The following is a 57,671-nucleotide window of genomic DNA, read 5'->3' as shown; positions in this document are numbered from 1 at the left end:
TTTGGCCGGGGCGGGGCTCGCGACACCGCGCGTGGTGGTCGTCGACATGTCGTGATCCGTCCGGCGGCCTATCCGAACAGCTTCTTCAGCTCGGCGCCGACCGTCTTGTCGCAGCGGTCGAGCGCGGCCTCCGGGTCACCGCCCTTGCGGACGCAGTCGGCGAAGACGTTCTCCGTGGCGGTGATCATCGCCTGGGTCCAGCCGATGTTGTCGAAGTGCCCGTACTCGTTGAAGAGTTTCACACCCTCGGCCGGCAGACCCGACTTCAGCGGGCTCGCCGACTGCGCGATGGAGGTGCGCGGCGGGATGTGGGAGCCGTAGGAGGTCGACCAGTCCTCCTGGTACTTCTTCTGGTCGATCCACAGCCACTTGACGTACTCCTTGGCCGCGTCGACGTGTCGGCCCTTGGCGTTGACGAACATCGACCAGCCGCCGTTGTAGACGGACGGCTTGCCCGCGTCGCCGACCTTCGGGAACGGCATGATGCCGAGGTCGTCACCGAGGGCCTGCTGGAACTGCGGCATGGCCCACATGCCGCAGAACTGGATCGCGCACAGGCCCTGGTTGAGCGCCGAGGGGTCCCAGAAGTCGGCCGGGGCGTCCAGCAGCAGATGGCCGCTGGTGAACAGCTTGCGCATCTGCTTGAGGCCCTCGACCACGCCGTCCGTGTGGTAGGCGATCTCGTTCTTCTCGTTCAGGGTGTCGGCGCCGGCCGACCAGATCAGCGGGTTGATCACCGCGTGCAGGTCGTTGCCGAGGAACAGGCCCTTGACCTTGCTCGTGGTGAGCTTGGCGGCGGCCTCGAGCAGCTCGTCCAGCGTCTGCGGCGGCTCGACACCCGCCTTCTCCAGCAGCGACTTGCGGTAGAAGAAGAACTGCGGGTCGTCGATCATGCGGACGCCGTAGATCTTGCCGTCGACCGTGTGGGACTGGATGTCGGCCTGGTTGAAATCGTCCTTGACCGGCTCGATGATGTCGGTCAGGTCGGCCACCTGGCCGCTCTTGACGAGCTGGATCTGCGGGTGGAACTCGAACAGGTCCGGCGCCTGCTCGGTCAGCAGGGACGCGAACAGCTTGCTCTCGAAGTTCGAGCCGGTGATCCACTGCGTGGTCACGTCGGCCTTCGTGTACGCCTTCGCGTACCGCTTGATCGCCTGCTCGGTGCCCGCCTCGCCGTACGCGTGGAAGTACTGCACGAGCTGCTGGCCCGAACCGGAGCCGCCGCCCCGGCCGTTGTTGCTGCCGCATGCGGCGAGCGGGCCGGCGGCGGCGAGGCCCGCGGCGGCCCGGAGTATCGAACGGCGGTCCCAGGTGCTGCTCTGTGCCGACATGCTGACGTCCTTGTCTGTTCGAATGCGACTGCGGCTCCCACGCCCGGCGGCCGGATGATCCGCAAGGGTGCGTGGTGCGGGACGCTAACCTTCGGCTAAGCCTTCGGCAAGGGGTCGGACGAAGTGGGTGGCGAGTTGTTGTACCGGGTTCGGGATCACGAACAGGCGTGCAGGGCAGGCGAGATGAGGGCCGCCGGGTCAGGGGAGTGGCCGGCGGCCCCCGGCCGGGGAGAACGGTGGCGTTACCGCCTGGTCCAGGCCTCGTTGGTGCCGCCGGAGCAGCTGTAGAGGATGACCTTGCTGCCGTCCGCCGTCGCCTGCCCGCTGACGTCCAGGCACCGGCCCGACGCCTCGTTCACGATCTGCCCATTGGGATTCAGCAGCCACCGCTGGGTGCCGTCACCGCGGTACGAGGCCGACGTCGACAGGTCCGAACCCGTCGCCGTCAGGTAGCCGTTCGCGCCCTTCAGGGTGCCCCGTGCGTCGTACGACCACGACTGCCCGGCCGCGCCCGTGCAGCCGGCGATCACCGCACCCGAGGTGTCGGCCGTGAGGCACTTGCCCGACTGACCGCCGACCAGGGCACCGGTCAGCGCCGAACTGCCGTGCCCCTTCTGGTCCAGGACGTACGTGGTGATCGAACGCGGCGCCAGCGTCGCGGACATGGTGCCGCCGGCGACCGACGGCTTCGGGGCGCTCGCCCAGTTCTCGTCGGCGGAGGTCCGCACGGCCTGCCGGGCCCGCACCGGCGTCCCGCTGTTGAAGTGCAGGTCCAGCGCGGTGTCGGTCGCGTTGTGGTTGTTCACCACGACGACCCACGTGCCGTTCCGGTCGTAGGCCGACACCTCCACACCGTCCGGCACCCCGGTCACGTTGTGCAGGGCCGCGCCCGGGCGCACGAACTTGCTGTACTGGCCGAGCGCGTAGTAGCGCTTGGTGAAGTACAGGGTCTGGTTGCCGTTCGTGGCGTACGCCGGGTCGTAGTAGATCAGGCCGTCGTTCCAGCCCTCGTCGTTACGGGCGTTCGGGTCGCTGCCGATCATCTCCGACAGCGCCACCCACCACTGGAACGCCGAGTCGTGGGCGGTCGCGAAGTCCTTGTAGATGATCCGGGACAGGTTCAGACCGCCGTCGATCGTCGGGTCGTACTCCTGCGCCCAGCCGGTGCCGCCCTTGCCGAAGCAGCAGATCTCCGTGGACCAGGACGGTGTACCGGCCGCGCGGGACGTCTCGTACACCCGCGCCCGGTCGGCGTCGCTCGGGTTGTCGTACGTGTGATGGGCCAGCTTGGAGACGTACTGTGCCGTGCCCGGCTGCGAGATCCACTGCGGGACCTCGGAGTTGAACTTCACCGTGCTGGTCGACTCGTCGGCGATGATCGTCGTCTTCTGGTGCCGGGCCCGCTGCTCGGCGCCCAGCGCGCGCACGATGTCGTCGCGCTGGCCGACGTCGACGAGCATGCCCTCCTGACCGCACGAGTCGAAGCTGTTCGTCGGCTCGTTGAACGGGCTGATGTAGTCCAGCCGCACGCCCTGCCTGGCGAAGTGGCCGGTGACGTCCGCGACGTACTTCGCGAAGTCCTGCTCGTTCTCCGCCTTCAGGTAACCGCCGCAGCTCTTGCCGTTCGTCTTCCACTGCGCGGGCGCGCTGTTGACGAAGCCGATCAGATCCTTGACGCCGTACCTGGCGGCGGCGTAGAGGAAGTAACGGCCGGCCTCGTCCTTGCTCCAGTCGTAACCGCCGTCCGTTTTCAGGAAGTCCTCCGGGGCGCGCGGCGCGTAGGTGACCCCGGTGCCGCCACCGCCGATGTTGTACCGGTACGAGCTGAGGGCCAGGCCGTCCTTGGAGAACAGGAGCTTGGCGAGCCGGGCCCGGACCTTCGGGTCGAAGTTCTTCAGGTCGTTGACCCACCAGGCCCCGGAGGCACCGATGTTGTCGATGGTCTGCGCGGCGTGCGGGGAGACCTCGGCGGCGGCCGTGGTGCCCGCGGCACTCGCGGGCGGCGTGGTGAGCAGGGATCCGGTGACCGCCAGCGCGGCCGAGGCGGTGAGCAGGAACGATCTCTTGCTGCGGGGACGAGTCGTGCGGGGGTGAATGGTGCGGGGGTGAGACACGTGCATCCCTTCCGTCGTCACGAAGGCGGTGCGGTACGGCTCCTGACCGCGGTGGTGCGTTTCGCGGCCCTCTGCCCGACGGACTGCAGCGCCCCTTCCAGCGCGAACGTGGCCGCGCCGAGGGACACCGGGTCGGTGGGGATCGGGGAGAGGACGATCTCGGTGGCGGCCAATGGCCGGCGCAGGGCGTGCCGGGCGACCGCCTGACGGACCTCCCCGAGCAGCGGCTCGCCCAGCCGGGCGGCCACCCAGCTGCTGAGCACGACGACTTCGGGGTTGAGGAGATTGATCAGGTCGGCGATACCGGCGCCGAGGTAACGGGCCGTGTCCCGGACGACCTTGAGTGCGACCGGGTCCTCGGCAGCGACCGCACGGGCCAGCGCGTCGACCGTGGCGGTCTGGTCCTCGGGGTGCAACAGCGGTGAGCGCGCATCGAGTTCGCGCAGGTTCTGCATGATGCCGGGCGCACCGACGTACGTCTCCACGCAGCCGTGGTTGCCGCAGTGGCACAGCCGGCCGTCCAGCACCAGCGTGGTGTGGCCCCACTCGCCGGCGCTGTTGCTCACGCCCCGGTGCAGACCGCCGCCCAGGGCCAGACCGGCGCCGACCCCGGTGCCGAGGTTCACGACCACGGCGTCCCCGCGGCCCCGCGCCGCCCCGAACCACAGCTCGGCCACCGCGCAGGCGCGCAGCGGATTGTCCAGGTACAGCGGGTAGGCGATGTGTTCGGCGAGCAGGTCGAGCAGCGGTACGTCGTGCCAGTTCCAGTTGGGCGCGTACTCGGCGACCCCGGTGTCCCGGTCCACCTGGCCCGGCACGCTCACCCCGACACCGAGCACCCGGGCCGCCTCGACGCCGGCCTGGGCGACCACCGAGCCGACCGCGGCGGCGACGTGCCCGACGACCTGCTCGGGCCGGCTCTCACCGGGCCGCATGTCCTCGTCGGCCCGGGCCAGCACGTTCAGCGCGAGGTCGAACAGCTCGACATGGACGTACGTCTCCGCGATGTCCACGCCGATCAACGCGCCGCCCGAGGCGTTGACCGCGACCAGGCCCCGGGGGCGGCCGCCGGCCGAGTCCTCGAACCCGACCTCGGTGATCATGCGGAGGTCCAGCAGCTCGCCGACGAGCGTGGCCACCGTGGCCAGGCTCAACCCGGTGGCCGCGGCCAGCTCCTGCCGGGAGGTGGGAGACTCGGCGATGATCTGGCGCAGCACCTCGTAGCGGTTCGCGGTGCGGATGTCACGTGATGTGCGCTTCACGCGGCTGCCCCTCCCGTCCCCTCCGGACCAGTCCAGGCCGGGGCGGGTCGGCACCGGCGCGGGCGTCAGGCTATGGGCTGGGAGCCCCTTTCGACAAGGGGTTAGGAAAGGGGCTGGAGAAAGTCCGGCGCCGGGTGCGGGCCGTCAGTCGCCGAGCAGGTCCCGTACGAAGGTGTTGCTGAACGTGCCTACGGGATCCAGTGAGCGGACCAGGGCGCGGAAGTCGGCGAGGCGTGTATACCGTCCACGGAGTACCGCCGACGGGATACCGAACACCTTCCCCCAGTGCGGGCGTGGATCGAACGGCTCCAGCACCTCCTCCAGCCGACGCACCACCGGCAGCACCGCCGCCTCGTCCCGGATCCACGTGAAGTGCAGCGCGACCGAGTCCCGTCCGTGGGCCGGGCTGAGCCACTGCGGGTCGGCGGCGACCGTACGCACTTCGCAGGTCTGCAGTACACCGGCGACCGTATGCCGTATGCCGTCGATCGCATACAGCGCATCGACCGCCGTCGACCGCGGCAGCAGGTACTCCGACTGGATCTCCTCCCCGCTGCTCGGCGTGAACTCCGCCCGGAAGTGCGGCAGCCGCTCGTGCCACGGTCCCGGCACCCCCAGCTGTTCGGTGCAGTTACCCGCGGGCATGCCCGGCACCGGGTGCAGCGGGCCGGCCGCGGGTGCCGCCCACGGGAAGTCCACCGGCGGCCGGTCCGTGCGCCGCTTGACCCACACCTGCCGGAAGCCCGGATCCCGCCAGTCGGTGAACAGGCTCACGCTGTACCCCGCCGCCGCCACGGTCTCGAAGTCGAGACCGTGCCGCGGGAGTTCGGTGTAGACCTGCTGCTCCACCTCGTACGCCGGTTCCAGGTCGAGGGTGAGCGCGGTGACGACGCCCAGCGTGCCGAGGGAGGTCACGGTGCCGTCGAACCGCGGGTCGTCCCGGCCGATCGTCACCGCCGTGCCGTCCGCGACGACCAGCTCCACCTCCCGGACCGCCGACGCCAGCGGGCCGTTGCCCACACCCGAGCCGTGCGTGCCCGTCGCCACCGAACCGGCCACCGAGATGTGCGGCAGGGACGCCATGTTGGGCAGGGCCAGGCCGTGCGCGTGGACCGTGCGGGCCAGTTCGGCGTAGCGGAGCCCGCCGGACACCCGGACCGTACGTGCCGCCGTGTCGACGTCGGTCACCTGCGGCAGCCCGGCGGTGGACAGCAGGATGCCGTCGGGGCCCGGGTCGGCGATCCGGTTGAAGGAGTGGCCGCTGCCCAGCACGCGCACTCGCGCACTGTCCGCCACCAGGGCCGCGAGCGCGTCGAGCGTGCGCGGACGGTGGAACTCGCGTGCGGTGTACGCGATGGTGCGCGCCCAGTTGGTGACTGTGCCTGCGGTTTCGGCCGTCCCTGTCATGCGTGCGTCCCTCCCGGAGAGTCCGTCCGTGCCGACCCTCTCATCCCTCCCGGTTCAACCGGGAGCCCGGACTGCGGATTTCGTCGTTCTGTGTCCGCTGGACAACGTAAACGGAAATAAATCTGGCCGCGAGGGCGCGATATCGGTACCTTTCCCTCATGGCTCAGCAACCGCTCCCCGCCCGTCTGCCCGTCACCGACCGCACCCGGCACCGCCGGCTGCGCGAGCAGGGCCGTCTGGAGCGGGCCGAGCTGGAGGAGATCCTCGACGCCGGTTTCGTCTGCCATCTCGGCGTGCTGGTCGACGGGCGGCCGGTGGTCGTGCCCACGGTCTACGGGCGCGACGAGCGGTGGCTCTATCTGCACGGATCGGTGGCCAGCCGCAGCCTCGGCGGAGACGCCTCCGTGTGTGTGACCGTCACTCACGTGGACGGGCTCGTGCTCGCCCGGTCCGTCTTCGAGCACGGCGTCAACTACCGCAGTGCCATGATCCACGGCACGGCCTGCAAGGTCACCGATCCCGCGGAGAAGCTGGAGGGCCTGCGCCGGCTCACCGAGCACTCCGCGCCGGGCCAGTGGTCGTACGCCCGCCGCCCCAGCCGCAAGGAGCTGGCCGCCACCACCCTGCTCGCCCTCTCCCTGGAAGAGGCCTCCGTCAAGATCCGCACCGGCGCCCCCGACGACGGTGACGGCCCCGACGCGGCACTCGGCCTGTGGGCCGGCGTCCTGCCGCTGGCCACGGTCTGGGGCATCCCGGACCCCGACCCGGCGCTGCCCGCCGGGACGGCAGTACCGGAACACATCGCGCGCCGTGCGGGGACCCGGCACGGCTGAGCCGCAGGCAGGGGCATACGGTGTAAGACGTACGCCTGAGCCGGGAGGAGACAGACGAATGGGCAGTCGTACCGCGCTGGTCGAGGATCTGATGGAGCGGTTTCCGCAGGTACCGCGGGAGGCCGTCTTCAAGGAGGACCTGCTCCGGGGCGGTGTCGCCTTCGACAAATCCGCCCTGAGCGACAATGAGGACGGGGACGTCAAGCCGAAGTCGTACTTCATCTTCTCCTTCGACCACGGCACCCTGCCCGAGCTGGGCGAGGCCGCGCTGCGCCGGCCGCCGGAGGAGATCATCCTGACGGGCGGCCCGTACGACCTGAGGCGTACGGTCGTCTCCGTACGGGTGAACCCGGCCTCGCCGTACCGGGTCGCCGCCGACGAGGAAGGGCTGCTCGGGCTGTACCTCGACGGCCGGCGCATCGCCGACGTCGGGGTGCCGCCGATGCCGGAGTACTACCGGCACACCCTCTCCAACGGGAAGTCCGTGATGGAGGTGGCCCCGACCATCCAGTGGGGCTACCTGATCTACCTCACCGTCTTCCGGGTCTGCCAGTACTTCGGCGCCAAGGAGGAGTGCCAGTACTGCGACATCAACCACAACTGGCGCCAGCACAAGGCGGCCGGACGCCCGTACACCGGGGTGAAGGACGTCGAGGAGGTGCTGGAGGCCCTCGAGATCATCGACCGGTACGACACCGCCAAGGCCTCCACCGCCTACACCCTCACCGGCGGCGCCATCACCAAGACGGTCGCCGGGCGCGACGAGGCCGACTTCTACGGCCACTACGCCAAGGCCATCGAGGAGCGCTTCCCGGGCCGCTGGATCGGCAAGGTCGTGGCGCAGGCGCTGCCCAAGGCGGACGTGCAGCGGTTCAAGGACTACGGCGTGCAGATCTACCACCCGAACTTCGAGGTGTGGGACCGCCGGCTGTTCGAGCTGTACTGCCCGGGCAAGGAGCGGTACGTCGGCCGGGACGAGTGGCACCGCCGGATCCTGGACTCCGCCGAGGTGTTCGGCGCGCGCAATGTGATCCCGAACTTCGTGGCGGGCGTGGAGATGGCCGAGCCGTTCGGCTTCACCACCGTCGACGAGGCCATCGCCTCCACCACCGAGGGCCTGCGCTTCTTCATGTCGCACGGCATCACGCCCCGCTTCACCACCTGGTGCCCGGAGCCCACCACCCCGCTCGGCAAGGCCAACCCGCAGGGTGCCCCGCTGGAGTACCACATCCGGCTGCTGCAGGCCTACCGGCAGACGATGGACGACTTCGGCCTGTCCTCGCCGCCCGGCTACGGCCCGCCCGGACCCGGCCGCGCGGTGTTCTCCGTCAGCTCCTTCATGGACAGCCTGCCCGCCGACGGGGCGACGGCGGGGGAGGGCGAGACGGAGGTACCGGTCCAGGTGTGACGGCGGCCGGGACCGGCCCCCGCGCCGCTGAGCAGAACCGCGTCCGCGTCCGTATCAGAGGCCGGAGTCGGGGTCTCGTCGCGACGCGGTTCCGTGCCGCCACCGTCGGTAGCCGGATGTGAACAGGCCGCTTGTCAGTTGTGTCGAGGACGTGAAAAGCTCTGTGCCCTGCCGCGAGGTTCCCCGCAACTCCTTTTCTCCTTTGGTGAGTTGCCCTCGCTCGTGGATGCAGGAGTCCCATGCCCGACCTGCCGACCCCCCAGGACGACACCGAGACCGCGCTGTTCTCGGAGTGCTGGGACGCGGTGCTCTCGTACGCGGACCTGTGCACCGCAGGGTCCCTGACGGCCCATCAGCTGGCGACCGAGGCGTTCACGCTCGGCATGCGCGAGGTCCGCGCCGCCGCGAGCACCCATGTGCGCGGCGCGGGCCGCCGTACGGCGCGGCTGCCGGTGATCCCGGCGCTGCTCACCGCCGTACGCACCACCGCCGCCGCCTGGGAGGCCGACGGGCAGGGCCACAAGCTCGACCCGGAGCTGCGGCTGTGGCTCAACTCCGGGAGCGCCGCCCGGTTCTCGGGGCCGCCGCTGCAGCGCCCGGTCGCGCTGCGCGGCCTGAGGGACATGCAGGAGGCGGACGCCGCCCTGCTCTGGCTGGCCGAGGTGGAGGCGCTGCCGCTGCCCGCCGTGGCCCGCCGGCTCGGCCTGGAACCGGCCACCGTCGCCGACGAACTCGACCAGGTCCGCACCCTGTTCCGGGACCGCTGCCACCGCGCCCACCTCGACTCGCCGATGGACGCGCAGTGCCGCAGCTACGCCCGGCTGCTGGACGCGGTCACCCGCTCGCCCGCCGCGGAGACCCCCGGCGACCTCTCCCGGCATCTCGCCACCTGTGTGCAGTGCGCCGAGGCCGCCGCCTGTCTGCGGCTGCACGGCGGCGGACTGCCCGCCGCGCTGGCCGGCGGAGTGATCGGCTGGGGCGGCCTCGCCTACCTGGAGCGGCGCCGCCGCGCCACCGAGGTCCGGCTCGGCGCGGGCCGCCCGGGCGGCGCCGAGCCCGGCGACCACGAGGACGGCGCGGGCCGCAGCCGTGTCCTGCGCGGCGGACTGCTCGCCGCCGCGGTGCTGCTCTCGGCGCTGGCGCTCGGGGTGTCGATGATGCCTTTCGGCGGCTCCGGCGACGGCACCGCCGCCGCCCAGGACGACCGGCAGCCAGTCGCCGACCCGGGCGTCTCCCGGGCCGCGCCGCGCCCCACCGCCACGGGCTCGCCCTCCGCCCCGTCCTCCGCGCCCCGCACCGAGGGCACGCCCGGCCGGAAGAAGCCCGGCCCCGAACCCCAGGGCACCTCCTCCGTCACCCGCCCCGCAGGCGCCCCGAGCGCCTCCGCCGCCACCCGGTCGGCCGGCTGCCGGGTCGCCTACGAGCTGGACAGCCAGTGGCCCGACGGCTTCCAGGCCACCGTCACCGTCACCACCGACCGGGCCCTGAGCGGCTGGGAGGTGGCCTGGACCTTCCGCGACGGCCAGCAGGTCGGCCAGATGTGGGACGCCACCGTCCACCAGAACGGCTCCCGCGTCACGGCCACCGCCGCCGACTACAACAAGACGGTCGCTGCCCACGGCACCCTGTCCTTCGGCTTCCTCGGCACCTGGACGGGCGCGAACCGGACCCCGCACGCCTTCGCCCTCAACGGCGCTTCCTGCACGCTGAGTTGAGACCTGCAGGGGGACCCGGCCGGGCCGTGCGGAAAATGCGTTGACGCACCGGCCCGTCCCCGGGCTACAGTTGCCCCGCACGCCGAGGTGGTGTGCGCCGCGCGAGCGAGAACGAGGAGGTGTCGACCGATGGCTGTCACTGTGCTGGGCGCTGCCCTCATCCAGGAACTCCTCAAGTCCACCTCCGTGGCCGCCGGCTGAACCGACCGCGCACCGTACGCGCCTGCCCGGGGCCACCCTTGTGAAGGGTCTCCCTTGACTTCCACCTCTGCTGTGTTCTCCGCACTGGCTTCTTACGGCTGGGACGAGGCCTGGGCCGACGCGTTCGCCCCGTACGCCGCCGACGGGCTGCTGCCCGGCCGGGTCGTCCGGGTCGACCGCGGACAGTGCGACGTCGTCACCGCGGACGGAGTCGTCCGCGCCGACACCGAGTTCGTCGTGCCCCGCGATCCGATGAAGGTCGTGTGCACGGGGGACTGGGTCGCCGTCGACCCCGACGGCGACCCGCGCTACGTGCGCGCGTACCTGCCGCGCCGTACCGCGTTCGTCCGCTCCACCTCCTCCCAGCGGTCCGAGGGGCAGATCCTCGCCGCCAACATCGACCACGCCGTCGTCGCGGTGTCCCTCGCCGTGGAACTCGACCTCGGCCGCGTCGAACGCTTCCTCGCCCTCGCCTGGGAGTCCGGCGCGCAGCCCGTCGTCGTCCTCTCCAAGGCCGACCTCGTGCCGGACCCGGTCACCCTGGCCCACCTCGTGCAGGACGTGGAGACCAGCGCGCCCGGCGTGCCCGTCCTCACCGTCAGCGCCCTGCACGGCGACGGACTCGACGTGCTCGTCGCGCTTGTCGGTTCCGGTACGAGCGTGCTGCTCGGCCAGTCCGGCGCGGGCAAGTCCACCCTCGCCAACGCGCTCGTCGGCGCGGACGTCATGGACGTGCAGGCGGCCCGGGACGTCGACGGCAAGGGACGGCACACCACGACCACCCGCAACCTGCTCGCCCTGCCCTCCGGCGGGGTGCTCATCGACACGCCAGGGCTGCGCGGTGTCGGTCTCTTCGACGCGGAGACCGGTGTCGGGCAGGTGTTCTCCGAGATCGAGGAGCTGGCCGCGGACTGCCGGTTCCACGACTGCGCGCACGAGACGGAGCCGGGGTGCGCGGTGCGGTCCGCCGTGGAGAGCGGGGAGCTTCCCGAGCGGCGGCTGGAGAGCTACCGGAAGCTGGTGCGGGAGAACCGGTGGATCGTGGCCAAGACGGACGCGCGGCTCCGGTCCGAGATCAAGAAGGACTGGAAGCGGAAGGGGGCGCAGGGGCGGGCGGCCATGGAGGCGAAGCGGGGGCGGTGGATGTAGGAATCCTCCGGCCGTGCCCGTCAGCTCCACGTCCGTTTTCCGCTAGCCCGTTGTCCGTCCCCACCGCACACTGGACCACGTGAAGGACGAGGACAGCAGGTACGAGGCGGTGCGGAGTCGGGACGGCCGGTTCGACGGGGTGTTCTTCTTCGCCGTCGAAACCACCGGCATCTACTGCCGGCCCAGCTGCCCGGCGGTCACGCCGAAACGGTGCAACGTGCGGTTCTTCGCGACGGCCGCCGCCGCGCAGGGCTCCGGGTTCCGGGCCTGCCGGCGGTGCCGGCCGGACGCCGTGCCGGGGTCGGCGGAGTGGAACGTCCGCGCGGACGTCGTCGGCCGGGCCATGCGGCTGATCGCCGACGGCGTCGTGGACCGCGACGGCGTCGCCGGGCTCGCCGCGCGGCTCGGCTACAGCGCCCGGCAGGTGCAGCGGCAGCTCACCGCCGAGCTGGGCGCCGGACCGGTGGCGCTGGCCCGGGCCCAGCGGGCGCACACCGCCCGTGTGCTGCTGCAGACCACCGACCTGCCGGTCACCGAGATCGCGTTCGCGGCCGGGTTCGCCAGCGTGCGGCAGTTCAACGACACCATCCGGGAGGTGTACGCCGCGACACCCACCGAGGTACGGGCCGCCGCCCCGCGGGGCCGGTCCGCCCGCCGGTCCGCCGCCGGCACGGGCATCCCGCTGCGCCTCGCGCACCGCGGCCCCTACCAGGCCGCCGCCGTCTTCGACCAGCTCGCCCGGGAGGCCGTACCCGGCGTCGAAGAGGTGACCGGCGCCCCCGGCGCCCGCACCTACCGGCGCACCCTGCGGCTGCCGTACGGCACCGCCCTCGCCGCCGTCCACGAACGCGCCCGCACCCCGCGGACCGGCACCGGCACCCGTCCGGGCGGCTGGCTCGACGCCCGGCTCCAGCTCACCGACCCCCGGGACCTCACCACGGCCGTGCAGCGGCTGCGCCGGCTGTTCGACCTGGACGCCGACCCGTACGCCGTCGACGAGCGGCTCGGCGCCGATCCCCGGCTCGCCCCGCTGGTCGCCGCCCGGCCCGGGCTGCGCTCGCCCGGCGCCGTGGACCCGCTGGAGCCCGCCGTACGCGCCCTGGTCGGCATCCACGGCGCCGAGGAGCTGGTGCGCCGGTACGGCAAGGTGCTCGACGCGCCCCACGGCGGTCTCACCCACCTCTTCCCGGAGCCCGCCGTCCTCGCCGAGGCCGAGCCCGCCGGCCCGCTGGGCGCGCTCGCCGCCGCCCTCGCCGACGGCACCGTACGGCTGGACGCGGGCGCCGACCGGCACGACGCCGAGGAGGCCCTGCTCGCCCTGCCCGGGATGGACCCGGCGACCGTCGCCACCGTGCGCGTCCGCGCCCTCGGCGATCCCGACGTCGCCCCGCCCGGCGCCGGCCTTCCCGACGGCTGGCGGCCCTGGCGGTCGTACGCCGTCCAGCACCTGCGCGTGGCGGGCGAGCAGATCCCATGACCGCCGAGCCGACGACCGCCGAGCCGCCGACCACCCGTCCGCCGACCACCCATCCGAGGAAGGCCGGTCCCATGACCACCCAGCCGCTCACCCCCGTCTACTGCACCCACCTGGACGCCCCCGTCGGGCGGCTGCTGCTCACCGCGGACGCCGACGGTGCGCTCACCTCGTTGTCCGTGCCCGGGCAGAAGGGCGGGCGGACCGTCCAGGACGACTGGCGGTACGACCCGGGGCCGTTCCGCGCCGCCGCCGAGCAGCTCACCGCCTACTTCGCCGGCGACCTGAAGGAGTTCCGGCTGCCGCTCCGGGCGACCGGCACCGCGTTCCGGCAGCGGGTGTGGGCCGCGCTGGACGAGGTGCCGTACGGCGCCACCGTCACCTACGGGGAGATCGCGGCCCGGATCGGGGCGCCCCGCGCGGCCGTTCGCGCCGTCGGCGGGGCGATCGGCGCCAACCCCCTGCTGATCCTGCGGCCTTGTCACCGGGTGATCGGCGCGAACGGGTCGATGACCGGGTACGCGGGGGGACTTGAGCGGAAGGTCCGGCTGCTCACCCTGGAGGGCGCCCTCGCCTGACGGGCCGCCCCCCGCTGCCCCGTGTTGCGCCGAGTGGGTGGATGGCCCTCGATGCTCCGGCGGCCCGGCCCGGCCGTGTGGCACCGTCGGCTGCGACGGGCCACGGGGAAGGGCGGGCAGACATGGGCAGGATCGTTCGGGTCCTCGCGCTCCTCTTCCCGGCGCTGCTGCCGGGACTGACGGCACCGGCCGTCGCCGAGCCGGCCCCGCTGCCCTGGGCCGGCAGCTGGGAGACCGCCCCCTCCGGAACCGCGGCCGCGCTGCCCGGCGCCGCCGTCCGCAACGTCGTCCACCTGAGCGTCGGCGGCGTCGCCGTCCGGGTCCGGCTGAGCAACCGGCTCGGCACCAGCCCACTGCACCTCGGCGCGGTCACCGTCGCGCTGCGGGCGGCCGGCCCCGCCGCCGTACCCGGCACGCTGCGCACCGCCACCTTCCAGGGCGCCCCGGAGGTGACCGTCCCGCCGGGCGCGGACACGGTCACCGATCCGGTGCCGCTGCCCGTACGGGCCGGGGCGGACCTGCTCGTCACCGTGTACACGCCGGACGACTCCGGGCCCGCGACCTACCACCGCACCGCCCTGCAGACCAGCTACCTGGCCCGGCCCGGCGCCGGCCGGGCCGCCGACGAGGACGGCGGCGCGTACCCGGCGACCACCAGCCGCTGGTACTACGTCACGGGGGTCGACGTCCGCGGGATCGCCGCCGGCAGTGTCGTCGCGTTCGGGGACTCGCTCACCGACGGCAACGGCTCCAGCCCCGACACCAACCGCCGCTGGCCCGACCGGCTCGCCCGGCGTCTGTCCCGGCACCGGCTCGGCGTGCTGAACGCGGGCCTCGCCGGCAACCGCCTGCTGCGCGACGGCACCGGACCGAGCGCCCTGGCCCGCCTGGAGGCCGACGCCCTGGACCGGGCCGGGGCGCGGGTGCTGGTCGTCTTCGAGGGCATCAACGACATCAAGGGCGTCCCGCGGGCCGGCGACGCCGCCGCCTTCGCGGAGGCCTACCGCACCGTGGTGGCCCGCGCCCACGCCCGCGGCATCCGGGTCGTCGGCGTCACTCTCACCCCGTACCGCGGCTACCCGGCGTGGACCGCCGCCGGCGAGGCGGTACGGCAGCGGGTGAACGCCCTCATCCGCACCGGCGGCATCTTCGACGCGGTCGCCGACGCCGACGCCGCCGTCCGGGACCCGGCCGACCCCCAGCGCATGCTGCCCGCCTACGACCCCGGCGACCACCTGCACTTCGACGACGCCGGCATGGCCGTCGTGGCCGACACCGTCCACCACGCCCTGACCCGCCGGCAGCTCCGCTCCGCCCTGCCGGGCCACCTCCACGTCACCGTGCCGGCCGGCCCCGCAGCACCGCTCCCGGGCTCGGCGGGCAGGTGAACGGCTCCGCCGGGGACCGCGAGCCGGCCGGGCCCCGGTCAGGGAGCGTCGTCCCGGGTCACCCAGCCCCTTTCCCTGGCGTGCCAGCCGAGTTGGAGGCGGGTGGTCACGCCGGCCAGCTTCATCAGGCGGCGCACCCGGCGCTGGACGGTGCGCAGGCCCAGGTCGAGCTGTTTGGCGACGCTCGCGTCGGTCAGGCCGGCCAGCAGCAGGGAGAGGACCTCCAGGTCGGTGGCGTCGGTCGCGAGCGCACGCAGGGGATGCGGGGCCGGGGCACCTCGGACGTCGCCGGGCGGTCCTCCCGTGGGGGGTGGGGCCGCCCGGCGGCCACCAGCCGTCACTCGTGCCCGGCGGCCACCAGCCGTCACTCGTACGGCAGTTCACCTCCTCACTCGACCCGCCGGTCGACGCGCCCGATGCGCCGGATTTTCCTGATGCCCCGTTTTCATCCGGCCCCTGCGGTGGACAATTAGGGGCATGAACCAGCAGGGGGGAAGACCCGCCCGTCACGAGGACGACTGGTGGGGGCAGCTGTACGACGACTCCACCCAGGACACGGGTCCCACGGCAGTGCCCGATTCCCTGGACGACCGCTTCGCCTCGGCGCGGAACGCGGTGGCGGGGCGTCCCACGGACACCCTGGACCCGGGGCCGGAGGAACGGGCACCGGAGGAACGGGCACCGGCGGAACCGGCACCGCCCGAGTCGTCACCCCCCGAACCGACGCCCCCGGAACCCTCCCCCGCGCCATCGCCCCCCGAGACCGCGGCCGTGCCGCCGCAGCGGACCGCGCCGGATCCCGTGCCGGAGCCGGCCCCCGCCGCCGAGCCCGCCCCCGCCGGGAGCGCACAGCCCGGCACCCCCGCACCCCCCGCCCCCTCCCTCGACTACGTCGGCTCCGGTCCGCCCACCTACGACCCCGAGCCCACCGCGCTGCCCCTCTCCGACCCGGACGGGCTCGGGGAGCTGGTCTCGGACACTGTGCTGGACGGCGCCCGGTACGGGACGTGCACGCTACGGGCCGTGTCGCTGCGCGGGGACTCGGCCCGCTACCGGGGCGAGCCGCGCCGGGACTCACTGCTCACCGCGCGGTTCGGGGCCGGTGAACAGGCGCTGGTGCTCGTCGCGCTGGCGACCGGCGCGCGGGGCGTCCCGGGCGCGCACCTGGCGGCGGCCGAGGCGTGCCGGTGGATCGGGCGGGCCGTGGGCCGCAGCCACCAGCGGCTGGTGGAGGACATGCGGGCGGCCCGGCGCGGCGACCTGAAGTCCGGTCTGCACCGGCTCACCGACCGCGCCTTCGGCCGACTCCGGGCGAGCGCCGCCGAACAGGGCCTGGACCCCGAGGAGCACACGGCGAGCCTGCGCTGCCTGCTGCTGCCGGCCGACCCGGACTGCCGTACCCGCGTCTTCTTCGGCGTCGGCGACGGCGGGCTGTTCCGGCTGCGGGACGGCGCCTGGCAGGACATCGAGCCGCGCACGGAGCCCGACGGCGGCACCGGCGCCCCCGTCGTCGGTTTCGGCTCCCCGCCGGAGCGCACCCCGGAGGGCGACCGGCTGACCATGGACCTCGGCATCCCCGCCCCGCCGAGCCCGTTCGAGCCCGCCCGGGAACCGGCCCCGCAGCCGCCCCGCGAACCGTTCCGGTTCCGGGCCTCGGTAGCCCGGCCGGGTGACGCGCTGGTGATGTGCTCGACGGGCCTGGCCGACCCGCTGCGCGGCGAGCCCGCCCTCTGCGCCTACCTGGCCCGTCGCTGGTCCGGCCGTACCCCGCCGGGCCTCGCCGCCTTCCTCGCCGACGCCCAGGTACGGGTGAAGGGCTACGCCGACGACCGTACGGCGGCCGTTGTGTGGGAGGCGTGACGGCGGCCCCTGTGACTCCATGCGAGGCATGGGCGGACAGAATGTGGCCGAGCAGTTCGTCGACATCCTCGTCCGCGCCGGGGTGCGCCGGCTGTACGGCGTCGTCCAAGGACGCCTTCCGGCACGAGGGGCCGGCTCTGGTGGACGTCCTCACCGACCCCCACACCGGGTTCGCGTTGTCCGCCTCCAGCATCGTGCTGGACGGCGGGGCCGGCCGGATGCTTCGGATGGCCCCCTCCAACCTGCGCAACGTGCCGCGGCCGTAGGGGAGTGATTTCGGCCAGTTTCACGGGACGTGACGGCGTGACGGCAGCCGGTGCCGGAGGCGTCCGGACCGCTGTCGCGGGGCGTCCGTGGCGTCCAGCGGCGCCCGGGGAGCCCGAGGCAGGGTCGAGGTGCCGTCAGGTGGCCGGCCGGGGCTGGGTGCGGACATGGCCGAACCGCCGGTCATCGGGCATGCCCCAGGACTGGCCCGGAGCCCGCTGGGCAAGCATCCCCCGTGAACGTGTTCGACCAGGAGGGGCAGGGACCGGCGGCGTGCGGGCGGGGGTCATGAAGAGGCAGGCACGAGGGGGCGGTCCCTTGACCGTAGGGGCCTTCTCGGCGACTACGGAGGAAGAGACCGACACCATCACGGAGCACGCGCGCCGGCTGAGGCGCAGGCTGGGCCGGGCGGACCTCAGGGCGGTACCGGAGGCCCGCCGGGCGCTGCGCGAACTGCTGCGGCACTGGGGGAAACCGGGCCGCTCGGAGATCGCCGAACTGCTCACCAGCGAACTCGTCACCAACGCGCTCGTCCACACCGACGACGACGCCGTCCTCACGGCTGTCGTGGAGGACGGCGGACTGCGCGTGGAGGTACGGGACTTCGTGGCCCGCAGGCCCGAGCCGAGCGCTTCCAGCTCGGACGACGACACCCACGGCCGGGGCCTGCTGCTCGTACAGTCCCTCGCCGACGCCTGGGGCGTACGACCGCACGGGGTGGGCAAGTCGGTCTGGTTCGAACTCGACGCCGAGGCGGCCTGAGAAGAAGCCGAGGCAGCCTGCTCGACGACACCGCGTCCACGGGACGAGCGGCGCGAACCCGGGCGGGCCGGCTGGCGTGGACGGGAACGGGGCCGACGGCGCGGACCGGGCACGAAGAGTGGCGCGGCCCCTGACGGGGAGAGCGGCGCGGCCGGGAAGGCAACAGCGGCGCGGCCTCCGCAAGGGAAGAGCGGCGCGGAGCCGGGCGGGACGGGCGGCGCGGAGCCGGGCGGGATGGGCGGCGCGGACCCTGACGGAGAGAGTGGCGTGGCCGGGGTCCAGGGCGAGCGGCGCGAACCCGGGCGGGCCGGCTGGCGTGGACGGGAACGGGGACGGGGCCGATGGTGCGGACCCGGGGCGGAGAGTGGCGTGGCCCCGCCGGGAAGAGTGGCGCGGACGGGGATCAGGGCGAGCGGAGCGGAGCCGGAGGGGATGCGTGGCGTGGACGGGAACGGGGCGGGGGCGGGACCCTTGTGGTCGCGTCCCCGCCCCGTTCCCGCGGGGGGCGGGGGTCAGCCGAACTGCTGCTCCAGGTCCTTGAGCTTGCGCTCCAGGGAGTCCAGGCGCGGCAGGGCCATGGTGTCGTCCTCCGCGGTGAGGTCGACTGACACCGGTTCAGCCCCGGTGCGAACCGGCTGAAGGGAGGGCCGAGCGCGGACGGGCAGCTGCTCCGCGGTCGATATGGCAGGCTCCGCAGTTGCCGGCGCCGGCCCACGCTCCACCTGGACCTCGACCTCCCGGCCGGCCCCCCGGCCGGCGAAGCCGCGGTGACCCCGGCTGATCGCCTTCAGCTGGGCGCGCTCCACGCGCTGCTGGTCCCGCCGCCGCTGCCGGGTCTCCTCCTTCTGCCGCTTGTCCTCGCGGACCTCCTCGACGGCCTCGTCGAGGCTGCGCACGCCTTCCAGGAGCATCAGCGACCAGGCCTTGTAGGTCTCGCGGGGAGCCCGTACCCAGCGCACGATCCGGATCTGCGGCAGCGGACGCGGTACCAGGCCCTGCTCGCGCAGCGCGGCCCGGCGGGTCTGCTTCAGCGCGCGGTCGAACAGCACGGCGGCCGACAGCGACATGCCGGAGAAGAACTGCGGCGCACCGGCGTGCCCCGCGCCGCGCGGCGCGTGCACCCAGTTGAACCAGGCCGCGGCGGCCGCGAACATCCAGACGAGTATCCGGGAACCGAGGGCCGCGTCACCGTGGCTGGCCTCGCGCACCGCGAGCACGGAGCAGAACATCGCCGCGCCGTCCAGGCCGAACGGCACCAGGTACTGCCAGCCGTCGGTCAGCCCGAGGTTCTGTTCGCCGAAGCCGACGAGGCCGTGGAAGGACAGGGCCGCCGCCACCGCCGCACAGCAGAACAGGAGCACGTAGGAGGCGGTGCCGTAGATGGCCTCCTTGCGTCTGCGGCGCTCCTCGCTGCGCTCCCAGGAGTCGTCCGCGCTCGCGTTCTCCCCGGAGGAGCGCTTGCCGCGCGCGAGCACCGCCACCGCCGCCAGCATGCCCAGGAGCAGTACGGCGCCCGGAAGCAACCAGTTCAGCGATATGTCGGTCAGTCTCATCAGGGGTCCCTTGCATTGGGATAGGGCGTAACGCCCGCCATAGTGGCCCACTCCCGAGGGCCCTCAGGGGGTTTCGGGGCAAGAGGCCGCCAAGAAGGCGCAAGGGGACGCCCAGGGCGGCGTTCCGCTCGAACTGCCGTGTGAGAGGCGTGAGTTGACTTCAAATAGGACTACCCGTACGGGTGGTTCCCCGGAAAGTTCCCGCGACGGCTGAGGAAGTTGTGCATCCCTCTCAAAGAGCTGGTCCGGGGCGGGAGGTCCGGTGGCGGTGACCCTGGTGGACGGGCGGCCGTGCGCCTGACCCGATAATCCGTCAGCCAGCCGCGGAACGCGTCGCGTTGGCGATCCGCTCGCGGTCGCAGGTGCGCGGGCAGGTGGCGCAGGTGTCCTCCGGGCGGACGGTGTAGAACATGCAGCAGCTCGCCCCGTTCCGGGTGTGCAGCGGCGCGCCGTCCGGCCCGGCCGGCGTCCGGAACCCGGCCGAACCGGCGTACGGCAGGGTCGCCCCCGGCAGCAGCAGCTCCAGCTCCCGCACGGCCCGCGCCGCCTCCCGCTCACCGAGCAGCCGGGCGACGTACCACAGCCCCTCCGCGACCTCGTCGGTCGCCATGCCCCACAGCGCGCGCCCGCGCCGCCGCATCCGCGGCCCGAAGGCGGCGAGCAACGGCTCCAGGCGCTCGGCCACGGCCGCCCGCACCTCGGCCCGCAGCGCCTCCCCGTCGGCGACGACGACCGTGCCGGGCAGCGCGGCGGCCGGGTCGCCCGGCAGACAGGCCACGGAGACGGGGCGGCGTAGGGCCATCCGGCCGGCGGTGCGGTCGTACGAGACGTGGGTCACGGGCAGCCGGGGCACCCGGCGGTACAGGAACCACGGGACGGTGATCAGCAGGCAGGCGGCCCAGGCGTAGCGGTGCAGACCGAAGCTCGCGACGACGTCCGGGCGGGCCGGGCGGCCGTGGTCCCCCACCACCTGGGCCGCGTCCCAGGCCGGGAACGCGTCCAGCTCCGCGCCGCCCGCCGCGAGCCCGGCGGCGGCCGTCCAGCCCGCGCCCGCGGGTGCCTCCTCGTCCGGGCTCAGCTCGGTCACGGTCAGCCCCGTAAGGGCCGCGGCGAGGCGGTCGTACGCGGCGGTGAGCGGCGTGGCCGCAGCGGGCACGGCGGAACCACCCTCCTCGGACGCGTCCGCGAGCGCGGACCGGGCCGTAAGGTAAGCCTTACCTTATCCGGGGTTGTCGGAGTTTGAACTGCCGCCCGCTGCGCCTAAGGTGCTTGACGGACAAGCGACAACCCGTCGTTAATGACCCCAAGTACCGACAAGCCGCCAGGAGGACCCGTGAAGCAGGGCGTGCAGGGCTCCGCGGGCACGCCGGCCGCCGCCCGGGTGCCGGCGCAGCAGCGCCCGGCCGCCGACTGCGCACCGGGCCGGGAACGGGACGCCGCGGTGCCGGGTGCGGCGCGGGGCGAGCACACCCACGGTGAGCGGCCGGTGCCCGGGCCGCGGGCCGCGGTGCAGCGGTCCTCGGTGCGCGGGCAGATCCTGGACGCGCTGCGCACGGCGCTGGTCACCGGTGAGCTGAAGCCGGGCGAGGTCTACTCGGCGCCGGTGCTCGGCGAACGGTTCGGCGTCTCGGCCACGCCCGTGCGGGAGGCCATGCAGCAGCTCGCGCTGGAGGGAGCCGTCGAGGTCGTGCCCAACCGCGGCTTCCGGGTGGTCGAGCGCGGGGCGCGGGAGCTGGCCGAGCTGGCGGAGGTGCGCGCGCTCATCGAGGTGCCGGTGATGCTGCGGCTGGCCCGTACGGTGCCGGCCGAGCGGTGGGCCGAGCTGCGGCCGCTCGCGCAGGAGACGGTACGCGCGGCGGCCTCCGGCTGCCCGGCGACGTACGCGGAGTCCGACCGGGCCTTCCACCGCGCGCTGCTCGCCCTCTCCGGCAACGAGCAGCTGGTGCGGATCGCCGAGGACCTCCACCGCCGCTCCCAGTGGCCGCCGGCACGGCGCGGGAGGGCCGAGCTGCTCGCCGACGCGGCGGAACACATGGCTCTGCTGGACGCGTTGGCCGCCGGGGACGTGGATGCGGTGCGGGGGCTGGCGGGGGAGCATTTCGCGGGCGCGAGCTGAGCCGTCACGGCTCGGCGCCGCGGGAGTGCGGGGCGTCTCCCGGGTGCGGCCCCCACGGACCCGCAGTCGGCGACGAACCCCGGCCGCCCTCCCTTACGCCGTCGCCGCCCCCGGCGCAGGCGGTGCCAGCTGCTGCGCCAGCCACGTCGGCACCCCGCCCAGCAACCGGAAGAGGCGGCGGGCCTCCTCGCGGAGGCGGGACGCCTCCGGTTCCTCCTCCGTGTCGGCCAGGGAGACCAGCGCGGGCGCCGTGCCCACGAGATAGCCCAACTCCTCCCGGATGCGCAGGGATTCGGCGAAACCGTGCCGCGCTTCCGCCAGCTCGCCGTCCCGCAGCGCGAGTCCCGCCAGGTGGCGCCAGGTGAAGGACAGCAGCAACGGGTCGGCGTTGGTCATGGCGGCAGCGTGGGCGCGGCGGAACGCGGCGCGGGCCGCCTGCGGGACGCCCGCCAGGTTCTGGGCCACCAGCCCGCGCCGGAAGTCCAGCAGGGCCCGCCCCGGCGCCCCCGGCGGGACCAGCGCCGCCGCCCGGCCCAGCGCGGCCCGCGCCTCGTCGGCCCGGTCGCGCACGCCGAGCAGGGTGGCGGCGTAGGCGAGGTAGCCGCGTTCGCAGGCGGCGGCCCCCCGCTCGTCGTCGCTGTGCGCCAGCGCCTCCGCCGTGCGCAGCGCGTCCTCCGCTTCTTCCCAGCCCCGCTCGGTGTACAGGCACCGTTCGACCAGCAGGGCGGCCCGCTGGAGCGCCGGGGCGGGACGGTCGGCGGGCAGCAGGGCTGCCGCGTCGGCCCAGCAGGCCCGGCTGCGCAACCGCCATACCGCGGTCTGGAGCGGATCGTCACCGGTGGTTCCGTTACCAGACATGGCGGTATGCGCCACGTTGCCCTCCCCGAGCACGCCATCGAGCTGTTGAGTGGTGGCGGCATTCCAGCACCTCTCGCGGGGCCCGGCCAAGAGGGTGGGTGAAAGATTTCACAAAGTAGTGGGGTGCGGGCGTGACCGGTTCTCGCCGCCGCGCGCCCCCGTCGACCCCGCCTGACCTCAGCTCATGCGCAGGGCGAGGAAGAAGTCGAGCTTGTCCTCCAGGCGTGACAGGTCCCGTCCCGTCAACTGCTCGATCCGGCCCACCCGGTAGCGCAGCGTGTTGACGTGCAGGTGCAGCCGGGTGGCGCAGCGGGTCCAGGAGCCGTCGCAGTCGAGGAACGCCTCCAGGGTCGGGATCAGCTCGGCCCGGTGCCGGCGGTCGTAGTCCTTCAGCGGGTCCAGCAGCCGGGCGGTGAAGGCGCGGCGGACGTCGTCCGGGACGAACGGGAGCAGCAGCACGTGGCTGGCCAGCTCCTGGTGGCCGGCCGCGCAGACCCGGCCGGTGCGGGCGGCGGCGACCCGGCGGGCGTGCCGGGCCTCCTCCAGGGCGCCGCGCAGGCCCTCCGCCGAGTGCACGGCCGCGCTGACGCCGAGGGTGAGCCGGCCGTCGTCGTCGAGGCCCGCCGACAGCGGCTCGCGCACCGACTGCAGCAGGGCGTCGGCGAGCAGGCCGGTCTCCGAGCCGTCGTGCTCGGTGGCGACCGCGGGCAGCGGGACCAGGGCGATCGCCTCGTCGCCGGTGTGCGCGACGGCGATCCGGTCGGACGGCTCGGGGCCGGTCGCCAGCGGGTCGACCAGCACCTCCTCCAGCAGGGACTGGGCGACCGGGCCGCCCTCGACCTCGTCCCCGTTCCACTCCACCCTGGCCACCACGACCTGCCAGTGCGGGGCCGCCCCGAGGCCGGGCAGCAGCACCGGCGCCGCCACCCGCAGCCGGGCGGCTATCTCGGCGGGCGCGGCGCCCGTCTGCACCAGCTCCAGGACCTCCTGGGCGAGCCGGCGCCGGACCGTGCGGGCCGCGTCCCGGCGGTCCCGCTCGACGGCGATCAGCTGGGTGACGCCCTGGAGCAGGTCCAGGCGCTCCCCGGGCCAGTCGCCCGCGTCGGCCTCCACCGCCAGCAGCCAGTCCGACAGGACCGTCTCGCGCACATCGCGGGCGGCCTGCGGGGAGCGGCCGGAGGAGCGGATCGGGAAGAGGGAGTACGTGGTGCCGTGCAACGGGACCCGGTGCGGGCCGCGGCGGCCGGTGCGGGTGGCCGCCAGGTGCTCGGCGGCGAGCCGGGCGCAGGTCTCGACGGGCAGCGCCGGGCCCGCCACCTTGGAGCCGGCGATCAGCCGGCCGGTGGGGGAGAGCACCCAGGCGCGCAGGTCCAGGTCGGAGCCGAGCAGGTCCAGGACCACGTCCGGGCCGCCGCCCGCCGGGCCCGAGGTCATCATCCGGCGGTGCCGGTCCACGACGGCCGCCAGGTCTCCGGCGCGCTCGCCGGAGACCTGCCGGACGACGTGCTCGGTGATCGTGGCGAACGCCACCGACTCGTGGACCGCGAACAGCGGCAGCCGGTGCCTGGCGCAGGCCAGCACCAGGTCGTCCGGAATGTCGCCCAGCTCGGCCTCGCCGGCCGCGAGGGCCGCCACGCCGGCCTGCACCAGGATCCGTACGAACGGCTCGGAGTCGCCGGCGTCCCGGCGCCAGGCCAGGCCGGTCAGCACCAGTTCGCCGCCGGAGAGGTAGCGGCTCGGGTCGCGCAGGTCGGTGGTCATGACCCCGCGGACCGTGCGGTCCAGCTCGTCTTCGCCGCCGAGCAGCCGCAGGCCCAGCGCGTCGGTGTCCAGCAGTGCGCGCAGCCGCATCTCGTCGCCGCCGTTCTTTGTCTCGAAACCTACGATGGATCTTGGAGGGGGGCCGGGAGGGGACCCGATGACGGGCCGCACCGGCCGGAAACCGGGCTTGCCATGCCGTTACCTGCGTTTCCCGAGGAAAACGGAGAGGTTACCGATGACCTCCGTTCATACGAATCTACAAGATGCTCGCCCTGGCCAGCGAACTCCTTCATGGTTTCGGTGACTGACCCCGCCGGAGTACAGGGCGGTGTACTGAGTCCACTCCGCGTTAACAGCACATGAACGAGCCGGGCCCGCCGCACACGGATTGGCTCAATCTGTACGACTTCAAGAGCACTGAGACGAAGAAGAGAGCCGGTCATGGACTTCCTTCGCCCCGCCAGCTGGGAGGAGGCGCTCGCCGCGAAGGCCGAGCACCCCACCGCTGTGCCGATTGCGGGTGGCACCGATGTGATGGTCGAGATCAACTTCGACCACCGCCGGCCCGAGTACCTCCTCGACCTGAACCGCATCGGCGATCTCTACGAGTGGGAGGTCGGGGAGGACACCGTACGGCTGGGTGCCTCCGTCCCGTACACCAGGATCATGGAGCATCTCCGTGCCGAGCTGCCGGGCCTGGCGCTCGCCTCGCACACGGTCGCCTCCCCGCAGATCCGCAACCGCGGCGGTGTCGGCGGCAACCTCGGCACGGCCTCGCCCGCCGGCGACGCCCACCCCGCCCTGCTCGCGGCCGGCGCCGAGGTCGAGGTGGCGTCGGCGGCCCGCGGCACCCGGCTGATCCCGATCGACGCGTTCTACACGGGCGTCAAGCGCAACGCGCTCCAGCCCGACGAGCTGATCCGCGCGGTGCACATCAAGAAGGCCGACGGCCCGCAGCAGTACTCGAAGGTCGGCACCCGCAACGCCATGGTCATCGCCGTGTGCGCGTTCGGCCTCGCCCTGCACCCGCAGACCCGGACCGTGCGCACCGGCATCGGCTCGGCCGCCCCCACCCCGGTGCGGGCCAAGGCCGCCGAGGAGTTCCTGAACGCGGCCCTGGAGGAGGGCGGTTTCTGGGACAACGGGAAGATCATCACCCCGTCGGTCGCCAAGCAGTTCGCGGACCTGTGCTCGGCCGCCTGCAACCCGATCGACGACGTCCGGGGCACCGCGAGCTACCGCCGGCACGCGGTCGGCGTGATGGCCCGCCGGACGCTCACCTGGACCTGGGAGTCGTACCGCGGCACCCGCCGCACCACCGAGGGAGCTGCGTAATGCGCGTCAACTTCACCGTCAACGGACGTCCGCAGGAGGCAGACGACGTCTGGGAGGGCGAGTCCCTGCTGTACGTGCTGCGCGAGCGCCTCGGTCTGCCGGGCTCGAAGAACGCCTGTGAGCAGGGCGAGTGCGGCTCCTGCACGGTCCGCCTGGACGGCGTGCCCGTGTGCTCCTGCCTGGTCGCGGCCGGCCAGGTCGAGGGCCGCGAGGTCGTGACCGTCGAGGGCCTGGCGGACTTCGCCAGGCAGCGCTCCTGCGGGACCGGTGCCTGCGGTGGCACGAGCCTGGACGAGGCCAAGGGCTGGCAGGCCAAGGGCAGCGACTCGCAGACCGGCGAGGGCACCGGACTCTCCCCCATCCAGCAGGCGTTCATCGACGCCGGCGCCGTCCAGTGCGGCTTCTGCACCCCGGGTCTGCTGGTCGCCGCCGACGAGATGCTGGAGAAGAACCCGAACCCGACCGACGCGGACATCCGCGAGGCGCTGTCGGGCAACCTGTGCCGCTGCACGGGCTACGAGAAGATCATGGACGCGGTCCGCCTCGCGGCCGCCCGCCAGTCCGAGGGGGTCTGAGCATGCCGGCCAACGGCGCTCCCACGAAGATCACACAGGGGTCGAAGACCAAGGGCGGCATCGGCGAGTCCACGCTCCGCCCGGACGGCACCCTCAAGGTCACCGGCGAGTTCGCGTACTCGTCCGACATGTGGCACGAGGACATGCTGTGGGGCCAGATCCTGCGCTCCACCGTCGCGCACGCCGAGATCGTCTCGATCGACACCTCCGAGGCCCTCGCCATGCCGGGCGTGTACGCCGTCATGACGTACGACGACCTGCCCACCGAGGTGAAGAACTACGGCCTGGAGATCCAGGACACCCCGGTCCTCGCACACGGCAAGGTACGCCACCACGGCGAGCCGGTCGCGATCGTCGCCGCCGACCACCCGGAGACGGCCCGCCGCGCCGCCGCCAAGATCAAGGTGGACTACAAGGAGCTGCCCGTCATCACCGACGAGGCCTCCGCGACCGCCCCGGACGCGATCCTCGTCCACGAGAACCGCGACGACCACCACTCCGGGCACGTCCCGCACCCGAACATCGTGCACCGCCAGCCGATCGTCCGCGGCAACGCGGACGAGGCCGCCGGGCGCGCCGACGTCATCGTCCGGGGCGAGTACACCTTCGGCATGCAGGACCAGGCCTTCCTCGGCCCGGAGTCCGGGCTCGCCGTGCCCGAGGAGGACGGCGGCGTCCACCTCTACATCGCCACCCAGTGGCTCCACTCCGACCTGCGCCAGATCGCGCCCGTCCTCGGCCTGCCCGAGGAGAAGGTGCGCATGACGCTGGCCGGCGTCGGCGGCGCGTTCGGCGGCCGCGAGGACCTGTCGATGCAGATCCACGCCTGCCTGCTGGCGCTGCGCACCGGCAAGCCCGTGAAGATCGTCTACAACCGGTTCGAGTCCTTCTTCGGGCACGTCCACCGCCACCCCGCCAAGCTCTACTACGAGCACGGGGCGACCAAGGACGGCAAGCTCACGCACATGAAGTGCAAGATCGTCCTGGACGGCGGCGCCTACGCCTCCGCCTCCCCGGCGGTCGTCGGCAACGCCTCCTCGCTCTCCGTCGGCCCGTACGTCATCGACGACGTCGACATCGAGGCCATCGCCCTCTACACCAACAACCCGCCCTGCGGCGCCATGCGCGGCTTCGGCGCGGTCCAGGCCTGCTTCGCCTACGAGGCGCAGATGGACAAGCTGGCGAAGAAGCTCGGCATGGACCCGGTGGAGTTCCGGCAGCTCAACGCCATGGAGCAGGGCACCATCATGCCGACGGGCCAGCCCGTCGACTCGCCCGCCCCCGTCGCCGAACTCCTGCGCCGCGTCAAGGCGATGCCCCTGCCGCCGGAGCGCCAGTGGGAGTCCAGCGAGGGCGCCGACGTACGGCAGCTGCCCGGCGGTCTGTCCAACACCACCCACGGCGAAGGCGTCGTACGGGGCGTCGGCTACGCGGTCGGCATCAAGAACGTGGGCTTCTCCGAGGGCTTCGACGACTACTCCACCGCCAAGGTGCGCATGGAGGTCGTGGGCGGGGAGCCGGTCGCGACCGTGCACACCGCGATGGCGGAGGTCGGCCAGGGCGGTGTCACCGTCCACGCGCAGATCGCCCGCACGGAGCTGGGTGTCGCCCAGGTGACCATCCACCCCGCCGACACGCAGGTCGGTTCGGCCGGTTCGACGTCCGCGTCCCGTCAGACGTACGTCACCGGCGGCGCCGTGAAGAACGCCTGCGAGCTGGTCCGCGAGAAGGTCCTGGAGATCGGCCGGCGCAAGTTCGGCTCCTACCACCCGGCCTGGGCCACGGCCGAACTCCTGCTGGAGGGCGGCAAGGTCGTCACCGACGGCGGCGAGGTCCTCGCCGACCTGGTCGACGTCCTGGAGGGCGAGGCCGTGGAGGTCGAGGAGGAGTGGCGGCACCGGCCGACCGAGCCCTTCGACCTGCGCACCGGGCAGGGCAACGGACACGTCCAGTACTCCTTCGCCGCCCACCGCGCGGTGGTCGAGGTCGACACCGAACTCGGCCTGGTCAAGGTGATCGAGCTGGCCTGCGCCCAGGACGTCGGCAAGGCGCTCAACCCGCTCTCCGTCGTCGGCCAGATCCAGGGCGGTACGACCCAGGGCCTGGGCGTGGCCGTCATGGAGGAGATCATCGTCGACCCCAAGACGGCGAAGGTCAGGAACCCCTCCTTCACGGACTACCTGATCCCCACCATCCTCGACACGCCGACCATCCCGGTCGACGTGCTCGAACTCGCCGACGACCACGCCCCCTACGGGCTCCGTGGCATCGGCGAGGCCCCGACCCTGTCGTCCACCCCGGCCGTCCTCGCGGCGATCCGGAACGCGACCGGGCTGGAGCTCAACCGCACGCCGGTACGGCCCGAGCACCTCACGGGTACCGCGTAGCACCGAAAAGCTCTCCGGGCGGCGCAGGGAACGTCACACACTCCGCCGCGCCGCCCGGAGGAACCCTCTTTGAGTTCCGCTCCGCTCGCGGTCCTTGAAGTACCAGGAAATTCGTTCGCCTCGGGCCGTCCCCCGGGTCGTCCATTCCCAAATCCCGTGCCCGGTCAGGAGGCACGGGTGCCCCTGTGAACCTTGGGAGATGGCACCATGACCCAGCAGTCAGTGGAGCCGAGGACCGCAGCCGACGACGCCGGTGATGGCACCCGCGTCCCGGCAGGGCGGTCCTGGCTCGACCGGTACTTCCACATATCCAGAAGAGGATCCACGGTCGCACGAGAGGTGCGCGGCGGCATCACCACCTTCATGGCGATGGCGTACATCCTCCTGCTCAACCCCCTCATCCTGTCCGGCAAGGACGCGGCGGGGGACACACTCGGCCAGAAGGCGCTGATCACCGCGACCGCGTTCGCGGCGGCCTTCACCACGCTGCTGATGGGTTTCGTCGGCAAGGTGCCGCTCGCCCTCGCCGCCGGCCTCTCCGTCTCCGGTGTCCTGTCCTCGCAGGTTGCCCCCAACATGACCTGGCCGCAGGCCATGGGCATGTGTGTGATGTACGGCGTGGTCATCATGCTGCTGGTCGTCACCGGCCTGCGTGAAATGATCATGAACGCGATCCCGCTCGCGCTCAAGCACGGCATCACCATGGGCATCGGCCTGTTCATCGCCCTCATCGGCTTCTACAAGTCCGGCTTCGTGCACCAGGGCAAGGCCACCCCGGTCACCCTCGGCCCCGCCGGTGAACTCACCGGCTGGCCGGTGCTGCTCTTCGCCGGCACCCTGCTGCTGATCTTCATGCTGCAGGCCCGGAACGTCCCCGGCGCCATCCTCATCGGCATCGTCTCCGGCACGGTCGTCGCCGCCGTCCTCAACGGGCTCGGCGTCATCGCCCCCGAGGAGTGGGCCAACGGCGCGCCCGAGCTGCACGGCGCGGTCTCGATGCCCGACTTCTCGCTCTTCGGGCACGTCGAGTTCGGCGGCTGGGGCAAGGTCGGCGCGATGACGATCGGCATGATCGTCTTCACCCTGGTGCTCGCCGGCTTCTTCGACGCGATGGCCACCATCATCGGCGTCGGCACCGAGGCGAACCTCGCCGACGACAAGGGCCGGATGCCGGGCCTGTCCAAGGCCCTGTTCATCGACGGCGCCGGCGGCGCGATCGGCGGTGTGGCGGGCGGCTCCGGCCAGACGGTGTTCATCGAGTCGGCCACCGGCGTCGGCGAGGGAGCCCGCACCGGTCTCGCCTCCGTCGTCACCGGCCTGTTCTTCGCGGCCTGCCTGTTCTTCACGCCGGTCACCGCGATCGTCCCGCAGGAGGTCGCCTCCGCCGCCCTGGTCGTCATCGGCGCCCTGATGCTGATGAACGCCCGGCACGTGGACTGGACCGACCGCGCGACCGCCATCCCGGTCTTCCTGACCGTCGTGCTGATGCCGTTCACGTACACCATCACCACCGGTGTCGCCGCGGGCGTCATCTCCTACGTCGCCATCAAGGCGGCCCAGGGCAAGGCCCGCGAGATCGGCGCCTTCATGTGGGGCCTGACGGTCGTGTTCCTCGTCTACCTCGCCCTTCATCCCATCGAGGCCTGGCTGGGCGTCCACTAGCCCCGCCCGCAGTCCTTCCCGCAACCCGTTAGGAGACCGACAGATGCTGGACATCGCCGAGGAGCTGAACCGGTGGGTCGAGCAGGGCCGTGACTTCGCCGTCGCCACCGTGGTGGCCGTCGGCGGCAGCGCCCCGCGCCAGCCCGGCGCCGCCCTCGCGGTGGACGCCGAGGGCACGGCGATCGGCTCGGTCTCCGGCGGATGCGTGGAGGGCGCCGTGTACGAGCTGTGCCGGCAGGCGCTGGAGGACGGCGAGACCGTCCTGGAGCGCTTCGGCTACAGCGACGAGGATGCCTTCGCCGTCGGCCTGACCTGTGGCGGCGTCATCGACATCCTCGTCACCCCGGTCCGGGCGGACGGTCCCGCCCGGCCGGTGTTCGCGGCCGCGCTGGCCGCCGCCGCCCGAGGGGAGGCGGCGGCGGTCGCGCGGATCGCCGAGGGCCCGGCGCGGCTGCGGGGCCGGGCCCTGCTGGTCCGCCCCGACGGCTCGTACGACGGCGGTCTCGGCGCCCACCCCGAGCTGGACCGCACGGTCGCCGCCGAGGCCGGCGCCTTCCTGGACGCGGGCCGCACCGGCACCCTGGAGATCGGCGAACAGGGCTCGCGCTGCGGCGCCCCGCTCACGGTCCTGGTGGAGTCCTCCGTCCCCGCACCCCGGATGATCGTCTTCGGCGCGATCGACTTCGCCTCGGCACTGGTCCGGATCGGCAAGTTCCTGGGCTACCACGTCACCGTGTGCGACGCCCGCCCGGTGTTCGCCACGCGCACCCGCTTCCCCGAGGCCGACGAGATCGTCGTGCAGTGGCCCCACGAGTACCTGGAGCACACCGCGGTGGACGGCCGTACCGTCCTGTGCGTCCTCACCCACGACGCCAAGTTCGACGTACCGCTGCTGAAGCTGGCGCTGCGGCTGCCGGTCGCCTACGTCGGAGCGATGGGCTCCCGCCGTACCCACCTGGAGCGCAACGAGCGCCTGCGCGCGGTCGGCGTCACCGAGCTGGAGCTGGCCCGGCTGCGCTCCCCGATCGGCCTGGACCTCGGCGCGCGGACGCCCGAGGAGACGGCGCTGTCCATCGCGGCGGAGATCGTCGCGGGCCGGCGCGGCGGCAGCGGGGTGTCGCTGACCGGCGCGCACACTCCCATCCACCACGACACGGCCGCGCTCCCGGCGCCGCGGGTCGGATCGGTCGCCTGAAAAGGGTTTGCCCGCCGCCCTCGCCCCTGTGTTCCATGACGGCATGGTGTCCCCCGACCGGCTGGCGGCCTTCGCGGCCCTGTCCTTCCTGCTCATCGTGGTCCCCGGCCCCAGCGTCCTGTTCGTGATCGGACGGGCCCTGGCGCACGGCCGCCGGGCCGCGCTGACCACCGTCGCCGGCAACACGCTCGGCGCGTACGTGCTCGTCGTGGCCGTGGCGCTCGGCATCGGAGCGGTCGTCGAGCGCTCGGTCCTCGTCTTCACCGCCCTCAAGCTCGCCGGTGCCGCCTATCTCGTGTACCTCGGCGTCAAGGCGTGGCGGCAGCGCGGCTCGCTGCCAACCGCCGTCGCGGAGTCCGGCCCCGCCCGTGGGGGCCTGCGCACCCTGGGGGAGGGGTTCGCGGTCGGCGTGGCCAACCCCAAGACCATGGTGTTCTTCGCCGCCGTGCTGCCGCAGTTCGTGGACCGGGCGCAGGGGCACGTCCCGGCGCAGATGCTGCTGCTCGGGCTGGTCTTCAACGTCATCGCGGTGATCTCCGACGGCATCTGGGGCCTCGCCGCCTCCTCCGCCCGCGACTGGTTCGCCCGCTCGCCCCGCCGCCTGTCCGCCGTCGGCGGCGCGGGCGGCCTGACGATGATCGGCCTGGGCGTCACGGTGGCGCTGACCGGACGCAAGGACTGACCTGAGGTCCGCGGGGGCGCGACCGGGCGGGTGCGCAGGTCGCACCGGCGGGCCACGACCGACACCTGCCCAGGAGGGTGCCCCGGCAGCCGATGCGCGCCTGCCGTGCGGGGCCGATGCGTGTCCGCCGGTCCGCCCGGCGAGGGGGCCGGGTCGGTCAGGCCGGCGTCGAGGATGTGCCGGAAGGCCGCGTGGTCCGGCTCACGCCTGCCTGGCGGCCCCGCTCGCGACCGGTCGGCGGCTCGGCTGATGCCGGACCGGTGTTCGGGTGACGCCCGGCGGCGGCCCGGCTCGCCCCCCGGCCGCCCTTTCTGCCCCGTGCCGTCCGTGGTTCAGCCCCGTCTGAGCAGGTGGTTGGCCGCGCGGCCGAACAGGTGGCGGGAGGCCGACTTCAGGGCGGGGTCGAAGGCGGAGGGCAGGAAGCGGACCCGCAGCTCCTCGCGCCAGACCACACGGCTGCGGCCCCCGGGGCCGGGGCCGACCTCGATCTCGGCCCAGCCGAGGATCACGCGGCCGCGTTTCTCCAGGCGGCACAGGCCGGCCTCGCCGCCGGCCGGCGGACGCCAGACCGTCACCTCCATGACGTCGTCCAGGGCGAGCGGCCCGATCCCCGACCTGGCCACGAAGCGCGTGCCCTCGCCGGCCGGCGCGGGCGTGAGCACCCTGATCCGGGTCAGCGGTACCGCGTCGGCATGGCGGGGCCAGTCCGTGAGCCGGCGCCAGGCCTCCTCGGGCGGGAGGGGCGCCGTACGTTCGAAGGAGAAGGTGGGCACGGCACGATCGTAGGCAATGCGCGCCGGTCACCTGCGTGTTCACCCGCCGCCTCGGCCCGCCCGCGTAGCAGGTGCCGGCGAGCAGACGTATCCTGAAACCGCCGGTGCGCGGCGCGGCGCGACACACATCCTGCCTCCAGTCTTCCAGCCATGGGTCGGGCAACACGCCTGCCGCACGGGGGAGTTGATTCGTCATGCCGTTGAAGACCTACGGCGTTCTCATCGCCCGCGCCGTCGACACCCGGCGCGAGGGCGCGAGCCACACGCCGCACTACCAGATCCACCTCACGGACGACCACGGCACGCACTACCGCGCGGCGGTCAACGTGCTGTCGCAGGAGCAACCCTCCGAGCTGCTGTACCTGGTCGCCGACGACTTCCGGCACCCGCTGACCGCCCGCCTGGAGGGCCTGTCCGGCGGCTGGAACACCCTGCCGTCCGGCCCCGGCGGCCCGAACCTCGACTTCGTGCGCGGCAACCTCTTCGACCCGGCCGGGATGCGCTCGCTCCCGCCGGACGTCGCGGGCCCCGACAACGACCTCGCCGACCTCCTCGACCACTACGTACAGCGCGCGGTGGCCGACCCGGCGGCGCTGCTGTACGTCTTCGGCTCCCGCTTCGGCCCCGAACCCGGCAAGAAGGACAAGGTGTTCGGGTTCCTGCCCGGCAACGGCGTGCACGACGTCCACATGAACCAGGGCAACAGCCACCGTTTCCGCGGCGACGACGGCGTGTGGCAGGACGGCGGATTCCTGCTGCACTTCCCCGGCCAGTCCCGCTGGGTCGGCATCTTCCTGGCTTTCCAGAGCCAGTCCTGGCACACCGACGACACCACCGGGCACACCCTGGAACACGTCGACGGCACCCGGCCCACGCCCGCCGTGCAGCCGGTGCGGATCGTCGCGGCGCTGGTCAACCCGGCCGGCCCCGCCCCCGGGGCGGAGACCGTCACCCTGCTCAACGCCTCGGCGGACCCCGTCGACCTGACCGGCTGGCGCGTCGTCGGCCGCCTCGGCCGCGGGGCGCCGGTCCAGGCCGCGGGCCCGCTCGCGCCCGGTGCCTGCCTCACCGTGCCGCTCGGCGCGGAGGCCCGGCTGGGTGACCACGGCGGGGAGATGTCCCTCCTGGACGCGGCCGGCCTGAAGGTCCACGGCGTCTCCTACACCGCCGAACAGGCTGCCCGCGAGGGCTGGACGGTCGTGTTCTGAACGGCCCGAGCGGCTACGGGCGGTACACCTTGCCGGGTTCCGCCCGGCCGGGCGCCAGCAGCTGAGGAACCGTCACGAACACGTAGCCGCGCGCCTTCAGCGCGTCGATGATGCCGGGCACGGCCGGCACGGTCCCGGGATAGATGTCGTGCAGCAGGATGATCCCGTCCCGGGACGACTGGTCGAGGACGCGCTTGGTGATGAGCGCCGAGTCGTCGGTCGTGTAGTCCTTGGCGGTCACGCTCCACAGCACCTCCGCCAGGCCCAGCTCCTTGCAGATCCGGTGCACATCGGCATCGGTACGGCCCTGCGGCGGGCGCATCAGCGTCGGCTTGCGCCCGGTGAGCCGCTCGATCGCGTCGTCGGGCCGCTTCAGCTCCGCGCGTATCTCCGCGTCGGATATCCGGGTCAGGATCTTGTGGTCCCAGGTGTGGCTGGCCACCTCGTGCCCCTCGGCCGCCATCCGCTTCACCAGCTCCGGGTACTTCTCGATGTGCCGCTTGCCGAGCAGGAAGAAGGTGGCCGGGACCTTCTTCTCCTTCAGGATGTCCAGCAGCCGTGCCGAGTTCTCGCTGGGGCCCGCGTCGAAGGTGAGCGCGATGCACCTGGCCTCGCGGCAGTCGACGGTCCCGAACTTCGCCGGCGCCCCGTGCGCCGCCTCGGCGCGTGCGGTGCTCGGCGCGGTCGTGTCGACCTCGGCGCAGCCGGTCAGCGTCAGCGCCAGGCAGGCCGCGGCGGACGCGAGCGCCCATCCGCGGAACCTCCGGCCCGTTCGGCGCATCTTCCTGGTCGCGTGCGCAGGTGTCGGGATCGTGTCGGTGGAAAGAGGCATGCCCGGACTATACACCGTGTGTATAGTCCATCAGTTCGAATATATAGGGCTGACGAACCCAGCGGTCCGCATCGTCCTCGTGCACACCAGTAGTACCGGGCGGGCACGGGGAGTAACCTCGGGACCATGACGCGCACGGGGGAGCGAGTCGTCGCATCGCGCTTACGGACACCGCCCTGGATCGCCCGCATCGAGACACCGGACGGGCGCGTCCTCGGCGCGGGCGTCCTCCTCGCCCCCGAGCGCGTGCTCACCGCCGGCCATGTCGTCAGCCCCGGCCACCGCTACACCGTCCGCCTGGTCGGCGTCCCTGGCCTGGACGCCGTAGCCGCCACCGTCCGCCCCGACGAACACGTGCCCCAGCGCGAGGACGCCTTCGGTGACCGCAGCGGCGACCTCGCCCTGCTGCGCCTGGCCGCACCGCTGCCCGCCGAACACACCACCCGGCTCTACCGGCTGGCCGCCCCGCACGGCCCCGTCAGCATGTACGGCTTCCCGGACGGCGACGACGGCGGGCGCTGGCACGGCGCCACCCTGGTCGCCGCCCGCGGCCGGGACAGCCAGGTCCAGCTGCGCCCGCTCACCCCCGGCGAACTCGCCGCCCCGGGCTTCAGCGGCGGCGGTGTCGTCGACCACGCCACCGACCAGGTCATCGGCATCGTGCTGAGCGTGGACGAGGGACCGGGCTCCGCCTTCAGCTACATGAGCCCGACCGAGACCATCCTCAGCCATCTGCCGCAGGTCGCCGCCTGGACCGACGGCGCGGAGGCCGTCGACCCCCGGCTGCGCACCGGCACCGGCCCCGCCGCCGGCCGGCTCGACGTGCCCTTCGCCACCGAACTCGCCTCCTGGTTCCGCGGCGAGGGCTGGCCGGTGCTCGTCACCGTCGTCCCCGCCCGCGGCGACCGCGCCTGGACCCTCCAGCGGGCCGTCACCCTCGCCGACCGCGAACTGCGCACCCACCGCAACACCACCGCCGTCAGCCACGACCCGCCCGAGACCGTGCCCCCCGCCGGCGCCCACGACCTCGCCCTGGACGTCAAGGGGCTGACGGCCGCAGAAGTCATGGACCGCATCGCCGAACGCCTCGGCATCCGCGACGACCCCCGGCCCGAACGGCTCGCCACCTTGCGCGTCCCGCTCGCCGCCGTACTCGTCGCCGTGGACGAGGCCGCCGAACCCGACGCCCTGCTCGCCCTGCTGGACCGGCTCGCCCGCGAAGGCGCACGGCTGCTGCTCGCGTTCCGCCGCCCGGGCGAGCCCGCCACCCGGGCCGCCGACACCCTCGTCCACCGCCCGCTGCGCGACCGCTGGGCCCGCCTGCACACCGAACTCGGCCGGATCACCGACGAGTTGGGGCCCGCGCTGGAGCACCGCCGGCACCGGGTGCTGCCCGCGCCCGGCAGCCGTGCGCTGCTCGACCAGGCCGAGGCCGGCGTACGGCGCAGCCGGATGCTGCGCGCCTGGGTCGCCCACACCCCCGACCAGGAACGCGAACCCGCCCGCGCCGGCCTGCTGTTCACCTTCGAGGAGGCCGCCGGCCGCCGCCGGCGGCGCCTGGAGAAGGCCATCGGCCTGCTCGACGCCCGGTTGCGCCGCCGCGAGGAACTCCTCGGCCGCGTCGGTGCCGAGTGGCCGCTGTGCCGGCAGCGGGCCGCCGCGCAGGGCGACCGGGTCATGGCCGCGTACCGGCTCTACGAACACGCCATGTCGCTGCTGCGGCAGACTCCCTGCGACATCGAGCGGGCCGAGTCCGCCGTCGAACGGTTCGTCGGCTTCTGCTCCACCGCGGCGACCGCGCCCGGAGAGGAGGGCGCCTCGTGAACCGGCGCAGCGTGCCCGGGGAGGGGACGGCTCGTGAGGCTCGTGCATCCCGTGCGGAGAGGGGCGTCGTGATGTTCCGCATCCCGATGTCATCGGGCACCGCGTCGTCGGTGGAGGGAGTCTCGTGATCCCAGGGAGTCTCGTGACCTCGTGCACCGTGTCCCCGGTGAAGGGGGCCTCATGACCACGTGCACCGCGTCCCCGGCGGAGGGAGTCTCGTGAGCCCCCGCACCGTACCCGGAGAGGAGAGCACCCCGTGATCTCGTGTCTGCGGCCCGGGTGTGCGGGGCGCATCATGGGTACCGGTTACTGCGACACCTGCGGCCACCGGCACGCCGAGCCGCACACCGCGCCCCGGGCCCGGCCCCCGGCCCGCACCGACGAGGAGGCCCCCGGCCCGGCCGCCGTGCACGCCGTCGCCGGGATCGGTGAACTCGACCAGCACGGGCTGGTCGTCCTGCCCGAGGTCCCCGTCCCCGACGACGTGCTCGTCGAGGACCCGCGCCCGCCCACCGGCGGCCGCCGCTGCGGCGCCGACGGCTGCACCATGACCATCGGCCTCGGCTACGGCGGCCAGCCCGCCCGCGCCACCGGCCGCTGCCCCCGCTGCGGCACGCCCTACTCCTTCCTGCCCCAGCTCGCCAAGGGCGACGTCGTCGCCGACCACTACAAGGTCCTCGGCTGCCTCGCCCACGGCGGCCTCGGCTGGGTCTACCTCGCCGAGGACACCCGCGCCGACGGCCACCGGGTCGTCCTCAAGGGCCAGATCAACGTGCACGACGCCCTCGCCCGCCGCACCGCCGTGGAGGAACGCCGGTCCCTCACCGACCTGCACCACCCCGACATCGTCCGCATCATCACCTACGCCGAACACCGGGCCGCCGGCCGCTCACCCACCGGCTACCTGGTCATGGACTACATCGGCGGCCGCTCCCTGCAGCAGCTCTTCGACGCCGACGACGTCGAACGGATCTTCCACGGCCGCCCCCGCCTCGACCACGTCCTCACCTACGGCTGCAAGATCCTCGGCGCGCTGCAGTACATGCACGAACGCGGCCTGCTCTACTGCGACATGAAGCCCGCCAACGTCATCCACTTCGGCCGGGCCGTCAAGGTCATCGACCTCGGCGCCGTCCGCGCCATCGGCGACCGCACCTCCGCCTACGTCTACACGGCCGGCTTCGCCCCGCCCAAGGAGGAGATCGACCGGCGCGGCTGGCACGTCGACAGCGACCTCTACACCGTCGGCATGACCCTCCAGGCCCTGGCCCGCGGCACCGAACCCGCCCGCGGCCTCGCCCCCGACTCCTTCCGCCGGCTCATCGCCCGCGCCACCCACGCCGAACCCCGCGCCCGGTTCCGCTCGGCCGCCGAGATGTCCCGGCAACTGTGGGAAGTGCTCCGCGAGTTCCGCTCGCTGCAGTTCGGCGAGCAGCTGCCGGAGAGCTCCACCCGGTTCCGCGCCTCCGGCGCCAGCCTCGACGCCGGACTCGGCGCCATCCCCGCCCTGGACCACTGGACCGTCCGCCCCGGCGAGCAGCCCGCCGGCCTGGACGTCTCCCCGCCCGCCGCCGCCGAAGTGGCCGGCGCCCTGCCCGAGCCGGTCCCCGACCCGGACGACGGCGCCGCCCTGCTGCTGGACACCTTCCCGCCCGACGCCCCCGACCGGGTCGCCCGGCAGTGGCCCCGCGAGTCCCGTCTCGGCACCCCCGAGACCGCGCTGTGGCTGTGCCGGGCCTACCTCAGGAAGGGCGAGCAGGAGGCGGCGGAGAGCTGGCTCGCCGAGGCCGAGACCCAGCTCGGCGAACGCGCCGCCCACGACTGGCGGATCGCCTGGCACCACGGCGTCCTGCACCTCAGCAAGGGCGAGGTGGAGCCGGCCGGCGCCCGCTTCGACGCCGTCTACCGCGCCCTGCCCGGCGAGTACGTGCCCAAGCTCGCCCTCGGCTACTGCGCCGAGCACACCGGCGCCGCATCCGCCGACGGCAGCCGCCCGGCCCGGGCCATGCGCTACTACGAGGCGGTCTGGAAACGGGACTCCGCGCACACCGCCGCCGCGTTCGGCCTGGCCCGCGGCCACCTGGCCGGCGGCGACCGGGACGCCGCCGTACACGTCCTCGACGAGGTCCCCGCCACCTCCCGGCACTACGACGCCGCCCGTATCGCGGCCGTCCGTATCCGCACCGGCATCCTGCACGGCCACCCGCCCACCCCGGCCGGCCTGCGGGACGCGGCCCGGCGGCTGCCCGAACTGCGCCTGGACGGCGGGGCGGCGCGCGGCGAGTCCCGGGCCCGGCTGGTCGCCGAGGTCCGCGAGAACGCCCTGCACGGCCGGCCCGCCCAGGGCTGGGGACCGCACTTCCCCGCCGGGGACCTGCTCGGACCCGGGGACGAGGACGGCCTGCGCACCCGGCTGGAGCACTCCTTCCGGCAGCTGGCCGCCCAGGCCCGCACCGCCGGGGAACACGGCCGGCTCCTCGACCTGGCCCACGCGGTCCGGCCCATGACCACGTTCTGACCCCGCACGGCCCTCCGGGCGCACGACGCCCGGAGGGGACAACCTTTCTGGACCACTTGGGAAGAGGCAGCGATGACCGTGGCCGAGGAGACCGAGGTGACCCTCGCGGTCGGCCAGCAGAAGGAACTGCCCCTCGCGCCGGACCCGGCCGGGCGGCACCCCGACCGGGAGATGCACGCCATCCTGGAGATCGGGGTCAGGGGCGGCCGGGGCGGCCCGGGACGCACCGGCGCGCCCGTGCCCGGCACCGGACCCGCCCTCGCCGAGGTGCTGATCGTCGACACCTCCCGTTCCATGCTCCACCCCGCCGCCAAACTGCACGCCGCCAAGGACGCCACCGTCGCGGCGGTCCGGATGCTGCCCGACGGCACCGCGTTCGCCGTGCTCTCCGGCCGGTTCGACGCCACCCTGGTCCACCCCGGGCCCGGCAGCCCCGTGCTCGCCGTCGCCGGGCCCGCCGAACGCGAGGCCGCCGAACGGGCCGTACGGATCCTGGACGCGGACGGCGGCACCGCCATCGGCACCTGGCTCGACCTCGCCCGCCGGCTCCTCAAGGACCAGCCCGCCCCCGTCAAACACGTCCTGCTGCTCACCGACGGGCGCAACGAGCACGACCACCGGGCCGCCATGGCCCTGGACACCGCCCTCGACGCCTGCGAGGGCCGGTTCGTCTGCGACGCCTGGGGCATCGGCGACGACTGGGACGCCGAACTGCTGCTGCGCATCACCCGGCGGCTGCACGGCCGCGCCCGTGCCGTCCGCGCCGAGTCCGAACTGACCCGGGCGTACGAGGAGCTGGTCGCCGGACTGCTGGGCACGGCGGTGCCGGAACTGCGCATCCGGCTCACCCCCACCCCCGGCACGGTGATCCGCCAGGTCAAACAGGTCGTGCCGAACGAGCAGGAACTGACCCCCGTCCCGGCCGGCCCGGGCGGACGCGGCGCCGAGTACGTCACCCGCGCCTGGGCCGAGGAGGTACGGCACTTCCAGGTCGTCCTCACCGCCGACCCGACCGGCCGCGAGACCGGCGAGGACCTCCAGCTGGCCGCCGTCGAGATCGTCGTACCCGACTTCGGCCGGCCGGTACGGCTGCCCGCGCCGCAGCCCGTCCTGGTGCGCTGGACCGACAACCCGCTCGACGCCTCCCGGCAGCATCCCGGGGTCCGCCGGCACGAGCTGTACCAGCAGGCCGGCGCCGCCGTCGCGCACGCCTACCGGGCCTGGCTGCGCGGCACGGACGGCCGAGCCACCGCGGACCGCGAACTCGCCCGGGCCCTCGCCCTGGCCGGCGAACTGGGCGACACCCAACTGCTCGGCGCGCTCCGGCTGATCGAGACCGCGCCGGGCACCGGCCGGGTGCGCAGCGGCCTGAAGGACGTCGACTGGCAGCACCTGATCCTCTCCAGCGCCCTGACGACCCCGCCGGAACCGCCGGCGCCCACCCCGCCGGCCCGGCCCCGTCCGAGCGGGCCACGCACCGGCGGCGGTGCTCCGCCCGGGAGTGCGCCCCCCGGGGGCGCCGCCGACCCGCCCGGTTCCGCCGGACCCGCCTTCCCCGTCCGCCCCGACGGGCTCGTCGAGTGCCCGGACTGCCGATGGCTCGGCCCGGCCGACTCCGTCTACTGCGGGGGCGACTGCGGACGGCTGCTGAGGGGGTCGCCCGCATGAGCACCGGCAGAGGTACGACACCTGGCGAGGGCGCGGGAGGAGGCACGACCCCCGGCCCGGCCCCCGGCCCGGCCCGCGGTGCGGGCACGCCCCCCGGCACCGGAACCGGCACCCGTACGCACGCCTCCGCGGCCCCGCCCTCCTCGCCGCCGCACCCGCACCCGCGCCCGACCGACCGGCGCACCCCCGGCCGGGCGCCCCGCCGCCTCGCCCGGCTGCTCGCCCGGCTGCCCGGTGCCGGGCCTCGCCCGCCGCAGGGAGGCAGCACTACCGCCCACGACCTCACCGTCCGCCACCGCCTGCTGCTGACCCTGTCGGCGCTGCTCACGCTGTCGCTCTTCGTGTCGTACCAGGGCGTGCACGGCGACGCGAACCCGCTGCGCACCTCCAGCGCCCCGTCCGTGCTGTCCCTCGACACCGCGCTGTACGCGCTCGGCCAGGCCCGGCAGGACGCCGGCGCGCCGGCCCCGACCAGCGACTTCCAGAAGCAGATCTCGGTCGCCGTGCAGAGCCTGTCGGCCGCCGCCGCGGACGACGACCTCGGCGGACCGGCCGGCCGCCAGGCCCTGCAGACCATCGCCGGGCTGATCACCGTCTACGCCGTCAAGGTCCAGCAGTCCCAGCAGCAGCCCGACGGCAGCGTGTTGCGGGAGGCCTACCTCAGCTACGCCACCAGCATCCTGACGGAGAAGGGCTCCGGGATACAGGACCGCCTGAAGGCCCTGCAACGGCAGCAGCGGGCCGCCGTGCACCGGCAGACCTCGTTCGGCCCGCTGCTCTGGCTCGCCTGGAGCGTCACCCTGCTGCTGACCCTCGCCCTCGGCGCCGCGCTGCTGGAGACCCAGCTCTTCCTCCGGCGCCGCTTCCGGCGCCGCTACAACCGCCAACTCCTCGCCGCACTTGTCCTGTCGGCTGCGGGCTTCGCGGCCGCCGCGCTGTTCACCGTATGGACCCAACAGGGCATGACGGACACCCGGCACCTGCTCGACCGCCCGCTGCCCGGGCGACTCATCCCCGACGCGGGGCGGGACACCGCCTCGTACCTGGCACACACCGGCTTCCGCGCGGCGGCGGCGGTGTGGATCCTCATAGGAGGCGTCCTGCTCATGGCACTGGCCGAGACGGGCCTGCGGCGGCACATCGACGACTACCGGTTCAGGCCCCGGTGAACGCCCGGCCCCGCCCCTCCCGCCGCCTGGTCCGCAGGGTCACGGTGCTGGCGAGCTGCCTGGCCCTCCTGGCGGCGGCGGTCGTGACGGGCGTACGCGCCCTCGGGAACGAGCCGACCGTCACCCTGCTGGCCAACTGGACCGGCGAGGACGAGAAGCACTTCCGTCAGTCGGTCATCGAGCCCTTCGAGCGGAAGTACCACATCCACGTCGACTACCAGGGCAGCAACGCCGAGAGCCAGGTGCTCGGTGCCGACGTCGAGGCCGGGACGCCGCCCGACGTGGTGGTGCTCACCGGCCCCGGCGAACTCGCCGAGTACGCCCGGCAGAAGCACCTCGTACCGCTCGAACAGCTGGTGGACCCCGATGACTTCGGCCCGTCCTGGGCCATGCCGCTCACCGACGGGCACGTGTACTGGTTCCCGCTCAAGGCCGACCTGAAGAGCATCGTCTGGTACCCGGCCGACGTCGGTGAGCAGCAGCGCAGACGGGCGGTGCACCGGCCGGCCGAGTGGTGTGTCGGCATGGGCTCCGGCGCCACCAGCGGCTGGCCCGGCACCGACTGGATCGAGGACATCCTGCTCCAGCGGTACGGCGCGGACCTCTACGAGAAGTGGGCGCGCGGCGATCTGTCCTGGCGGTCCCCGCAGATGCGGGAGGCGTGGAAGGCCTGGGGCCGGCTGGCCGGGGCCGGCGGCGACCCGGAGCTGGTCCGGCGGGCCCTGAAGACGCGGTACGAGGAGGCGTCACAGCCGGTGACCGCGAAGCCGCGGGGCTGCACCCTGGAGCACCAGGCCTCGTTCATCCGCGGCCGGCCCGCCTGGCAGCAGGCCGACGGCCGCTACGCCCCCTCCGCCCAGCTGATCCCCGGGGCCGCCGGCACCCACCCGTGGGAGGTCTCCGGGGACCTCGTCGCCCTGCTGCACGCCACCCCGGAGGCCAAGAAGCTGATCCGCCACCTGGCCTCCGGCGACGCGCAACGGGCCTGGAGCGACAAGGAGTCCGGCTTCTCCGTCCACACCGGCGTCCGGCCCGCCCCCGGCGGCACCGGCCCCGACTGGCGCCGCTCCCTGGCCCTCACCCTCCGCGACCGACGCGAGGTGCACTGCTTCGACGCCTCCGACGCGATGCCGCCCGCGGTCCGCGACGCGTTCGCCGAGGCCACCATCGAATTCCTCGCCCACCCCGACCACCTGGACACCCTCCTCCACTCCCTGGACACCCTCAGCGCCACCCCCGACCTGACCTGGCTGCCGTCGGTGTGCGACCGAGCGCCGTGAGGGGGCCGGGGGAGCGGTGCGTTGGGCCGGAGCCCCGGGCCGGGTCGGGACCGCGTGCCGGGGCGGGCCGCGGACCGGAAGGAGCCGCGCGCCGGGGGGGCATCGGGAGAACGCCCTTCACCGGCAAGCGGCTGCGGGCCGGGCAGCCGAGTCCGGGCGGTCCGTACGCCAGGGCGGGGCCGTCCGCCAGGGCGGCGCCGGTCACCGGCAAGGACCCGTAGGCCGGGGGAGCCACGCGCCTGGGCGGAGCCGTAGGCCGGGAGGCCGCCGTGTGCCTGGGCGGAGCCGTGCGTCCGGACGGAGGGCGTGCCGGGCGGTGCCCCCAGTCCTAGCCCCGGCCCCAGCCAAGCGTGAGTGACCGGCCCTGGGTGCGGCCTGCCTCGGCGGCCGGGCGGCGGGTGGCCGGGTCGAGCGGGTTGTCGCCGATCGCCGCGGCCGACGCCTCGTCGGGTGCGACGACCACGACCTCCGCACCCCGGTCGCGCAACTCCGCCACGGACCGCTCCAGCGGCTGCTCGCTGGGGAAGGGCTCGGTGACGCCCAGCGGCACCAGCACCAGCACCCGGCCGGCACCGGCGGCGAGGTCGACGTTGGCGACGGACCGCACTCCGCCGTCCACGTACCGGCGCGCGCCGATCGTCACCGGCGGCCACACACCCGGCACGGCACAGCTCGCCGCGACGGCGTCCACCAGGGGCACGCCCGAGTCCCGGTCGAAGACGCGCGGCTCACCGCTCTCCGCGTCCACCGCGACCACCTTCAACGCCCGCTCCGGCCACCCGTGGTCCGGCAGCCGGGACTCGATCACCGCACGCCGCTCCGCCTCGGAAACCGTCCGCGCCGCGAGTGCCACCCGCCCGACCGCGCGCCGCAACTCGGGGACCGACGCGGCCGATCCGGTGGCGGCAGCGATCTCGGCGGCGAACTTCTCCAGGTCCATCTCGGCCGTGATCTCCGCGGCCTGCAGCGCGGGATCCACCTGCCGGGCGTACAACTCCTCCAGCGGCAGCCCACTTCCCAGCTGAGCCGCCACGGTCGACCCCGCCGAGGTCCCCACCAGCAGTCCGGCCCCCGTCACATCCCGCCCCGCATCGGCGAGCCCCGCCAGCACCCCGGTCATCCAGGCGATCCCGCCGACCCCGCCACCACCCAGCACCAACGCCTCGCTCATACCCGCCCCTTCCGAAGACCCTTGATCCATGCGTACGACACCGGGCGGGCCCCGGGCATTCCCGGGCGTTAGCGTGCCGTCATGACCAAGAGCGGTGGGGAACAGGGCAGTGCGGCGGCCGATGGGGCCGTTCTGGATGTGCGGGCGTTGAACCGGGCCACTCTTGCCCGGCAGCTGCTGCTGGCTCGGTCCGGGTGGCCGGTCCGGGACGTGGTGGGGCATCTTGTCGGGCTGCAGGCCCAGAACACCAAGCCGCCGTACTACGCGCTCGCCGCCCGGCTGGAGGGTTTCGCGCCGGGGCGGTTGTCCGCGCTGATGGCCGGGCGGGAGGTGGCCCGGATCGTCACCCTCCGGTCCACGATCCACACCCACACCGCCGACGACTGCCTCACCCTGCGGCCCTTCGTCCAGCCGGCCCGGGACCGGGAGTTGCGGAACTTCCGTGCGGGGCTGGCCGGTGTCGATCCGGAGCGTCTCGCGGCCGTCGCGCGTGAGCTGGTCGAGGCCGAGCCGCGGACCATGGCCGAGTTGCGGAAGGCGCTCGGTGCCCAGTGGCCCGAGGCCGACCCGCGGGCCCTCGCCGTCGCGGCCCGCTGCACGCTGCCGCTCGTCCAGGTCACCCCGCGCGGGCTGTGGGAGGAGAGCGGTCAGGTCGCCCTGACCACCGTCGAGCACTGGCTGGGCCGCCCGGCCGAACCGGCCCCCGCACCCGAGGCGGTGGTCCTGCGCTATCTCGCCGCTTTCGGTCCCGCGTCCGTGCGGGACATGCAGACCTGGGCCGGGCTCACCCGCCTCAAGGCCGCCTTCGAGCGCCTGCGCCCCGGGCTGCTGACGTTCCGCGACCCGAACGGCGTCGAGCTGTTCGACCTCCCCGACGCCCCGCGCCCCGACCCGGACACCCCGGCGCCGCCCCGCTTTCTCCCGGAGTTCGACAACCTGCTGCTCGCCCACGCCGACCGCACCCGTGTCGTCCCGCCCGCCCACCGGGGCCGCAGCTGGCAGGGCAACCAGGCCCACCGCACCCTGCTGGTCGACGGCTTCCTGGCCGGTCTGTGGAAGCTCGACGGCCGCACCCTCGTCATCGAGACCTTCGACGAGCTGACCAGGGCCCGGCGGCAGGAGGTGACCGCGGAAGGGCAGCGGATGCTGACGGTCATGCACCCGGGGGCCGCGTACGACATACGGTTCGGCGACGTCGTACGGCGATGAGGGCGCCCGGAGCCGCCGCCCGCAGGCGGACGGGAACGTTCCGGCGGGCGGTGTCGTTGCCCCGGGGTCCGCTCATGTCGCCGCCCGAGGAGCATCGTGCCCGACACCACGCCCGCACCCGCCGCCGTTCTGCCCGCCGCCGCTGTCCCCGTCCCCGCACTCCCCGCCCTCCGCGCGCAGGCCGAGCGCCTGATCGAGCTGGGGGTGCACGAGATCGCCGGGCTGCCGGCCGCCGAGCTGCGCGCCTTCGTCGCACGCGCCGAGGCCGCCGAAGGCACCGGGGGCGCCGGCGGCGATGTCCTGCTCGCCGTGCACCCGGACCGCGCCCCGGCCTCCGCCCTCGCGCCGCTGCTCCGCCGGGACGGCAAGCCCGGCTTCGTGGTCGGCGACATGTCCGACGTCGACCTCTTCACCCCGCTGGACACGCTCGCGCTGCCCGACGCCCCGCTCTACGTCCTGACCGGGCTCGACCGCGGCGACCGGATGGCCAACTGGAGCCCGCAGGAGGCGCTGCCCGCCCTCACCGCGGACGCCCGCACCCCGCTGCTGCTCGCCGAGGGCATCCACTGGGTGCTGCAGCAGCCCGCCGTCCTGGAGCGGAACCACTGCTTCATGACCATCGGTTCCCGGCTGCGCAAGGCCGACGGCGCCCTGGACGCCCGTACCCCGGCGCTCTGGATCAGCAACGGCACCGGGCGGGACGGCCGCGAGCGCCGCAACGCGCCCAAGGTGGGCTGGTGCTGGGCCGGCAACCGGCACACCTGGCTGGGCTTCGGCTCCGCCACGGACCGCCGGACGGCGTGAGGCGGAGCATTGGATAGGGGGCGTTGCGGGCCGCTCGTGGTGGCCCGCAACGCCCCCCGGCAGTTACCCGAGGGATGCTCGGGAAGTCTTCCGGGTCACGAGTTGACCTGCGCGGTCACCAGGTCCGAGAAGGTGGTCAGCCGGGTGTAGACACCCGGGTAACCGGCCTCCGCGCACCCCTCGCCCCAGGAAGTGATCCCTGCCAGGGCGCCCCCGATGAGCAGGGGACCGCCGCTGTCGCCCTGGCAGGTGTCGACGCCACCGGACGTGTATCCGGCGCAGACCATGTCGGACTGGACGAAGTCCGAACCGTAGGAGGAACGGCAGCTGGAGTCGGACACGATCGGTACGGTCGCGGTCCGCAGCTGGTTGGAGGAGCTGCCGTTCTCCGAGGTGGTGCCCCAGCCGAGGATGCGGGCCGTGGTGCCGGCCGCGTACACGCCCGTCTGGGAGGAGGAGACGTACGACGCCGGGGTGTACGGCATCGACGTCGACAGGGTCAGCACGGCCACGTCGTCGCCGTTGGTGGCGTCCGTGTAGTCCGGGTTGATCCAGATCTTGCTGACCCGGCTCACCGTGCCGTTCGTGCCGTTCAGGTACGTCCGGCCGCCGACCACACGCACGCTGCCGGTCGTCTCGCCGACCATGCAGTGCGCCGCCGTCACCACCTTCTTGGCGGCAACGAGGGTGCCGCCGCAGAACTGGCTCCCGGACGCGTCCGTGATCTGCATCATGAACGGGTACGCGGTCGTCGTGGTGGTCGTACCGCCGACGATGGGCTGGGGTGCGGCGTTCGCCGTGGGGGAGGCGAGCAGCGCGGTCGCCGCTGCGGCGGCGGTGGCCACCAGGGTCGCGGCGGTCTTTCTGGCACGTGTGAGCCCGAACATGAGTCTCCTCAGTGGGGTTGCACCGGTGGGGGGTCGCGCGGGTGGGGGTTGCACGGGGGTCGCGGGACCGACCCCCGTATGCCCGGGCGAGCGGCACGCCCTTTACGCTAGGACCCGGAACCCTCGGCTCCCAATGAGGGAACCCCCTAGGGGGTGGGGTGAGGGAAAACCCTCGGTCCGGTTCAGTTAACAAGAGCGCCGCTCAGGGCGCGCGGCGACCTGCCGCCAATCGGACGATGTCGACGCGCGATCGGATCCCCAGCTTGCGGTAGACCCGGGTCAGGGTCGCCTCCACCGTCTTCACGCTGATGAACAGCCGGGCCGCGATCTCCCGGTTGGTGGCGCCCTCCATGACGAGCGCCGCGACCTGACGCTCCATCGCGGCCAGTACCGCCAGGGCGGCCGGCGCGTCCGGCACGGCCGGCTCCGGTTCCGGCTCGGGGGCGGTGCGGGATTCGTCCACTTGGCGCAGCCAGGGCAGCGCCCGGCAGCGCCGGAACATCCGGGCCGCCTCGTCGAGGGCCGCCGCTGCCGCGCGGGCCCCCTCCGGCGTGCGCCTGCCGTGCAGCCGGGCCAGCGCGAACGCGGCCCGCGCCTCCTCCAGGCCGTAGCCGAGCTTGCCGAGCCGGTCCTGAGCGGACGTCAGCTGGGCGAGCGCGGCCTCCAAATCGCCCCGGGCGGCTCGCACCAGGGCCTCGGACCGGTCCAGTACAGCGAGGACGCTCTCCCGGCCGAGCCGCAGGGCGTGTTCGCGGCTCGCGTCGATGACGGCTTGCGCCTCGGCGGGTTCACCGATCCGGACGAGTGCCTCGGCGAGGTCGCCCTGCCAGCGGCCGCGGGCCGGGTCGGTGATGCCGAGCCCCAGTTCCAGGCTGCGCACCCGGCGCAGCGAGCGCACGGTGCCCGCCGGGTCCCCGGCCACCAGCTGGGCGTACCCGAGCGCGCCCAGCGCCCGGGAGAGGTACATCTGGTCGCCGTCCTCCTCGGCGTGGTCCACCGCCTCCCGGGCGAGTGCCAGCGCGCGGTCGACATCGCCGCCGGAGGCCTCCGCGAGCGAGGTGAGCATCGCCGAGGCGGTCTCGCCGATGCCCGAGTCGCGGGCCAGGCGCAGGCTGTCGCGGGCCAGCTCGAGGGCGCGCCCGCAGTGCCCGGCGCGCAGTTCCGTCTCGGCGAGGCCGCGCAGGAAGTGCACCTCGCTCTCGACCGAGCCGCGCCGGCGGACCTCGCGCAGCAGCGCCGTGACGGTGGCCCGGGCCTCGGCCAGCTGGTCGCCCATGACCAGCCAGCGGAACCGGGCGCTGCCCGCGCCGTTGTGGTGCCAGGCCACCCGCGGGTCCTGGGGTTCCCTCAGGGCGCGTTTGATCGTGCGGGGCGCCTCCGGATGGCCCATCAGGGTCTCGGTCTGCGCCTGGAAGGCGAGGGCGAGCAGCTCGGTGCGCCGGTCCTTACCGCGCGCGGCGAGTTCGGCGGCGTGCGCGGCGGCCTCCCGGGCCTCGGTGAAGTCGCCCTCCACGATCAGCGCCCGCCAGGCCAGCTGGTAGTGGACGAGGGCCAGCAGCCGGGGGTCGTCGCCGGCGTCGGCGAGGGCCTGCGGGAAGACGGCGTCGACCTCGGCCATGGTGTGGCCGGCGGTGTCGATGACGATGATCCAGGCCCGCACCCGGTCGGCGGGCACGCTCGCCCGGGCCAGCACCTCCCGGGCGATGTCCCGGGCCAGGTCCACCTCGCCCGCGGTGATCGCGTCCTCGGCGGCGGCGAGCCGGCGCTCCTCCTGGCTCGGGGTGCCGTCGGCGGGGGTGTGCCGGGCGGCGAGCAGTCCCAGCTGGGCGGCGACCGAGGGCGCCCCGCGGTCCCGGGCGAGCGCGGCGGCCTCGGCGAGCCGGGCGGCCACCTCCGGGTCGGTGCCGGTGGTGGCGAGGGCCAGGTGCCGGGCCCGTTCTATCGGGTCGGAGGCGGCGGTGGACAGCGCCGCGTGCGCGGCCCGCCGTTCGTGCGCGGGGGCCTCCGCGTACAGCGCGGCGGAGATCAGCGGGTGCGCGAACCGTACGGCGGGTGCGTCGGGCTCGGTGGCCAGCAGCCCGAGTTCGGCGGCCTGGGCGCATTCGGCCTCGGCGTTCTCCCGGCCGGCCGCGTGCAGCAGCGCCGGGGTGGGCCGGGCGCCGGCGCTGGCCACCAGCAGGGTGCGGCGGGCCTCCACGGAGAGCATGTCGAGGCGGCTGAGGACCAGGGCGCGCAGCGAGGTCGGCACGGGCAGCGGCTCGCCGGGCCGGGGCGGGGTGGGGCTGTCGGCGAGGGCGCGGCCCAGCTCCAGGGCGAACAGCGGGTTGCCGCCGCTGGTGCGGTGGATCTCGCGGACGGTGGAGCGGGACAGGCCGATGTGGCCGCGGTGGTCGAGCAGCTGGGCGACCTGGGTGCGGGACAGCGGGCCGAGCCGGACCGCGCGGGTGCCCGGCGGGCAGGCGCGCAGATGGCGGTCGTACTCCTGGCTCTCCTGTCCCTCCGTGCGGACCGCGCACAGCAGTTGCACCGGGGTGCCCTCCAGGCGCCGGGCGGCGAAGCCGAGGAGTTCGGCGCTGGCCGGGTCGAGCCACTGCAGGTCGTCGGCGACGACGAGGACCGGGCCGTGGGCGGCGAGGGCGCGCAGCGCGGAGAGCACGGCCAGGCGCAGGGCGAGGCCGTCGCGCTGGAGGCTGGACTCGCCGCGGCCGGTGAGCGCCGACTCCAGCGCGGTGCGCTGGGCGGCGGGCAGCCGGGCGGATACCTCGTCGAGGACCAGGCCGAGGAGGTCGGCGAGGGCGAGGAAGGGGAGGTGGGATTCGGACTCGGTCGCCGAGCAGCGCAAGACGGTGCGCGCGGTGCCGCCGTATTCCTCGGCCAATGCCCGCAGGACGGTGGATTTCCCTATTCCGGCGGGGCCGTGGAGCAGCACACTGCCCCCCGAGGCGAGTTGCTCACGGGCGCCGGCGAACAGCTCCTCGCGGCCGATGACCAGGTCGGGGCGGCACCTGGCAGGCTCCTGGAAGTCCCGTCGCACGGTCACCGCTCCCCTCGTGTGTCGTGTCCGGGCCAAATTCTAGGCAACGATCCTTGAAATTCGGACGGAAGCCGTGGTGAGGGAAATAACAAACGGTCAAGCATAGGGAAATTCAAAGCGACGCCGGATGAATGGGCAGGTTTCCTTACCGCCTTCGCACTACGGCAGCAGCCCCGCCCTCCGGGCCGCGGTCACCGCCTCCCCTCGTGTGTGCGCGCCCAGCTTCCGCATCGCCGACCGCAGATAGCCCTTGACCGTCTCCGGGCGCAGGCCCAGCCGCTCGGCCACCGCCGCGTTGGTGGCCCCCGCCGCCACCCAGGACAGCACGTCCAGCTCCCGTGGCGCCAGGGTCACGCCCCCGGCACGTGGCGGCGCGGTCAGCAGCCCGCACGCGGCCAGCAGTTCGGACCGCAGTCCCGGGTCGGCGATCCGGGGAGCCAGCGCCCGCAGCGCCGCGTGCGCCTCCCGCACCTGTTCCCACCCGGCCCCCTGCTCGGTGCCGGCCTGCCCGGGCCGGGCCGCCGCCAGCAGTCCCCCGGCCTCGTCCCGCACCAGCAGCGCCTGCTCCACGTCCCGCGCCGCCGCCACCGCCGCGCCCAGCGTGCGGTCGCCGAGCGGCTGGGCCGAGCGCAGCGCGCCGTAGAGCACCCCGCGCACCCGGCGCCGGACCACCACCGGCACCGCGAGCACCGCGCGGATGCCCTCGGCGGCCACCGGTACGTCGTACTCGTGGCTGATCTGCCGGGAGCTGGAGTAGTCGGTCACCGCGCACGGCCGGGCCAGTGCCACCGCCTTGCCGCCGAGCCCGCTGCCGGAGGTCACCGCGAGCGAGCGCAGCGCGGCCGTGGTCGTGCCGCTCAGCTCGCTGATGCGGATCTGCGGCCGGCCGGACTCCACCAGCCCGCCGAAGGCGACGGGGAGTCCCGTCGTGCGCCGCAGCCGGGCCAGCGCACCACCGATCTCCACCGCCCCCACCGCGTCTGCCGTCACCTGTCCGCCCTTCCGGCCGCCCACCCCCCCGTTCGGGGGTAGTGAGACCTGCATCACGGATTAGACGATGCCAGAGAGCCGCCCGGCAATGGCCGGGAACCACGGGAGTGAGCCGGAGGGCGCGCCGGCGAGCGACCACCCAGGCAAGGAGGACGGATGACGACGGCGACCGAGGCCTTCAGGAACGCACGGGACTTCCTGCTGGAGCACCGCGAGGACTACGCCACCGCCTACGAGGGCTTCCGCTGGCCCCGGCCCGAGCAGTTCAACTGGGCGCTGGACTGGTTCGACGTGATCGCCGCCGGCAACGACCGCACCGCCCTGCACATCGTCGAGGAGGACGGCACCGGGACCCGGCTGTCCTTCGCCGAGCTGGCCGAGCGGTCGAACCGGGTCGCCCGGTGGCTGCGCGAGCGCGGGGTCGCCGCGGAGGACCGGGTCCTCGTCATGCTCGGCAACCAGGCCGAGCTGTGGGAGACCGCGCTGGCCGCGATGAAGCTGCGCGCGGTGGTCATCCCGGCCACCCCGCTGCTCGGCCCGGGCGATCTGCGCGACCGCGTGGAGCGGGGCCGGGTGAAGCACGTGATCGTGCGCGCCGAGGACACGGCGAAGTTCGCCGACGTGCCCGGCGCCTACACCCGGATCTCGGTCGGCGGCCTGCCGGAGGAGGGCTGGGAGCCGTACGAGGACGCGTACACGGAGTCCGACGAGTTCCTCCCCGACGGCCCGACGCTGGCCGACGACCCGCTGATGCTGTACTTCACCTCGGGTACGACCGCCCGCCCCAAGCTGGTCGAGCACACCCACACCTCGTATCCGGTCGGGCACCTGGCCACGATGTACTGGATCGGCCTCCGGCCGGGCGACGTGCACCTGAACATCTCCTCGCCCGGCTGGGCCAAGCACGCCTGGTCCAACCTGTTCGCGCCGTGGAACGCGGAGGCGACCGTCTTCATCTTCAACTACACCCGCTTCGACGCGGCCCGGCTGATGGCCGAGATGGACCGGGCCGGCGTGACCACCTTCTGTGCGCCGCCGACCGTGTGGCGGATGCTCATCCAGGCCGACCTCGGCCGGCTGGCCGCCCCGCCCCGCGAGGCGGTGGCCGCGGGCGAGCCGCTCAACCCCGAGGTCATCGAACGGGTCCGGCGGGCCTGGGGGGTGACGGTCCGGGACGGCTTCGGGCAGACCGAGACCGCCGTGCAGGTCTCCAACAGCCCCGGCCAGCCGCTGAAGACCGGCTCGATGGGCCGGCCCAGCCCCGGCTTCCGGGTGGAGCTGCTCGACCCGGTCTCCGGCGCGCCCGGCGTCACCGAGGGCGAGATCGCGATCGACCTCGCCGAGCGCCCGGTCGGCGTGATGACCGGCTACCACGGCGACCCCGACCGCACGGCCGAGGCCATGGCGGGCGGCTACTACCGCACCGGGGACATCGCCTCCCGGGACGAGGAGGGATATCTCACCTATATCGGACGCAGTGACGATGTGTTCAAGGCCTCGGACTACAAGGTGAGTCCGTTCGAGCTGGAGAGCGCGCTGCTGGAGCACGAGGCGGTGGCCGAGGCGGCCGTCGTGCCCGCCCCGGACGAGCTGCGGCTCGCCGTGCCCAAGGCGTACGTCGTCCTCGCCGAGGGCTGGCAGCCCGGACCCGGCACCGCGAAGGTCATCTTCGAGCACTCCCGCCGGGTGCTCGCCCCCTACAAGCGCATCCGCCGGCTGGAGTTCGGCGCGCTGCCCAAGACGGTGTCCGGCAAGATCCGCCGGATCGAGCTGCGCGAGGCCACGGCGGCCGGCTCGGAGAACGAGTACCGCGAGGAGGACTTCCGGTGACCGCTCAGCTGTCGTACACGCACGGGACGAGCCCCACGGTCCTGCTCGGCGACACCATCGGCGCCAACCTGGACCGGGCGGTGGCGGCCTGGCCGGACCGCGAGGCGCTGGTCGACGTGCCGTCCGGGCGGCGCTGGACCTATGCCGAGTTCGGCGCCGCCGTCGAGGAGTTGGCGCAGGCGCTGGTCGCCGTCGGGGTCGCCAAGGGCGACCGGGTGGGCATCTGGGCGGTCAACTGCCCGGAGTGGGTCCTGGTCCAGTACGCCACCGCCCGCATCGGCGCGATCATGGTCAACATCAACCCCGCGTACCGCACCCACGAGGTCGAGTACGTCCTCAAGCAGTCCGGTGTCTCCCTGCTGTTCGCCTCGCTGGCCCACAAGACGAGCGACTACCGGGCGATGGCCGAGGAGGTGCGGGGCCGCTGCCCGGCGTTGCGCGAGACCGTGTACTTCGGCGACCCGAGCTGGGAGGCGCTGCTCGGGCGGGCGGCCCCGGACGTCGGCTACGCGGAGCTGTCCTGCGACGACCCCATCAACATCCAGTACACCTCGGGCACGACCGGGTTCCCCAAGGGCGCCACCCTCTCCCACCACAACATCCTCAACAACGGTTACTTCGTGGGAGAGTCGATCGCGTACAGCGAACAGGACCGGATCTGCATCCCGGTGCCGTTCTACCACTGCTTCGGCATGGTCATGGGCAACCTCGCGGCCACCTCGCACGGCGCCTGCATGGTCATCCCGGCACCCTCCTTCGACCCGGCGGCCACCCTGGAGGCGGTGCAGCGGGAGCGGTGCACCTCCCTGTACGGCGTCCCGACCATGTTCATCGCGGAGCTGAACCTCCCGGACTTCTCCTCCTACGACCTCTCCACCCTGCGCACCGGCATCATGGCGGGCTCCCCGTGCCCGGTGGAGGTGATGAAGCGGGTGGTCGCCGAGATGCACATGGAGCAGGTCTCCATCTGCTACGGCATGACGGAGACGTCCCCGGTGTCCTTGCAGACCCGGATCGAGGACGACCTGGAGCACCGCACCGCCACCGTCGGCCGGGTCCTGCCCCACCTGGAGGTCAAGGTCGTCGACCCGGCCACCGGGGTGACCCGGCCGCGGGGCACCGCGGGCGAGTTGTGCACCCGCGGCTACAGCGTGATGCTCGGCTACTGGAACGAGCCGGAGAAGACGGCCGAGGCCGTCGACGCGGGCCGCTGGATGCACACCGGGGATCTGGCGGTGATGCGCGAGGACGGGTACGTCGAGATCGTCGGCCGGATCAAGGACATGATCATCCGGGGCGGCGAGAACATCTACCCGCGCGAGATCGAGGAGTTCCTCTACGCCCACCCGAAGATCCGGGACGTCCAGGTCGTCGGGGTGCCGCACGAGCGGTACGGCGAGGAGGTGCTCGCCTGTGTCATCCCGAGCGACCCCGCCGACCCGCTCACGCTGGAGGACCTGCGGGACTTCTGCGCGGGCCGGCTCGCCCACTACAAGATCCCCAGCCGGCTCCGGATCCTCGACTCCTTCCCGATGACCGTCTCCGGAAAGGTCCGCAAGGTGGAACTGCGGGAGACCTACGGGGTGTGAAACCGCCGGGAACGAGCATCCGCTGAATGCTCCACGGCGGTCCCGGGCCGAGCGCGCAGTCGGTGGCGTACCAGGTCCGGGGCCGTCGGGAGGGGGAATGCAGGGCCGCTCGTGCGGGCGGGCGGTCAGCTCCGGCCGTCCCGTGCCCGCGTTCCCGGGCGCGGCGCGCCCGTGGTGTGCAGGGTGCCGGCCGGGTCGTTGACCGGCTGCGGGACGCCCGCCAGGTCGAGCACGAACAGCGGGATGCCGAGCGCGTCCGCGCCGGTCCGGGCGGCGCCGGTGTAACCGGCGAGGGAGAAGTACACGCACCGCGCGGACTCGGTCATCGCCGTCAGCCACAGGCACTCCACGTCCCGCGGGCCGGCCGGCCGCACGGTCGGGTCCACCTGGGCGAGCAGTCCGCGGGCGGCGAGCCCGATGCCGTTCGGGGGCCGCTGGTCGGCGCGGCGGATGTCCCGGTAGCCGAGCCAGCGCAGATAGAGCGCGGCGGTGGTGACGGCGTCGCGTGCGGTGCGGATGGTGCGGGGCTGGAAGGGGGCGCGGGGTCCGGGCGGTACGTGGCCGCCGGGTTCCTGGACGGCGGCGGCCTGCGGGCGCAGCGGGTCCGCCGCGGCTGATCCGGGTGCCGCCGTGCCGTCGGGCGGCGGCCCGGCCACCGGAACGCGCAGGACCGTGCCGCACGGGCAGCCCAGTTCCGGCCGCGGCCAGTGGCCCGGACGCCCGCAGGCCGCGCACGGCACGGTGAGCCACTCGTCGTCCCAGGCCCGGTGCGCCGCCACGGCCGGCTCGGCCGCCGGATCCAGCCGCGGTGCGGTCGGCGCCCCGCACACGCAGGGATACACCGGCGCGGTGTAGAGGTGCGCGCGCCGGCAGAGCGGACAGCGCACCGGAACACTCTCGGGCATGGCCCACTCCAAGGCGTCGCGTCGGGACGGCGCTCCCCATGGTGCTCCCCTGCGCACGCTCCTGTCCGGCGCTTTCCGGGGTCCGGACCGCTCTTGACGACCTTGCGCCACCCACTTACATTGCTTCCAGATAGTAGAAGTCAATTTCCGCAATACGGAATCATGCGGGGATTGATCCTCTGGAGACCGTGCTCACCGCGGGGCGCGACGGGAGTACGCATCCGACAGCCGAAGCAGGAGTACTCGATGGCTCGTATGACCGCTGCCCGCGCGGCAGTTGAGATCCTCAAGCGCGAGGGCGTCACCGACGCCTTCGGTGTGCCGGGCGCGGCGATCAACCCGTTCTACAAGGCCCTCAAGGAGGGCGGCGGCATCGGCCACACCCTCGCCCGCCACGTGGAGGGCGCCTCGCACATGGCCGAGGGCTACACCCGGACCAAGCCGGGGAACATCGGTGTCTGCATCGGCACCTCCGGACCGGCCGGCACCGACATGATCACCGGCCTGTACTCCGCCATCGGCGACTCCATCCCGATCCTGTGCATCACGGGCCAGGCGCCCACCCACGTGATCCACAAGGAGGACTTCCAGGCCGTCGACATCGCCTCGATCGCCAAGCCGGTCACCAAAATGGCGGTCACCGTCCTGGAGGCCGCGCAGGTCCCCGGCGTCTTCCAGCAGGCGTTCCACCTGATGCGCTCCGGCCGTCCCGGCCCGGTCCTGATCGACCTGCCGATCGACGTCCAGCTCACCGAGATCGAGTTCGACCCGGAGACGTACGAGCCGCTGCCGGTCTACAAGCCCACCGCGACCCGCGCCCAGATCGAGAAGGCCATCACCTTTCTTCTGGAGTCGGAGCGCCCGGTCATCGTCGCCGGCGGCGGCATCATCGGAGCCGACGCCGCCGACCTGCTGGTGGAGTTCGCCGAGCTGACCCGGACCCCGGTCGTCCCGACCCTGATGGGCTGGGGCGCGCTGCCCGACGACCACGAGCTGAACGCCGGCATGGTCGGCGTGCAGACCTCGCACCGGTACGGCAATGCGAACTTCCTGGCGTCCGACTTCGTCCTCGGCATCGGCAACCGCTGGGCCAACCGCCACACCGGCTACAAGCTGGACGTCTACCGGGGCGAGCGCACGTTCGTCCACGTCGACATCGAGCCCACCCAGATCGGCAAGATCTTCCCGCCGGACTACGGGGTCGTCTCCGACGCCAAGGCCGCGCTGGAGCTGTTCATCGAGGTGGCGAAGGAGCTGAAGGCCGAGGGTAGGCTGCCCGACCGCAGCGACTGGGTCGCCTCCACCCAGGAGCGCAGGGCCGGCCTGCTGCGCCGTACGCACTTCGACGACGTGCCGATGAAGCCGCAGCGCGTGTACGAGGAGATGAACAAGGCCTTCGGCCCGGACACCCGGTACGTCACCACGATCGGCCTCTCCCAGATCGCCGGCGCGCAGATGCTGCACGTCTACAAGCCGCGCCACTGGATCAACTGCGGCCAGGCCGGCCCGCTGGGCTGGACCATCCCGGCGGCGATCGGCGTCGCCAAGGCCGACCCGGACTCCCCGGTCGTCGCGCTGTCCGGCGACTACGACTTCCAGTTCCTCATCGAGGAGCTGGCCGTCGCCGCCCAGCACCGGATCCCGTACGTCCACGTCCTGGTGAACAACGCCTACCTGGGCCTGATCCGCCAGGCGCAGATCGGCCTGGACATCAACTTCCAGGTGAACCTGGAGTTCGAGAACATCAACACGCCCGAGCTGGGTGTCTACGGCGTGGACCACGTCAAGGTCGCGGAGGGCCTGGGCTGCAAGGCCATCCGGGTCACCGAGCCCGACCAGCTGGGCGCCGCCTTCGAGGAGGCGAAGAAGCTGGCCGCCGAGTACCGGGTGCCGGTCGTGGTCGAGGCGATCCTGGAGCGGATCACCAACATCTCGATGAGCCGCACCATGGACATCAGCGACATCAGCGAGTTCGAGGAGCTGGCCACCGAGCCCGGCCACGCGCCGACGTCGATCAAGCCGCTGAAGGTCTGACGCGTCCGGCACACACGAGGGGCGGCCCGTCCAGGGGAGACGGGCCGCCCCTTCGCGCTCGCGGGGTCCTTCAGTC

At 73.6% G+C, this 57,671-nt stretch carries 44 protein-coding genes and 1 pseudogene (1 of these 45 running past the window's edge); 28 read left to right on the top strand and 17 right to left on the bottom strand.

Annotated features, from left to right (window positions below; translation table 11 throughout):
- The 5 genes from ACIP4Y_RS09625 to ACIP4Y_RS09605 form a co-directional block, all read right to left on the bottom strand.
- Positions 1-48: the 5' portion of a sugar ABC transporter permease gene (locus ACIP4Y_RS09625; RefSeq protein WP_358641205.1), read on the bottom strand. The gene continues 918 nt to the left of window position 1, outside the view; 48 of the gene's 966 nt are visible here — the first part of the coding sequence; the start codon lies at positions 46-48; its stop codon lies beyond the left edge, outside the window.
- Positions 49-68: 20 nt separating this feature from the next.
- A complete protein-coding gene (locus tag ACIP4Y_RS09620) occupies positions 69-1,331 on the bottom strand; it encodes an ABC transporter substrate-binding protein (protein WP_401390036.1) in 1,263 nt (420 codons plus the stop codon).
- Between the two features lie 242 nt (positions 1,332-1,573).
- Positions 1,574-3,451: a glycoside hydrolase gene (locus ACIP4Y_RS09615; protein WP_401390033.1), complete on the bottom strand. Its 1,878-nt coding sequence runs from the start codon at positions 3,449-3,451 to the stop codon at positions 1,574-1,576.
- 11 nt (positions 3,452-3,462) lie between these two features.
- Positions 3,463-4,707 carry an ROK family transcriptional regulator gene (locus ACIP4Y_RS09610; RefSeq protein ID WP_358641211.1) on the bottom strand — a complete coding sequence of 415 codons (1,245 nt, stop codon included), beginning with the start codon at positions 4,705-4,707 and terminating at the stop codon, positions 3,463-3,465.
- Positions 4,708-4,851: 144 nt separating this feature from the next.
- The gene (locus ACIP4Y_RS09605) at positions 4,852-6,114 is read right to left on the bottom strand and encodes an FAD-binding protein (RefSeq protein ID WP_401390030.1); all 1,263 of its coding nucleotides are present in this window, start codon (positions 6,112-6,114) and stop codon (positions 4,852-4,854) included.
- A 158-nt stretch (positions 6,115-6,272) separates the two neighbouring features.
- Here ACIP4Y_RS09605 and ACIP4Y_RS09600 point away from each other — a divergent pair, with 158 nt between their 5' ends.
- The 7 genes from ACIP4Y_RS09600 to ACIP4Y_RS09570 all read left to right on the top strand — a co-directional run bounded on the left by ACIP4Y_RS09600 (position 6,273) and on the right by ACIP4Y_RS09570 (position 14,860).
- Positions 6,273-6,947 carry a pyridoxamine 5'-phosphate oxidase family protein gene (locus tag ACIP4Y_RS09600; RefSeq protein WP_401390027.1) on the top strand — a complete coding sequence of 225 codons (675 nt, stop codon included), beginning with the start codon at positions 6,273-6,275 and terminating at the stop codon, positions 6,945-6,947.
- A 58-nt stretch (positions 6,948-7,005) separates the two neighbouring features.
- A complete protein-coding gene (locus tag ACIP4Y_RS09595) occupies positions 7,006-8,355 on the top strand; it encodes a radical SAM protein (protein WP_401390024.1) in 1,350 nt (449 codons plus the stop codon).
- A gap of 239 nt (positions 8,356-8,594) precedes the next feature.
- On the top strand, positions 8,595-10,070 hold the full coding sequence (locus ACIP4Y_RS09590; RefSeq protein WP_401390021.1) for a cellulose binding domain-containing protein: 1,476 nt from the start codon (positions 8,595-8,597) through the stop codon (positions 10,068-10,070).
- 255 nt (positions 10,071-10,325) lie between these two features.
- Complete coding sequence (gene rsgA, locus ACIP4Y_RS09585) at positions 10,326-11,420, top strand: ribosome small subunit-dependent GTPase A (protein ID WP_401390018.1); 1,095 nt, start codon at positions 10,326-10,328, stop codon at positions 11,418-11,420.
- 79 nt (positions 11,421-11,499) lie between these two features.
- On the top strand, positions 11,500-12,897 hold the full coding sequence (locus ACIP4Y_RS09580) for a DNA-3-methyladenine glycosylase 2 family protein (protein ID WP_401390015.1): 1,398 nt from the start codon (positions 11,500-11,502) through the stop codon (positions 12,895-12,897).
- 71 nt (positions 12,898-12,968) lie between these two features.
- Positions 12,969-13,472 (top strand): methylated-DNA--[protein]-cysteine S-methyltransferase, encoded by a 504-nt coding sequence (locus ACIP4Y_RS09575; RefSeq protein WP_401390671.1) that lies wholly within the window; start codon positions 12,969-12,971, stop codon positions 13,470-13,472.
- A gap of 122 nt (positions 13,473-13,594) precedes the next feature.
- The gene (locus ACIP4Y_RS09570) at positions 13,595-14,860 is read left to right on the top strand and encodes a GDSL-type esterase/lipase family protein (protein WP_401390012.1); all 1,266 of its coding nucleotides are present in this window, start codon (positions 13,595-13,597) and stop codon (positions 14,858-14,860) included.
- Positions 14,861-14,898: 38 nt separating this feature from the next.
- Here the strand turns inward: ACIP4Y_RS09570 and ACIP4Y_RS09565 are convergent.
- Positions 14,899-15,183 (bottom strand): annotated as a pseudogene (locus tag ACIP4Y_RS09565) (helix-turn-helix transcriptional regulator); the annotation flags it as partial.
- A gap of 154 nt (positions 15,184-15,337) precedes the next feature.
- Here ACIP4Y_RS09565 and ACIP4Y_RS09560 point away from each other — a divergent pair.
- The 3 genes from ACIP4Y_RS09560 to ACIP4Y_RS09550 all read left to right on the top strand — a co-directional run bounded on the left by ACIP4Y_RS09560 (position 15,338) and on the right by ACIP4Y_RS09550 (position 17,746).
- Positions 15,338-16,720: a protein phosphatase 2C domain-containing protein gene (locus ACIP4Y_RS09560; protein ID WP_401390009.1), complete on the top strand. Its 1,383-nt coding sequence runs from the start codon at positions 15,338-15,340 to the stop codon at positions 16,718-16,720.
- A gap of 140 nt (positions 16,721-16,860) precedes the next feature.
- Positions 16,861-16,986, top strand: coding sequence for a hypothetical protein (locus ACIP4Y_RS09555; protein ID WP_401390690.1), 126 nt, complete (start codon positions 16,861-16,863; stop codon positions 16,984-16,986).
- Between the two features lie 316 nt (positions 16,987-17,302).
- Positions 17,303-17,746 (top strand): ATP-binding protein, encoded by a 444-nt coding sequence (locus ACIP4Y_RS09550; protein ID WP_401390006.1) that lies wholly within the window; start codon positions 17,303-17,305, stop codon positions 17,744-17,746.
- A 512-nt stretch (positions 17,747-18,258) separates the two neighbouring features.
- Here the strand turns inward: ACIP4Y_RS09550 and ACIP4Y_RS09545 are convergent.
- Positions 18,259-19,299, bottom strand: coding sequence for a DUF2637 domain-containing protein (locus ACIP4Y_RS09545; protein WP_358641233.1), 1,041 nt, complete (start codon positions 19,297-19,299; stop codon positions 18,259-18,261).
- A gap of 313 nt (positions 19,300-19,612) precedes the next feature.
- Positions 19,613-20,455, bottom strand: coding sequence for a (2Fe-2S)-binding protein (locus ACIP4Y_RS09540; protein WP_401390003.1), 843 nt, complete (start codon positions 20,453-20,455; stop codon positions 19,613-19,615).
- Between the two features lie 177 nt (positions 20,456-20,632).
- Between ACIP4Y_RS09540 and ACIP4Y_RS09535 the strand changes: the two genes are divergently transcribed.
- Entirely contained in the window at positions 20,633-21,415 is a 783-nt protein-coding gene (locus tag ACIP4Y_RS09535; RefSeq protein ID WP_401390000.1) for a GntR family transcriptional regulator, read from the top strand.
- A 93-nt stretch (positions 21,416-21,508) separates the two neighbouring features.
- Here ACIP4Y_RS09535 and ACIP4Y_RS09530 read toward each other — a convergent pair whose 3' ends face one another.
- The gene (locus ACIP4Y_RS09530; RefSeq protein ID WP_358641239.1) at positions 21,509-22,273 is read right to left on the bottom strand and encodes a hypothetical protein; all 765 of its coding nucleotides are present in this window, start codon (positions 22,271-22,273) and stop codon (positions 21,509-21,511) included.
- Positions 22,274-22,450: 177 nt separating this feature from the next.
- Positions 22,451-24,124 carry a PucR family transcriptional regulator gene (locus ACIP4Y_RS09525; RefSeq protein WP_401389997.1) on the bottom strand — a complete coding sequence of 558 codons (1,674 nt, stop codon included), beginning with the start codon at positions 24,122-24,124 and terminating at the stop codon, positions 22,451-22,453.
- A gap of 351 nt (positions 24,125-24,475) precedes the next feature.
- Here ACIP4Y_RS09525 and ACIP4Y_RS09520 point away from each other — a divergent pair, with 351 nt between their 5' ends.
- The 6 genes from ACIP4Y_RS09520 (at position 24,476) to ACIP4Y_RS09495 (ending at position 31,870) form a co-directional block, all read left to right on the top strand.
- Entirely contained in the window at positions 24,476-25,369 is an 894-nt protein-coding gene (locus ACIP4Y_RS09520) for a xanthine dehydrogenase family protein subunit M (protein WP_358641243.1), read from the top strand.
- Positions 25,369-25,944, top strand: coding sequence for a (2Fe-2S)-binding protein (locus ACIP4Y_RS09515; protein ID WP_401389994.1), 576 nt, complete (start codon positions 25,369-25,371; stop codon positions 25,942-25,944). Before ACIP4Y_RS09520 ends, ACIP4Y_RS09515 begins: the two co-directional genes overlap by 1 nt.
- 2 nt (positions 25,945-25,946) lie before the next feature.
- Entirely contained in the window at positions 25,947-28,331 is a 2,385-nt protein-coding gene (locus ACIP4Y_RS09510; protein WP_358641247.1) for a molybdopterin cofactor-binding domain-containing protein, read from the top strand.
- A gap of 207 nt (positions 28,332-28,538) precedes the next feature.
- Positions 28,539-29,993, top strand: a complete 1,455-nt coding sequence (locus tag ACIP4Y_RS09505) for an NCS2 family permease (protein ID WP_358641249.1) — start codon at positions 28,539-28,541, stop codon at positions 29,991-29,993.
- 43 nt (positions 29,994-30,036) lie between these two features.
- Positions 30,037-31,188, top strand: coding sequence for an XdhC family protein (locus ACIP4Y_RS09500; protein WP_401389990.1), 1,152 nt, complete (start codon positions 30,037-30,039; stop codon positions 31,186-31,188).
- A 43-nt stretch (positions 31,189-31,231) separates the two neighbouring features.
- Complete coding sequence (locus ACIP4Y_RS09495) at positions 31,232-31,870, top strand: LysE family translocator (RefSeq protein ID WP_401389987.1); 639 nt, start codon at positions 31,232-31,234, stop codon at positions 31,868-31,870.
- A 332-nt stretch (positions 31,871-32,202) separates the two neighbouring features.
- Here the strand turns inward: ACIP4Y_RS09495 and ACIP4Y_RS09490 are convergent, their stop codons facing one another.
- Positions 32,203-32,643, bottom strand: coding sequence for an SRPBCC family protein (locus tag ACIP4Y_RS09490; protein ID WP_358647030.1), 441 nt, complete (start codon positions 32,641-32,643; stop codon positions 32,203-32,205).
- A 194-nt stretch (positions 32,644-32,837) separates the two neighbouring features.
- Here ACIP4Y_RS09490 and ACIP4Y_RS09485 point away from each other — a divergent pair, with 194 nt between their 5' ends.
- Positions 32,838-33,851 carry a DUF2278 family protein gene (locus ACIP4Y_RS09485; RefSeq protein WP_401389983.1) on the top strand — a complete coding sequence of 338 codons (1,014 nt, stop codon included), beginning with the start codon at positions 32,838-32,840 and terminating at the stop codon, positions 33,849-33,851.
- Positions 33,852-33,864: 13 nt separating this feature from the next.
- Here the strand turns inward: ACIP4Y_RS09485 and ACIP4Y_RS09480 are convergent, their stop codons facing one another.
- Positions 33,865-34,632 carry a polysaccharide deacetylase family protein gene (locus ACIP4Y_RS09480; RefSeq protein ID WP_401390668.1) on the bottom strand — a complete coding sequence of 256 codons (768 nt, stop codon included), beginning with the start codon at positions 34,630-34,632 and terminating at the stop codon, positions 33,865-33,867.
- 177 nt (positions 34,633-34,809) lie between these two features.
- On the opposite strand from ACIP4Y_RS09480, the gene ACIP4Y_RS09475 reads away from it, so the two are divergent.
- From ACIP4Y_RS09475 to ACIP4Y_RS09455, 5 genes are all read left to right on the top strand, one after another.
- On the top strand, positions 34,810-36,507 hold the full coding sequence (locus tag ACIP4Y_RS09475; RefSeq protein WP_401389981.1) for a trypsin-like peptidase domain-containing protein: 1,698 nt from the start codon (positions 34,810-34,812) through the stop codon (positions 36,505-36,507).
- Positions 36,508-36,802: 295 nt separating this feature from the next.
- Positions 36,803-39,025, top strand: a complete 2,223-nt coding sequence (locus ACIP4Y_RS09470) for a tetratricopeptide repeat protein (RefSeq protein WP_401389978.1) — start codon at positions 36,803-36,805, stop codon at positions 39,023-39,025.
- Positions 39,026-39,097: 72 nt separating this feature from the next.
- Positions 39,098-40,693, top strand: a complete 1,596-nt coding sequence (locus ACIP4Y_RS09465) for a VWA domain-containing protein (RefSeq protein WP_401389975.1) — start codon at positions 39,098-39,100, stop codon at positions 40,691-40,693.
- Positions 40,690-41,862, top strand: a complete 1,173-nt coding sequence (locus ACIP4Y_RS09460) for a hypothetical protein (protein WP_401389972.1) — start codon at positions 40,690-40,692, stop codon at positions 41,860-41,862. The genes ACIP4Y_RS09465 and ACIP4Y_RS09460 overlap by 4 nt, the downstream gene beginning before the upstream one ends.
- On the top strand, positions 41,859-43,142 hold the full coding sequence (locus ACIP4Y_RS09455; RefSeq protein WP_401389969.1) for an ABC transporter substrate-binding protein: 1,284 nt from the start codon (positions 41,859-41,861) through the stop codon (positions 43,140-43,142). The genes ACIP4Y_RS09460 and ACIP4Y_RS09455 overlap by 4 nt, the downstream gene beginning before the upstream one ends.
- A 328-nt stretch (positions 43,143-43,470) precedes the next feature.
- Here ACIP4Y_RS09455 and ACIP4Y_RS09450 read toward each other — a convergent pair whose 3' ends face one another.
- A complete protein-coding gene (locus tag ACIP4Y_RS09450) occupies positions 43,471-44,313 on the bottom strand; it encodes a patatin-like phospholipase family protein (protein WP_401389966.1) in 843 nt (280 codons plus the stop codon).
- 81 nt (positions 44,314-44,394) lie between these two features.
- Here ACIP4Y_RS09450 and ACIP4Y_RS09445 point away from each other — a divergent pair, with 81 nt between their 5' ends.
- Positions 44,395-45,522: a winged helix DNA-binding domain-containing protein gene (locus ACIP4Y_RS09445; protein WP_401389964.1), complete on the top strand. Its 1,128-nt coding sequence runs from the start codon at positions 44,395-44,397 to the stop codon at positions 45,520-45,522.
- Positions 45,523-45,618: 96 nt separating this feature from the next.
- A complete protein-coding gene (locus tag ACIP4Y_RS09440) occupies positions 45,619-46,326 on the top strand; it encodes a DUF5701 family protein (protein WP_401389961.1) in 708 nt (235 codons plus the stop codon).
- A 95-nt stretch (positions 46,327-46,421) separates the two neighbouring features.
- Here ACIP4Y_RS09440 and ACIP4Y_RS09435 read toward each other — a convergent pair whose 3' ends face one another.
- The 3 genes from ACIP4Y_RS09435 to ACIP4Y_RS09425 form a co-directional block, all read right to left on the bottom strand.
- Positions 46,422-47,213 (bottom strand): S1 family peptidase, encoded by a 792-nt coding sequence (locus tag ACIP4Y_RS09435; RefSeq protein ID WP_401389958.1) that lies wholly within the window; start codon positions 47,211-47,213, stop codon positions 46,422-46,424.
- 202 nt (positions 47,214-47,415) lie between these two features.
- Positions 47,416-50,253: an ATP-binding protein gene (locus ACIP4Y_RS09430; RefSeq protein WP_401389955.1), complete on the bottom strand. Its 2,838-nt coding sequence runs from the start codon at positions 50,251-50,253 to the stop codon at positions 47,416-47,418.
- A gap of 153 nt (positions 50,254-50,406) precedes the next feature.
- A complete protein-coding gene (locus ACIP4Y_RS09425) occupies positions 50,407-51,237 on the bottom strand; it encodes a response regulator transcription factor (RefSeq protein WP_401389952.1) in 831 nt (276 codons plus the stop codon).
- Between the two features lie 156 nt (positions 51,238-51,393).
- On the opposite strand from ACIP4Y_RS09425, the gene ACIP4Y_RS09420 reads away from it, so the two are divergent.
- On the top strand, positions 51,394-53,067 hold the full coding sequence (locus ACIP4Y_RS09420; RefSeq protein WP_401389950.1) for an AMP-binding protein: 1,674 nt from the start codon (positions 51,394-51,396) through the stop codon (positions 53,065-53,067).
- On the top strand, positions 53,064-54,656 hold the full coding sequence (locus tag ACIP4Y_RS09415; RefSeq protein ID WP_401389947.1) for an AMP-binding protein: 1,593 nt from the start codon (positions 53,064-53,066) through the stop codon (positions 54,654-54,656). The genes ACIP4Y_RS09420 and ACIP4Y_RS09415 overlap by 4 nt, the downstream gene beginning before the upstream one ends.
- Positions 54,657-54,781: 125 nt before the next feature.
- Here the strand turns inward: ACIP4Y_RS09415 and ACIP4Y_RS09410 are convergent, their stop codons facing one another.
- Positions 54,782-55,561, bottom strand: coding sequence for a hypothetical protein (locus tag ACIP4Y_RS09410; RefSeq protein WP_401389944.1), 780 nt, complete (start codon positions 55,559-55,561; stop codon positions 54,782-54,784).
- Positions 55,562-55,816: 255 nt separating this feature from the next.
- Here ACIP4Y_RS09410 and gcl point away from each other — a divergent pair, with 255 nt between their 5' ends.
- Entirely contained in the window at positions 55,817-57,595 is a 1,779-nt protein-coding gene (gene gcl / locus ACIP4Y_RS09405) for a glyoxylate carboligase (RefSeq protein WP_401390665.1), read from the top strand.
- Positions 57,596-57,671 lie beyond the last annotated feature (76 nt).

It is taken from the genome of Streptomyces sp. NPDC088810 (genome assembly GCF_044750305.1).
Classification (GTDB): domain Bacteria; phylum Actinomycetota; class Actinomycetes; order Streptomycetales; family Streptomycetaceae; genus Streptomyces.
Note: the sequence above shows the minus strand (reverse complement) of the source record. Positions and strands in the feature narration are given on the sequence as shown.

Bases quoted from the DNA above. Each gene is read 5' to 3' on its own strand.
- ACIP4Y_RS09420 (WP_401389950.1), top strand. From the start codon at position 51,394: ATGACGACGGCGACCGAGGCCTTCAGGAACGCACGGGACTTCCTGCTG.
- ACIP4Y_RS09600 (WP_401390027.1), top strand. From the start codon at position 6,273: ATGGCTCAGCAACCGCTCCCCGCCCGTCTGCCCGTCACCGACCGCACC.
- ACIP4Y_RS09620 (WP_401390036.1), bottom strand. From the start codon at position 1,331: ATGTCGGCACAGAGCAGCACCTGGGACCGCCGTTCGATACTCCGGGCC.
- ACIP4Y_RS09590 (WP_401390021.1), top strand. From the start codon at position 8,595: ATGCCCGACCTGCCGACCCCCCAGGACGACACCGAGACCGCGCTGTTC.
- ACIP4Y_RS09460 (WP_401389972.1), top strand. From the start codon at position 40,690: ATGAGCACCGGCAGAGGTACGACACCTGGCGAGGGCGCGGGAGGAGGC.
- ACIP4Y_RS09465 (WP_401389975.1), top strand. From the start codon at position 39,098: ATGACCGTGGCCGAGGAGACCGAGGTGACCCTCGCGGTCGGCCAGCAG.
- ACIP4Y_RS09495 (WP_401389987.1), top strand. From the start codon at position 31,232: ATGGTGTCCCCCGACCGGCTGGCGGCCTTCGCGGCCCTGTCCTTCCTG.
- gcl (WP_401390665.1), top strand. From the start codon at position 55,817: ATGACCGCTGCCCGCGCGGCAGTTGAGATCCTCAAGCGCGAGGGCGTC.
- ACIP4Y_RS09570 (WP_401390012.1), top strand. From the start codon at position 13,595: ATGGGCAGGATCGTTCGGGTCCTCGCGCTCCTCTTCCCGGCGCTGCTG.
- ACIP4Y_RS09560 (WP_401390009.1), top strand. From the start codon at position 15,338: ATGAACCAGCAGGGGGGAAGACCCGCCCGTCACGAGGACGACTGGTGG.
- ACIP4Y_RS09470 (WP_401389978.1), top strand. From the start codon at position 36,803: ATGGGTACCGGTTACTGCGACACCTGCGGCCACCGGCACGCCGAGCCG.
- ACIP4Y_RS09475 (WP_401389981.1), top strand. From the start codon at position 34,810: ATGACGCGCACGGGGGAGCGAGTCGTCGCATCGCGCTTACGGACACCG.
- ACIP4Y_RS09510 (WP_358641247.1), top strand. From the start codon at position 25,947: ATGCCGGCCAACGGCGCTCCCACGAAGATCACACAGGGGTCGAAGACC.
- ACIP4Y_RS09480 (WP_401390668.1), bottom strand. From the start codon at position 34,632: ATGCGCCGAACGGGCCGGAGGTTCCGCGGATGGGCGCTCGCGTCCGCC.
- ACIP4Y_RS09530 (WP_358641239.1), bottom strand. From the start codon at position 22,273: ATGTCTGGTAACGGAACCACCGGTGACGATCCGCTCCAGACCGCGGTA.
- ACIP4Y_RS09435 (WP_401389958.1), bottom strand. From the start codon at position 47,213: ATGTTCGGGCTCACACGTGCCAGAAAGACCGCCGCGACCCTGGTGGCC.
- ACIP4Y_RS09605 (WP_401390030.1), bottom strand. From the start codon at position 6,114: ATGACAGGGACGGCCGAAACCGCAGGCACAGTCACCAACTGGGCGCGC.
- ACIP4Y_RS09410 (WP_401389944.1), bottom strand. From the start codon at position 55,561: ATGCCCGAGAGTGTTCCGGTGCGCTGTCCGCTCTGCCGGCGCGCGCAC.
- ACIP4Y_RS09575 (WP_401390671.1), top strand. From the start codon at position 12,969: ATGACCACCCAGCCGCTCACCCCCGTCTACTGCACCCACCTGGACGCC.
- ACIP4Y_RS09525 (WP_401389997.1), bottom strand. From the start codon at position 24,124: ATGCGGCTGCGCGCACTGCTGGACACCGACGCGCTGGGCCTGCGGCTG.
- ACIP4Y_RS09500 (WP_401389990.1), top strand. From the start codon at position 30,037: ATGCTGGACATCGCCGAGGAGCTGAACCGGTGGGTCGAGCAGGGCCGT.
- ACIP4Y_RS09445 (WP_401389964.1), top strand. From the start codon at position 44,395: ATGACCAAGAGCGGTGGGGAACAGGGCAGTGCGGCGGCCGATGGGGCC.
- ACIP4Y_RS09545 (WP_358641233.1), bottom strand. From the start codon at position 19,299: ATGAGACTGACCGACATATCGCTGAACTGGTTGCTTCCGGGCGCCGTA.
- ACIP4Y_RS09505 (WP_358641249.1), top strand. From the start codon at position 28,539: ATGACCCAGCAGTCAGTGGAGCCGAGGACCGCAGCCGACGACGCCGGT.
- ACIP4Y_RS09595 (WP_401390024.1), top strand. From the start codon at position 7,006: ATGGGCAGTCGTACCGCGCTGGTCGAGGATCTGATGGAGCGGTTTCCG.
- ACIP4Y_RS09485 (WP_401389983.1), top strand. From the start codon at position 32,838: ATGCCGTTGAAGACCTACGGCGTTCTCATCGCCCGCGCCGTCGACACC.
- ACIP4Y_RS09450 (WP_401389966.1), bottom strand. From the start codon at position 44,313: ATGAGCGAGGCGTTGGTGCTGGGTGGTGGCGGGGTCGGCGGGATCGCC.
- ACIP4Y_RS09515 (WP_401389994.1), top strand. From the start codon at position 25,369: ATGCGCGTCAACTTCACCGTCAACGGACGTCCGCAGGAGGCAGACGAC.
- ACIP4Y_RS09615 (WP_401390033.1), bottom strand. From the start codon at position 3,451: ATGCACGTGTCTCACCCCCGCACCATTCACCCCCGCACGACTCGTCCC.
- ACIP4Y_RS09520 (WP_358641243.1), top strand. From the start codon at position 24,476: ATGGACTTCCTTCGCCCCGCCAGCTGGGAGGAGGCGCTCGCCGCGAAG.